The organism is Kitasatospora sp. NPDC057738, from assembly GCF_042798815.1.
Taxonomy (GTDB): Bacteria; Actinomycetota; Actinomycetes; order Streptomycetales; family Streptomycetaceae; genus Kitasatospora; species Kitasatospora lactacystinica.
On the sequence record NZ_JBHVJT010000088.1, the window covers coordinates 1 to 41,642 of the forward strand.

General features: G+C 74.6%; 38 protein-coding genes, 1 other RNA gene and 1 pseudogene. 21 read left to right on the forward strand and 19 right to left on the reverse strand.

What is annotated here, in order from left to right; translation table 11 throughout:
• Positions 1 to 500 (reverse strand): annotated as a pseudogene (locus tag ACFVGO_RS34110) (hypothetical protein); the annotation flags it as partial.
• 180 nt (positions 501 to 680) lie between these two features.
• Positions 681 to 2,042, reverse strand: a complete 1,362-nt coding sequence (gene glnA, locus ACFVGO_RS34115; RefSeq protein ID WP_359896944.1) for a type I glutamate--ammonia ligase — start codon at positions 2,040 to 2,042, stop codon at positions 681 to 683.
• A 174-nt stretch (positions 2,043 to 2,216) separates the two neighbouring features.
• Here glnA and ACFVGO_RS34120 point away from each other — a divergent pair, with 174 nt between their 5' ends.
• Positions 2,217 to 3,971, forward strand: a complete 1,755-nt coding sequence (locus tag ACFVGO_RS34120) for an NAD+ synthase (protein WP_359896942.1) — start codon at positions 2,217 to 2,219, stop codon at positions 3,969 to 3,971.
• 3 nt (positions 3,972 to 3,974) lie between these two features.
• On the opposite strand, the gene ACFVGO_RS34125 is transcribed toward ACFVGO_RS34120, so the two are convergent.
• From ACFVGO_RS34125 to ACFVGO_RS34135, 3 genes are all read right to left on the reverse strand, one after another.
• On the reverse strand, positions 3,975 to 5,030 hold the full coding sequence (locus ACFVGO_RS34125; RefSeq protein ID WP_380635998.1) for an endonuclease/exonuclease/phosphatase family protein: 1,056 nt from the start codon (positions 5,028 to 5,030) through the stop codon (positions 3,975 to 3,977).
• A 196-nt stretch (positions 5,031 to 5,226) separates the two neighbouring features.
• Complete coding sequence (locus ACFVGO_RS34130; protein ID WP_359896938.1) at positions 5,227 to 5,856, reverse strand: TetR/AcrR family transcriptional regulator; 630 nt, start codon at positions 5,854 to 5,856, stop codon at positions 5,227 to 5,229.
• Between the two features lie 161 nt (positions 5,857 to 6,017).
• Positions 6,018 to 7,616 (reverse strand): MFS transporter, encoded by a 1,599-nt coding sequence (locus ACFVGO_RS34135; RefSeq protein ID WP_359896936.1) that lies wholly within the window; start codon positions 7,614 to 7,616, stop codon positions 6,018 to 6,020.
• 303 nt (positions 7,617 to 7,919) lie between these two features.
• On the opposite strand from ACFVGO_RS34135, the gene panB reads away from it, so the two are divergent.
• From panB to ACFVGO_RS34150, 3 genes are all read left to right on the forward strand, one after another.
• The gene (gene panB / locus ACFVGO_RS34140) at positions 7,920 to 8,789 is read left to right on the forward strand and encodes a 3-methyl-2-oxobutanoate hydroxymethyltransferase (RefSeq protein ID WP_359896934.1); all 870 of its coding nucleotides are present in this window, start codon (positions 7,920 to 7,922) and stop codon (positions 8,787 to 8,789) included.
• A gap of 224 nt (positions 8,790 to 9,013) precedes the next feature.
• A complete protein-coding gene (locus tag ACFVGO_RS34145) occupies positions 9,014 to 10,036 on the forward strand; it encodes an ATP-binding cassette domain-containing protein (RefSeq protein WP_380636002.1) in 1,023 nt (340 codons plus the stop codon).
• Entirely contained in the window at positions 10,033 to 10,866 is an 834-nt protein-coding gene (locus ACFVGO_RS34150) for an ABC transporter permease (RefSeq protein ID WP_359896930.1), read from the forward strand. The genes ACFVGO_RS34145 and ACFVGO_RS34150 overlap by 4 nt, the downstream gene beginning before the upstream one ends.
• Before the next feature lie 271 nt (positions 10,867 to 11,137).
• On the opposite strand, the gene ACFVGO_RS34155 is transcribed toward ACFVGO_RS34150, so the two are convergent.
• A complete protein-coding gene (locus ACFVGO_RS34155; protein ID WP_380636004.1) occupies positions 11,138 to 14,566 on the reverse strand; it encodes a BTAD domain-containing putative transcriptional regulator in 3,429 nt (1,142 codons plus the stop codon).
• A 195-nt stretch (positions 14,567 to 14,761) separates the two neighbouring features.
• Between ACFVGO_RS34155 and ACFVGO_RS34160 the strand changes: the two genes are divergently transcribed.
• Positions 14,762 to 15,577, forward strand: coding sequence for a site-2 protease family protein (locus ACFVGO_RS34160; protein WP_359896926.1), 816 nt, complete (start codon positions 14,762 to 14,764; stop codon positions 15,575 to 15,577).
• A gap of 32 nt (positions 15,578 to 15,609) precedes the next feature.
• Here the strand turns inward: ACFVGO_RS34160 and ACFVGO_RS34165 are convergent, their stop codons facing one another.
• On the reverse strand, positions 15,610 to 15,795 hold the full coding sequence (locus ACFVGO_RS34165; RefSeq protein ID WP_359896925.1) for a hypothetical protein: 186 nt from the start codon (positions 15,793 to 15,795) through the stop codon (positions 15,610 to 15,612).
• A 112-nt stretch (positions 15,796 to 15,907) separates the two neighbouring features.
• Complete coding sequence (gene npdG / locus ACFVGO_RS34170; protein ID WP_359896923.1) at positions 15,908 to 16,600, reverse strand: NADPH-dependent F420 reductase; 693 nt, start codon at positions 16,598 to 16,600, stop codon at positions 15,908 to 15,910.
• Positions 16,601 to 16,647: 47 nt separating this feature from the next.
• On the opposite strand from npdG, the gene ACFVGO_RS34175 reads away from it, so the two are divergent.
• On the forward strand, positions 16,648 to 17,271 hold the full coding sequence (locus ACFVGO_RS34175) for a hypothetical protein (RefSeq protein ID WP_359896922.1): 624 nt from the start codon (positions 16,648 to 16,650) through the stop codon (positions 17,269 to 17,271).
• 95 nt (positions 17,272 to 17,366) lie between these two features.
• Complete coding sequence (locus ACFVGO_RS34180) at positions 17,367 to 18,704, forward strand: MFS transporter (protein WP_359896921.1); 1,338 nt, start codon at positions 17,367 to 17,369, stop codon at positions 18,702 to 18,704.
• Between the two features lie 16 nt (positions 18,705 to 18,720).
• On the opposite strand, the gene ACFVGO_RS34185 is transcribed toward ACFVGO_RS34180, so the two are convergent.
• Positions 18,721 to 18,948 (reverse strand): hypothetical protein, encoded by a 228-nt coding sequence (locus ACFVGO_RS34185; RefSeq protein ID WP_359896920.1) that lies wholly within the window; start codon positions 18,946 to 18,948, stop codon positions 18,721 to 18,723.
• Between the two features lie 112 nt (positions 18,949 to 19,060).
• Here ACFVGO_RS34185 and map point away from each other — a divergent pair, with 112 nt between their 5' ends.
• Positions 19,061 to 19,906 (forward strand): type I methionyl aminopeptidase, encoded by an 846-nt coding sequence (map, locus tag ACFVGO_RS34190; protein ID WP_359896918.1) that lies wholly within the window; start codon positions 19,061 to 19,063, stop codon positions 19,904 to 19,906.
• A gap of 40 nt (positions 19,907 to 19,946) precedes the next feature.
• Here map and ACFVGO_RS34195 read toward each other — a convergent pair whose 3' ends face one another.
• The gene (locus tag ACFVGO_RS34195; RefSeq protein WP_359896917.1) at positions 19,947 to 20,642 is read right to left on the reverse strand and encodes a bifunctional DNA primase/polymerase; all 696 of its coding nucleotides are present in this window, start codon (positions 20,640 to 20,642) and stop codon (positions 19,947 to 19,949) included.
• 534 nt (positions 20,643 to 21,176) lie between these two features.
• Between ACFVGO_RS34195 and ACFVGO_RS34200 the strand changes: the two genes are divergently transcribed.
• A complete protein-coding gene (locus ACFVGO_RS34200; RefSeq protein WP_359896915.1) occupies positions 21,177 to 21,407 on the forward strand; it encodes a hypothetical protein in 231 nt (76 codons plus the stop codon).
• 73 nt (positions 21,408 to 21,480) lie between these two features.
• Positions 21,481 to 21,678 (forward strand): hypothetical protein, encoded by a 198-nt coding sequence (locus tag ACFVGO_RS34205; protein WP_380636009.1) that lies wholly within the window; start codon positions 21,481 to 21,483, stop codon positions 21,676 to 21,678.
• A gap of 168 nt (positions 21,679 to 21,846) precedes the next feature.
• On the opposite strand, the gene ACFVGO_RS34210 is transcribed toward ACFVGO_RS34205, so the two are convergent.
• On the reverse strand, positions 21,847 to 22,524 hold the full coding sequence (locus tag ACFVGO_RS34210) for a PadR family transcriptional regulator (RefSeq protein ID WP_359896911.1): 678 nt from the start codon (positions 22,522 to 22,524) through the stop codon (positions 21,847 to 21,849).
• Positions 22,525 to 22,695: 171 nt separating this feature from the next.
• Here ACFVGO_RS34210 and ACFVGO_RS34215 point away from each other — a divergent pair, with 171 nt between their 5' ends.
• Positions 22,696 to 23,094, forward strand: a complete 399-nt coding sequence (locus tag ACFVGO_RS34215) for an ACT domain-containing protein (protein ID WP_359896909.1) — start codon at positions 22,696 to 22,698, stop codon at positions 23,092 to 23,094.
• Positions 23,095 to 23,195: 101 nt separating this feature from the next.
• The gene (locus ACFVGO_RS34220) at positions 23,196 to 23,453 is read left to right on the forward strand and encodes a Prokaryotic metallothionein (protein ID WP_359896907.1); all 258 of its coding nucleotides are present in this window, start codon (positions 23,196 to 23,198) and stop codon (positions 23,451 to 23,453) included.
• Positions 23,454 to 23,492: 39 nt separating this feature from the next.
• Here ACFVGO_RS34220 and rnpB read toward each other — a convergent pair.
• The 4 genes from rnpB to ACFVGO_RS34240 all read right to left on the reverse strand — a co-directional run bounded on the left by rnpB (position 23,493) and on the right by ACFVGO_RS34240 (position 26,289).
• Positions 23,493 to 23,890: RNase P RNA component class A (gene rnpB / locus ACFVGO_RS34225), an RNA gene on the reverse strand.
• A gap of 13 nt (positions 23,891 to 23,903) precedes the next feature.
• Complete coding sequence (locus ACFVGO_RS34230) at positions 23,904 to 25,385, reverse strand: DHA2 family efflux MFS transporter permease subunit (RefSeq protein ID WP_359897128.1); 1,482 nt, start codon at positions 25,383 to 25,385, stop codon at positions 23,904 to 23,906.
• Positions 25,386 to 25,555: 170 nt separating this feature from the next.
• On the reverse strand, positions 25,556 to 25,927 hold the full coding sequence (locus tag ACFVGO_RS34235) for a type II toxin-antitoxin system death-on-curing family toxin (protein ID WP_359896904.1): 372 nt from the start codon (positions 25,925 to 25,927) through the stop codon (positions 25,556 to 25,558).
• Positions 25,924 to 26,289 (reverse strand): hypothetical protein, encoded by a 366-nt coding sequence (locus ACFVGO_RS34240; RefSeq protein ID WP_359896902.1) that lies wholly within the window; start codon positions 26,287 to 26,289, stop codon positions 25,924 to 25,926. Before ACFVGO_RS34240 ends, ACFVGO_RS34235 begins: the two co-directional genes overlap by 4 nt.
• Before the next feature lie 183 nt (positions 26,290 to 26,472).
• Here ACFVGO_RS34240 and yaaA point away from each other — a divergent pair, with 183 nt between their 5' ends.
• The gene (gene yaaA, locus ACFVGO_RS34245) at positions 26,473 to 27,258 is read left to right on the forward strand and encodes a peroxide stress protein YaaA (RefSeq protein ID WP_380636026.1); all 786 of its coding nucleotides are present in this window, start codon (positions 26,473 to 26,475) and stop codon (positions 27,256 to 27,258) included.
• A gap of 20 nt (positions 27,259 to 27,278) precedes the next feature.
• On the opposite strand, the gene ACFVGO_RS34250 is transcribed toward yaaA, so the two are convergent.
• The 3 genes from ACFVGO_RS34250 to ACFVGO_RS34260 are packed head-to-tail and all read right to left on the reverse strand — an operon-like array spanning position 27,279 to position 30,020.
• The gene (locus ACFVGO_RS34250; RefSeq protein WP_359896901.1) at positions 27,279 to 28,412 is read right to left on the reverse strand and encodes a bifunctional RNase H/acid phosphatase; all 1,134 of its coding nucleotides are present in this window, start codon (positions 28,410 to 28,412) and stop codon (positions 27,279 to 27,281) included.
• Positions 28,413 to 28,416: 4 nt separating this feature from the next.
• A complete protein-coding gene (locus tag ACFVGO_RS34255; protein WP_359896899.1) occupies positions 28,417 to 29,160 on the reverse strand; it encodes a C4-type zinc ribbon domain-containing protein in 744 nt (247 codons plus the stop codon).
• 23 nt (positions 29,161 to 29,183) lie between these two features.
• Positions 29,184 to 30,020, reverse strand: a complete 837-nt coding sequence (locus ACFVGO_RS34260) for a Nif3-like dinuclear metal center hexameric protein (RefSeq protein ID WP_380352524.1) — start codon at positions 30,018 to 30,020, stop codon at positions 29,184 to 29,186.
• 834 nt (positions 30,021 to 30,854) lie between these two features.
• Between ACFVGO_RS34260 and ACFVGO_RS34265 the strand changes: the two genes are divergently transcribed.
• From ACFVGO_RS34265 to ACFVGO_RS34275, 3 genes are all read left to right on the forward strand, one after another.
• Entirely contained in the window at positions 30,855 to 31,871 is a 1,017-nt protein-coding gene (locus tag ACFVGO_RS34265; RefSeq protein WP_380636014.1) for a hypothetical protein, read from the forward strand.
• Positions 31,868 to 33,859: an alpha/beta hydrolase family protein gene (locus ACFVGO_RS34270; protein ID WP_380636016.1), complete on the forward strand. Its 1,992-nt coding sequence runs from the start codon at positions 31,868 to 31,870 to the stop codon at positions 33,857 to 33,859. The genes ACFVGO_RS34265 and ACFVGO_RS34270 overlap by 4 nt, the downstream gene beginning before the upstream one ends.
• Before the next feature lie 333 nt (positions 33,860 to 34,192).
• The gene (locus ACFVGO_RS34275; RefSeq protein WP_359896893.1) at positions 34,193 to 34,366 is read left to right on the forward strand and encodes a hypothetical protein; all 174 of its coding nucleotides are present in this window, start codon (positions 34,193 to 34,195) and stop codon (positions 34,364 to 34,366) included.
• A 169-nt stretch (positions 34,367 to 34,535) separates the two neighbouring features.
• Here the strand turns inward: ACFVGO_RS34275 and ACFVGO_RS34280 are convergent, their stop codons facing one another.
• Positions 34,536 to 35,618, reverse strand: coding sequence for an alcohol dehydrogenase catalytic domain-containing protein (locus ACFVGO_RS34280; RefSeq protein ID WP_380636019.1), 1,083 nt, complete (start codon positions 35,616 to 35,618; stop codon positions 34,536 to 34,538).
• A gap of 148 nt (positions 35,619 to 35,766) precedes the next feature.
• Here ACFVGO_RS34280 and ACFVGO_RS34285 point away from each other — a divergent pair, with 148 nt between their 5' ends.
• From ACFVGO_RS34285 to ACFVGO_RS34305, 5 genes are all read left to right on the forward strand, one after another.
• Positions 35,767 to 37,155: a M48 family metallopeptidase gene (locus tag ACFVGO_RS34285; protein WP_380636021.1), complete on the forward strand. Its 1,389-nt coding sequence runs from the start codon at positions 35,767 to 35,769 to the stop codon at positions 37,153 to 37,155.
• A 160-nt stretch (positions 37,156 to 37,315) separates the two neighbouring features.
• Positions 37,316 to 37,969, forward strand: coding sequence for a class I SAM-dependent methyltransferase (locus ACFVGO_RS34290; RefSeq protein ID WP_359896888.1), 654 nt, complete (start codon positions 37,316 to 37,318; stop codon positions 37,967 to 37,969).
• Between the two features lie 137 nt (positions 37,970 to 38,106).
• Positions 38,107 to 39,348 (forward strand): hypothetical protein, encoded by a 1,242-nt coding sequence (locus ACFVGO_RS34295; RefSeq protein WP_380636023.1) that lies wholly within the window; start codon positions 38,107 to 38,109, stop codon positions 39,346 to 39,348.
• A gap of 7 nt (positions 39,349 to 39,355) precedes the next feature.
• Positions 39,356 to 40,399 carry an N-acetylmuramoyl-L-alanine amidase gene (locus ACFVGO_RS34300; protein ID WP_359896884.1) on the forward strand — a complete coding sequence of 348 codons (1,044 nt, stop codon included), beginning with the start codon at positions 39,356 to 39,358 and terminating at the stop codon, positions 40,397 to 40,399.
• 187 nt (positions 40,400 to 40,586) lie between these two features.
• On the forward strand, positions 40,587 to 41,492 hold the full coding sequence (locus tag ACFVGO_RS34305; RefSeq protein WP_359896883.1) for a hypothetical protein: 906 nt from the start codon (positions 40,587 to 40,589) through the stop codon (positions 41,490 to 41,492).
• Positions 41,493 to 41,642 lie beyond the last annotated feature (150 nt).

Consider the following 41,642-nt stretch of genomic DNA (forward strand, 5'->3'; position numbering starts at 1 on the left):
ACCTGGGAGCCGTCGATCAGGCCGAGGTCGGCGGAGCTGGCGGAGTAGATCGCGTCACCGAGCGGGCCGACCGAGCCCGGGTCGATGTTGATGTAGTTCATCTCGTACTTGTTGTTGATCGGCCTGGGGCCGAGGCCCTTGCGGGCGTCCAGGCAGGGCGGCTGCTCCGGGTCGAGCGGCGCCTTGGTCTCGTCGCAGGTCATCAGCGAGTTGCTGATCCGGGTGATGGAGCCGCGGAAGTCGCCCGCGAAGCGGGTGGTGAACGGCAGTTGGTTCTCGGCGATCGTGGTGGCCCGCTGCTTCGCGCGTTGTGCGGGCTGGGCTTGCTGTGCGTGCTGGACTCCCGCCTCCGGCCCGGAGGGCGTGCCCGATCCACGGGCGTCGGCGATGGTCGGGGCGGCCAGCAGTTGGCCGGCGACGGCGGCGACGGCGGCGCCCGCGACGCAGGTCCGGCGGAGGAGCAGACGGGTGGCGGAGGCACGACTGACGGAGGAGATCATGTGATCCTCTTTCAGGATGGACGGACGAGCAGGCCGGTCGAACCACAACCCTCCGTCACATAAGCATCACATTCCGCCACCGGTGCGGCGATTCCGTCGCAGGTCCACTCCATAGGAGGGCCCGCTGCCGCCCTCCTGGGCGACAGCGGGCCGACGGGGGTTTGAGCGGCCGTCACCCGCTCACAGCACCTGGAGGTTCTTCCGCAGCTCGAACGGCGTGACCTCGGAGCGGTACTCCTCCCACTCCTGGCGCTTGTTGCGCAGGAAGAAGTCGAAGACATGCTCGCCGAGGGTCTCGGCGACGAGTTCGCTGCGCTGCATCAGGTCGATGGCCTCGCCGAGGTTCTGCGGCATCGGCTGGATGCCGAGGGCGCGGCGCTCGGAGTCGGACAGCGCCCACACGTCGTCGTCGGCGCCGGGCGGGAGCTCGTAGCCCTCCTCGATGCCCTTCAGGCCGGCCGCGAGGGTGACGGCGTAGGCGAGGTACGGGTTGCAGCCGGTGTCCAGGGAGCGGACCTCGATCCGGGTGGAGCCCTGCTTGCCCGGCTTGTACATCGGCACCCGGATCAGCGCCGAGCGGTTGTTGTGGCCCCAGCAGATGTAGGACGGCGCCTCGCCGCCGGCCCCGGCGGTGCGCTGGGAGCCGCCCCAGATCCGCTTGTAGGAGTTCACCCACTGGTTGGTGACGGCGGCGGTCTCCGCGGCGTGCTTCAGCAGGCCCGCGATGAAGGACCGGCCGACCTTGGACAGCTGGTACTCGGCGCCGGACTCGTGGAACGCGTTGCGGTCGCCCTCGAACAGCGAGACGTGGGTGTGCATGCCGCTGCCGGGGTGCTCGGAGAACGGCTTGGGCATGAAGCTCGCGTGCACGCCCTGCTCCAGCGCGACCTCCTTCATGACCAGCCGGAAGGTCATGATGTTGTCGGCGGTGGACAGCGCGTCGGCGTAGCGCAGGTCGATCTCCTGCTGGCCGGGGGCGCCCTCGTGGTGCGAGAACTCGACCGAGATGCCCATCGACTCCAGCATGGTGATCGCCTGTCGGCGGAAGTCGTGGCCCACCCCGCGCGGGGTGTGGTCGAAGTAGCCGGAGTGGTCGGCGGGGATCGGCGGGGTGCCGTCGCCGGGCAGGTTCTTCAGCAGGAAGAACTCGATCTCCGGGTGGGTGTAGAAGGTGAAGCCCTGCTCGGAGGCCTTCTCCAGGGTGCGCTTGAGCACGAACCGGGGGTCGGCGTAGGACGGCGATCCGTCCGGCATCAGGATGTCGCAGAACATCCGGGCGGTGCCCGGGGTCTCCGAGCGCCACGGCAGGATCTGGAAGGTGGTCGGGTCCGGCTTGGCGATCATGTCGGACTCGTACACCCGGGCGAAGCCCTCGATCGCCGAGCCGTCGAACCCGATGCCCTCCTCGAAGGCCTGCTCCAGCTCGGCCGGCGCCACCGCGACCGACTTCAGGAACCCGAGCACGTCGGTGAACCACAGCCGGACGAACCGGATGTCACGCTCTTCGAGCGTCCGAAGCACGAACTGCTGCTGCTTGCCCATGGGGACAGTCTCACCTCTGCTCTTTACGCTCGTGTTACGCCCCGGAGGCCGTGGAAAGACCTCGTAAAGCGGTTGCCCCCATCATGGCCGATCCCCGCCCGGCCCGGCAGCGCCGACCCCCGCCGCAGGCTCCCGCCCAGGACATCGCGTCAGTTGGACGATTACACTCGGGGCATGCCCAATCTCCGTCTCGCCCTGAGCCAGATCGACCCCTGGGTCGGTGACCTCGCCCGCAACGGCGACGAGGTGGTGCGCTGGACCAAGCGGGCCGCGGAGGCCGGCGCGCAGCTGGTCGCCTTCCCCGAGATGGCCCTCACCGGGTACCCGGTGGAGGACCTCGCCCTGCGCCACTCCTTCATCGAGGCCTCCCGCGCCGCGCTGGTCGAGCTGGCCGGCCGCCTGGCCGCGGAGGGGCTGGGCGAGGTCCCGGTGGTCGTCGGCTACCTCGGGCGCTCCGAGCACGCCTCGCCGCGCTTCAACCGTCCGGCCGGCTCCCCGCAGAACTGCGCCGCGGTGCTGCACCGGGGCGAGGTGGTGACCCGGTTCGCCAAGCACCACCTGCCCAACTACGGCGTGTTCGACGAGTTCCGCTGGTTCGTCCCCGGCGACCAGCTGCCGGTGCTGCGGCTGCACGGGGTGGACGTCGCGCTGGCCGTCTGCGAAGACATCTGGCAGGACGGCGGCCGGGTCACCGCGGCCCGCGAGGCCGGCGCCGGGCTGCTGCTGGTGATCAACGGCTCCCCGTACGAGCGGAACAAGGACGACCAGCGGCTGGAGCTGGTGCGCCGCCGGGCGGCCGAGGCGGGCTGCACCCTGGCGTACGTCAACATGGTCGGCGGCCAGGACGAGCTGGTCTTCGACGGCGACTCGATCGTGGTCGGCGCGGGCGGCGAAGTCCTGGCCCGCTCCCCGCAGTTCGAGGAGCACCTGCTGGTGCTGGACCTCGACCTGCCGCCCGCCGCGGGGGACGACACCGACGGACTGCTGCTGAGCGACGGGCTGCACCTGGTCCGCACCGAGCTGGGCGGCGAACCGCAGGACGCGCCCGCCGGGAGGCTCACCGCCGGGGTGGCGCCGCGGCGGTCCGACGAGGCCGAGATCTGGGCCGCGCTGGTCTCCGGCACCCGGGCGTACGTGACCAAGAACGGCTTCTCGTCGGTGCTGATCGGCCTCTCCGGCGGCATCGACTCGGCGCTGGTGGCCGCGATCGCGGTGGACGCGGTGGGCGCGCGGAACGTGCACGGCGTCTCGATGCCCAGCCGCTACTCCTCCCAGCACTCCCGGGACGACGCGGCCGAGCTGGCCCGCCGCACCGGACTGCCCCTGCGGACCGTCTCCATCGCCCCGATGTTCGACGCCTACCTGGCGGCGACCGAGCTGACCGGCCTCGCCGAGGAGAACCTCCAGTCCCGGCTGCGCGGCACCCTGCTGATGGCGATCTCCAACCAGGAGGGGCACATCGTGCTCGCGCCCGGCAACAAGAGCGAGCTGGCGGTCGGCTACTCGACGCTGTACGGCGACTCGGTGGGCGCCTACGGACCCATCAAGGACGTCTACAAGTCACTGGTGTTCCGGCTGGCCCGCTGGCGCAACGAGGAGGCCGTGCGGCGCGGCGAGGTGCCGCCGATCCCGGAGCACACCATCACCAAGCCGCCGTCCGCCGAGCTGCGGCCGGACCAGGTGGACACCGACTCGCTGCCCGACTACGACCTGCTGGACGGCGTGCTGGCCCGCTACATCGAGGGCGACGAGGGCCGGGACTCGATCGTGGCGGACGGCTTCGACCCGGCCGTGGTGGACCGGGTGGTCCGGCTGGTCGACAGCGCCGAGTACAAGCGGCGCCAGTACCCGCCGGGCCCGAAGGTCTCGGCCAAGAACTTCGGCCGGGACCGCCGCCTGCCGATCACCAACCGCTGGCGGCGCGGCTGACCGCTACGCCGAGTACCGGTAGGTGGCGGCCACCGCGAGGTGGTCGCTGCCGTCCCGGGACAGGGTGCGGGAGTCCACCGGCGTGAGCCCGCCCTTGCTCATGATCTGGTCGATCCGGGCCATCGGGAAGGCGGCCGGCCAGCTGAAGCCGAAGCCGTCGCCGGCGGCGCCCTGGGCCGAGCGCATCTGCGAGGTGACCGGCGCCAGGCTGCGGTCGTTCATGGTGCCGTTGAGGTCGCCGAGCAGCAGGACCTTCTTCAGCGGCTCGGACTGGATCGCGTTGCCGAGCGCCTGCGCGCTGAGGTCCCGCTGGTTGACGGTGAAGCCGCCCTCGGCCTTCAGCCGCACCGAGGGCAGGTGCGCCACGTACACGGCGACCGGGCCCTGCGGGGTGGTGACCTCGGCCCGGAAGGCCCTGGTCCAGCCCATCTTCAGGTCCACCGGGGAGATGTCCCCGATCGGGTACTTCGACCAGAGCCCGACCGTGCCCTCCACGGTGTGGTACGGGTAGGCGCCGGCGAGCCCGGTCTCGTACGAGCGCAGCTGCCGGCCGGCCAGCTCCTGCAGGGCGACGATCTGGGCGCCGGAGTCCACCAGGGTGCGGACGGTGCCCGGCACGTCGGTGTTGGCGGCGGCGACGTTGTGGCTGACCACCGTCCAGTCGCCCTTGCCGCCGCTCTTGTCGGACAGCAGCCCGCCGAACAGGTTGACCCAGAGCACGACGGGCAGCAGCAGGGCCAGCAGCGCGGTGGCGGAGCGGCGCAGCAGCGCGGGTACCAGCAGCACCGGGACGGCCAGGCCCAGCCAGGGCAGGAAGGTCTCCAGCAGGCTGCCGAGGTTGCCGACGCTGTTGGGCACCTCGGCGTGGAAGGCGAGCAGCGCGGCGGTGAGCACGGCCAGCGCGGCGACCACCAGGCCGCGCCGCCAGGTGCCGCTGCCGCGGGCGTCCCGGCCCCAGTGGCGCAGGCCGAGGAAGCCGCCGCGACGCACCGCGGGGGCCGGGCCGTCGGCGTCGCCCCCGGGGGTCGCGATCCGCTCGGTCCTGTCCGCCTGCGCCATGAAGTGGCTCCCGTCGCTCGTGCCGTCGCCGCTCCGGTGTCCGGCCCGTCGTCGGGCGGGCACTCACCGGACCGGTGCCGGTTTGATCGATTGTCCGGCTCAGCCTATGCCGGGACAGACGTCGGTCCCGCTGAGCGGGTTCCGGCGCGGCCCGGTTTGGTGAGCGAGGCCACGTTCGGGCGCGGGTCGGGCGGGGTCAGCGGGGTGCGAGGCCTTCGAGCACGGAGTCGACCAGCTTGCGGGCCAGGTCCGGGTCCTCCAGGTCGGAGTCGTCCCACAGGATGCTGCGGTAGAGGATCGGCCCCATCAGGAGGTCGTTGAGCAGTTCCAGGTCGAGGTCGTCGCGGATCACGCCCTCGTCGACGGCCTGGCGGATCAGGCGGAGCCCGACCTCCCGGCGCGGCTTGATCACCCGCTCCCGGTACGCGGAGTACAGCTCGGGCAGGGTCTGCATCTGGCCGAGGGCGGCCTTGAGCACCCAGCGGGTGCGCTTGGCCAGGCCGCGCCGGCGGACGTGGTCGACCATGGCGATCAGGTCGGCCCGGGCGCCGGCGCCGGTGGGCTCCGGCAGCGGCTCCTCCAGCCGGCTGACCACGTCGACCAGCAGGGCCTCCTTGTTGGACCAGCGCCGGTAGATGGTGGCCTTGCCGACGCCGCCGGCGGCGGCGATGCCCTCGATGGTGAGCTCGGACAGCGCGGTGCCGCCGGCCATCAGGTCCTCGACGGCCGTGAAGATGGCCTGCTCGGCGGCCTCGCTCCGGGGCCGGCCACGGCGCACCTCCGCGCAGTGCTGCCCGGTGTCGGCGGTCGGCGTGTCCGTCTTCATCCCCGCTGTCTCTCCCTCGCTCTCCCCGGCGGCGCTGGCGCCGTGGGGTGTCCCTCGGTGGGTCCGCGGCGGGGGCCCGCCCCGGACCGAGGCCCTGCCGCCCGGGGCGTACCCGGGCGACAGGGCCATTGTCGCTCAGTCACGGTGGGCCCGGCCGCTGGTCAGGCCTCCGCGGCCGCGGCCTCGCGTTCCTGGCCGCGCTGTTCGGGGGCCGGGCCGGCGGGGGCGGCCGAGCGGCGCGGCAGCAGGAACCAGGCGACGACGGCGCCGATCACCGAGACGCCCGCCGAGAGCGAGGCCACCACGTGCATGGCGTGGACGAAGGCGTCGTTCGCCGGGGCGATCAGCGCCTGGCCGCCGGGGATGCGGTCGGCGATGGCCAGGGTGGCCTCCAGCGACTCGCCGGCCTTGTCGCGCAGGCCCTCGGGCAGGTGGGTCAGGGTGTCGGCCATCCCGTCGCGGTAGACGGTGGAGAGCACCGCGCCGAGCACGGCGACCCCGAGCGAGCCGCCGACCTGGCGGAAGGTGTTGTTGACGGCCGAGCCGGCGCCGGCCTTCTCCCGGGGCAGCGAGGCCATGATCGCGACGGTGACCGGCGGCATGACGTGCGCCATGCCGGCGCCCATCACCAGGCCGAGCACGACCAGCACCCAGATCGGGGTGGTGGCGGTCAGCACGACGTAGCCGACGAAGCCGACCGCGACCAGCAGCATGCCGCAGGTCGCGGTGGCGGCGACGCCGAAGCGGTCGACCACCAGCCGGGCCCGCGGGGCGAACACCAGCTGGGCGGCGGCCAGCGGCAGCATCAGCACACCGGCCTGGAGGGCGCTGTAGCCGCGCACGCTCTGGATGTAGAAGACGCCGAAGAACGAGACGCCCATCAGCGCGAAGAAGATCACGCCGACGACCACCACGGACGCGCTGAACACCTTGTTGCGGAACCAGGTGACGTCCAGCGCGGGGAACGCGGTGCGGCGCTCGAACCAGACGAAGGCGACCAGCGCGACCACGCCGACCAGGGTCGGCGCCCAGGCCTCGACCGCGGTGAAGTCGGCCAGCTCGCCGCCCTTGATGATGCCGTAGATCAGCGCGACCAGGCCGACGATCGACAGCAGTACGCCGATCGGGTCCATCCGGCCCGGGCTGGGGTCCTTGGACTCGGGGACCAGGATCACCATCGCGATCACCGCGACGACCACGATCGGGACGTTGATCAGGAAGACCGAGCCCCACCAGAAGTGCTCGATCAGCAGGCCGCCGGTGATCGGGCCGATGGCGATGGCCAGGCCGACCGCGCCGGCCCAGATCCCGATCGCCTTGGGCTGCTCGGAGCGCTCGAAGACGTTCATGATGATCGCCAGCGTGGCGGGCATCGCGAGCGCGCCGCCGACGCCCATCAGGGCGCGGTAGCCGATGAGTTCACCGGGCGAGGCGGCCAGCGCGGACAGCAGCGAGGCGATGCCGAAGACCACCATGCCGGCCAGCAGCGCGCGCTTGCGGCCGAACCGGTCGCCGAGCAGGCCGGAGGTGAACAGCAGCCCGGCGAAGACCAGGGTGTAGGAGTTGATCGACCATTCCAGGTCGCTCTGGGTGGCCCCGAGTCCGACCGGCGCGGGCGTCGCGATGGTCTTCATCGCGACGTTGAGGATCGAGTTGTCGAGCACGACGACGAGCAGGGCGAGCAGCAGGGTGCCGAGGATCGCCCAGCGCCGACGGTGGATGGCTTCCGGCACGCGGGGTGGCGCGGCTGCGGTGGTCATGGGTGTTTCCCGTCCGTGGTGGTGTGGCACTGGCGGGCATTCCGAGCCGCATACGTCTCGTAACCCCCCCGCACCAGAGTAACGGGCGATACGATACGAGACGAATCCGTTTCGTAAAGAGCGGGCAAATTCGGCGGCCGACCGCGCACCCCGGCAGGGGACGACCCGCGCGCCCGGTGTGTCCTGGATCGCACCGGGACGCCCGCACCCCTCTTTGCGCGGGCGCCGGGGCGTGCAAGCATGGAGGTGATCCGGGGACGCCGTACGGCGCCACGAGACGACAACCCTTCAGGAGTCCGTTCGATGAACGCTTCTACGCCTTCGCCTGCCCAGAACCAGGCGTCGACCGCCACCCTCTACGGCGGGGTCACCAACCGCCGTGTCACCGTCCGCGACCTCGCCGCCGCCAAGCAGCGCGGCGAGAAGTGGTCGATGCTCACCGCCTACGACGCCCTCACCGCGGGCGTGTTCGACGAGGCCGGCATCCCGGTGCTGCTGGTCGGCGACTCGGCGGGCAACTGCCACCTCGGCTACGAGACCACCGTCCCGGTGACCATGGATCAGATGGTGATGCTCTCCGCCGCCGTCGTCCGCGGCACCGAACGGGCGATGATCGTCGCCGACCTGCCGTTCGGCTCGTACCAGGAGTCCCCCGCGCAGGCCATGCACAACGCGGCCCGGCTGATGAAGGAGGCCGGGGTCGGCGCGGTCAAGCTGGAGGGCGGGGAGCGCAGCGCCCGCTCGATCGAGCTGCTGGTCGAGGCCGGCGTCCCGGTGATGGCCCACATCGGCCTCACCCCGCAGTCCGTGCACGCCCTCGGCGGCTACCCCGTCCAGGGCCGCGGCGACGAGGCGGCGCACCAGCTGCTGCGCGACGCCAAGGCCGTCCAGCAGGCGGGCGCCTTCGCCGTGGTGCTGGAGGCCGTCCCGGCCGAGCTGGCCGCCCAGGCCACCGAGCAGCTGGCGATCCCGACCGTCGGCATCGGCGGCGGACCGGACACCGACGCCCAGGTGCTGGTCTGGACCGACATGGCCGGCATGACGGCCGGCCGGGTGCCCAAGTTCGTCAAGCAGTACGCCGACCTGCGGACCGTCCTCGGCGACGCCGCTCGCGCGTACGCCGAGGACGTGCGCTCCGGCGCCTTCCCGGCGGCGGAGCACAGCTTCCGCTGACGCCCGCTCCTCGCGGCCCCGTTCCGGTTCGGAGCGGGGCCGCTGCCGTACCCGGGGGCCGCCGCCGTACCCGGGCGGGGGCCGCTGTCGTACCCCCGGCCGCCGCCGTACCCGGGGCGGCGTCCGGCGCCCGGGGAGCGCCTGCGGCGGCCGGTGACAGCGGCCTGACAGCGCACGGCGCCGGCCGACAGGGAGCTGACAGCGCGGGCCGACACCCTGGGGGCATGACACGAATCGCGACAGCCCCGAACGACCGGGGAACCACCTCTCGGAACGCCGTGGAGGTGCACGGCATCGTCAAGCACTACGGCGAGACCAAGGCCCTCGACGGGGTCGACCTCACCGTCGAGGAAGGCACCGTCCTCGCCCTGCTCGGCCCCAACGGCGCGGGCAAGACCACCCTGGTGCGCGTCCTCTCCACCCTGATCAAGCCGGACGCCGGCACCGCGTTCGTCGGCGGCTACGACGTGCTGCGCCAGCCCAAGCAGCTGCGCCGCACGATCGGCCTCACCGGCCAGTACGCCTCCGTGGACGAGCTGCTCTCCGGGTACGAGAACCTCTACCTCATCGGCCGGCTGCTCGACCTCCCCCGCAAGGAGGCCAAGGCCCGGGCCACCGAGCTGCTGGAGCGCTTCTCGCTCACCGAGGCCGCCAAGCGGACCGCCAAGACCTACTCCGGCGGCATGCGCCGCCGCCTCGACCTGGCCGCCAGCATGATGGGCCGCCCCCGGGTGCTCTACCTGGACGAGCCCACCACCGGCCTGGACCCGCGCACCCGCAACGAGGTCTGGGACGAGGTGCAGCGCATGGTCGCCGAGGGCAGCACCGTGCTGCTGACCACCCAGTACATGGAGGAGGCGGAGCAGCTCGCGAACGAGCTGACCGTCATCGACCGCGGCCGGGTGATCGCCAACGGCGCCGTCTCCGAGCTCAAGGCCAAGGTCGGCGGCCAGACCCTCCAGGTCCGCCCGGCCGACCCGGCCGAGCTGCCGGAGATGGCCCGCTGCCTGCACGGGAGCGGCATCCTCAACGCCACCTTCTCCGCCGACACCGGCCTGCTCGCGGTCCCGATCACCGGCGAGGAGCAGCTGACCGCGGTGATCGGGGTGCTCGGCACCCGCGGCTTCGCCGTCGCCGGCATCGACACCAAGGTGCCCAGCCTGGACGAGGTCTTCCTCGCCATCACCGGCAAGCCCGCCTCCGCCGCGGTACCCGCCCCCAGCCTCGCCAAGGAGCCCGTCGCATGACCACCGCCACGCTCACCCCCTCCCGGGCCCGGGACACCCGGCCGCCGGCGGAGGACTCCCGGATCGGCCTGGCCGGCACCCTGCGCCACGTCGGCGCGCTGACCCGGCGCAACCTGATGCGGATCAAGGCCGACCCGGAGTCGATGTTCGACGCCGTGCTGATGCCGATCGTCTTCACCGTGCTGTTCGTCTACGTCTTCGGCGGCGCGATGGCCGGCAACCAGGACGACTACAAGCAGTACCTGATCCCCGGCCTGCTCGGACAGACCGGCCTCACCCTCGCGATGGCCGTCGGCACCGGCCTCAACAGCGACTTCCAGACCGGCGTGATGGACCGCTTCCGCACCCTGCCGATCGGCCGGGCCTCGGTCCTGCTGTCCAAGATCGTCGCCGAGACCCTGCGCGGACTGCTCTCCTTCGCGATCCTGATCGGCTTCGCGATGTGCATCGGCTTCGAGGTGCGGACCGGACCGCTGGAGGTGCTGGCCACCATCGGCCTGGCCCTGGTGTTCGGCATGTCGATCGTCTGGATCTCGATGCTGCTGGGCATGGCCCTGCGCAGCGCCCAGGCCGTCCAGGGCGTGGCCATGCTGGTCCTGATGCCGATGCAGTTCGGCAGCTCGATCTTCGCCAGGCCCGACACCATGCCCGGCTGGCTGAAGTCCTTCACCGAGGTCAACCCGCTGTCGGCACTGGCCGACGCCTCCCGCGCCCTGCTCAACGGCGAGGGCCCGGTGGCCCACCCGGTGACGATCGTGCTGGTCTGGTCGGCCGCCGTCACCGCGATCTTCGCCCCGCTGGCGGTCGCCCGGTTCCGCAAGCGGACCTGACCCCACGACCGCCGTCGGCTCCCCCTCGACTCCCGCCGGGGAGGGCCGGCGGACGAGAACGGCCGGCCACCCGGGACGGGCGCCGGCCGCGGAACGCTAGGGGGGGGGAGAAGGGCGATGGGTGTTCCCAGCTCCTGTGAGCCGCGGGTATTCGGGGGGAGTTTTTTGGTTGTGCTTTGTGTGTTGCCCCCCCCCCCCCCCCCCCCCGGGCCCGGGAACTGCGGGGCGTCCGCGGAGTCCGGGGAGCCCGGGGAGCCCGGGGAGTCCGGGGCTAGCCGATCAGCCCCTCCAGCAGCTCGAAGGCCTGTTCCTGGGACGTCCCGACCCCGCCGTCCCGGGCCTCCTCGTACTCGGCGTCGCCCATCAGCTCCCGCAGGACGGCCTCCGTGCGCGCCCGCTCGGACCGGTCCAGGTAGCCGCCCTTGGGGCCGTTCAGCCCGCCGTGCGCGCCGATCAGCACCGCCGCCGCCCGGGCCCGCTCCAGGTCCCCGTCGCGCCGGGCGAAGCTGCACAGCACCGCCGTCACCGCGGGCACCACCATGACCGTCATGTGCTCGGCGAAGCCGCTCGCCGCCGTCACCGCCCGCAGCTGCCGCCAGCCGTCGCGCAGCAGCTCGAACCCCGCCTCCGGATCGCCGGCCCGGGCCGTGATCCAGCCCCGGGCGCTCAGCAGCATCCCGGTCACCAGGCTCGGCGCGAAGCCGCCGACCCGGACCGTGTCCAGCTCGTCCAGCTCGGCCAGCGCCAGCTCGAACTCGCCGCGCTGGGCGTGCAGGCCGCAGAGCGTCAGGTGGCCGAACATCAGGGCCCCGGTGGTGGACTGGTTGAGGCCCGGGGTCTCGATCGAGGCCAGCGCCTCCCGGACGACCCGCTCGCCGCGGTCCATGTCGTGCTCCAGCAGGGCGGTGCCCAGGTTCACCCGCAGGATCGGCACCTCCAGCGGCGCCCCCAGCTCCTCGACCAGCCCGATCGCCCGCTCGTACGCCTCCGCGGCGGCCGCGGAATCGCCCCGGTTGGCCAGCGACTCGCCGTGCGCCGCCAGCGCCTGGGAGATCCCCCAGAGGTCGCCCGCCTGCTCGTACAGCTCCAGCGAGCGCTTGCCGTCCACGATGCTCTGCTCCGCGCCGCTCGGCCAGTCGTTCAGCATCCTGGCCCGCACCTGCAGGATGAACGCCAGGTCGCTCGGCCCGCCGTACCGCTCGCAGCCGAGCACGGCGTCGTCCAGCAGGTCCTTCATCACCTCCAGGCGGCCGGCCAGGAACGCGCCGAACACCCGCATCAGCGCCGGGAAACGGTAGGACTGCGGCAGGTCCGGGGTGTAGGCGTCCATCAGCCGCTGGGCGACCTCGACCGCCTCCGGGTCGCCGAGGACGTCCAGGTTGCCCTCGAACAGCCCGATCAGCCGGAACATCGCGAGCAGCCGGCGGGCCTCCTCGACCACCGGCGCGGACAGCGGCAGCTCGTACGCGAACACGCTGTGCTCCAGCGGCACCGCCCGCGGGGCGTCCGGGCCGAACGGGTCCGGGCCGAGCGCGCCGACCGCGGTGTACCAGGTGCGCGCCTCCATGCTGTAGCCGCGCAGCGACCAGTACCAGCTCATGCCGAGGGCGAGCAGCAGCGCCTGGTCCTCGTCCCGCAGGTCGATCGCCCGGCGCAGCGCCGCGCGGATGTTGTCCTGCTCGCGCTCCAGCACCGCCAGCCAGTGCAGCTGCCGGGGGCCGTGGATCTGCGCTTCCGCGACCGCGATCATGGTGCGGAAGTGCGCCAGGTGACGGGCCTCGGTGGCGGCGCGCTCGGCGGCGGACGCGGCCAGGCGCTCGGTCGCGTACTCGTGGATGGTCTCCAGCATCCGGTAGCGCGGCAGGCTGGCCCCGTCCAGGTCGGCCACCAGCAGGGACTTGTCGACCAGCGACAGCAGCAGGTCCGCGACGTCGCCGGTGGCCACCTCGACGCCGTCGGCGCAGACCGCCTCGGCGTCCTCCAGCTGCCAGCCGCCCGCGAACACCGCGAGCCGGCGCAGCACCGCCCGCTCCCGCTTGCCCAGCAGGTCCCAGCTCCAGTCCACCACCGCGCGCAGCGTCTGCTGGCGCGGCAGCAGGGTGCGGCTGCCCGCGGTGAGCAGCGCGAACCGGCCGTCCAGCCGGTCGGCTATCTGGCGCGCCGTCATCACCCGCAGCCGGGCGGCGGCCAGTTCGATGGCCAGCGGCAGTCCGTCCAGCCGGCGGCAGATCTCGGCGCAGGCCTCCGGGTCGCCCTGCGGGTCGAAGCCGGGACGGGCGGCGGCCGCGCGCTCGACGAACAGCCGCAGCGCGACCGGGTCGGGCAGCGGCTCCACCGGCAGCACCGTCTCCCCCGGCACTCCCAGCGGCTCGCGGCTGGTGGCGAGCACCGTCAGCCCGGGGCACTCGGCGAGCAGGACGTCGGCGAGGTCGGCGGCCGCCTGGATCAGGTGCTCGCAGTTGTCCAGGACGAGCAGCATCCGGCGGTGGCCGCAGTGCTCGACCAGCCGGCGCACCGGGTCCTCGGCCCGCTTCTCGATCACCTCGGCGACCATGCTGGTGCTGTGCAGCACGATCTCGCGCAGGCCGAGCGCCGAGACCACGGCGGCGGGCACCGCGTCCGGGCTCTCCAGCGGGGCGAGTTCGGCCACCCAGACGCCGTCCGGCCAGCCCCCGGCGGACTGCTCGGCGCGGCCGGCCTCGGTCGAGAGGCTGGTCTTGCCGGAGCCGCCGGGGCCGGTCAGGGTCACCAGCCGACGGTCCGTCAGCATCGCGCGCAGCGCGGCGAGATCGTCCTCGCGGCCGACGAAGCTGGTCAGCCGGCCGCGCAGGTTGCCGCCGGGGCGCGGGAGTTGGGGCGCCGCGGGGGCGGAGGCGGTGACGGGGGCGGGATCCGGGTTCCGCTCCCCCTGGGCCGCCGGGGCCTTCGGGGTCGTCGGGGCCGTCGGGGCCATCGGGGCCACCGGGCCCGTCAGCTCCGTCGGGTCCGTCGGAGCGAGCAACTCGGCGTACAGGGAACGGAGTCCGCGCCCCGGGTCGACGCCGAGCTCGTCGGCCAGGGCGCGCCTGGTCCGCTCGTAGTGGCGCAGCGCCTCGGCCGTCCGCCCGCTCTCGTGCAGCGCCCGGATCATCAGCAGCTGCAACGGCTCGTCCAGCGGCTGCCGTTCGCACAGCTCGGCCAGCTCGGCGATCAGCTCGGCGGCCCGGCCGAGGCCGAGGTCCGCGGTGATCCGGTGGCGCCGGGCCTCCTCGTGCTGGGCCTCCAGCCGGACGGCCGGGCCGGTGCGGTCCGGCAGGTCGGCGAGCGCGGGGCCGCGCCACAGGGCCAGGGCGGCGCACAGCCGCTCGGCCGCGAGCGCGTGGTCCCCGGCGTCCAGGGCGCGGCGGCCCTCACCGGTCAGCCGCTGGAAGTCGGCGAGGTCGGTGGCCGGGCCGGTCAGCCAGTACCCGGCCGGGCCGGAGCCGACCTCGTCCCGGCCGATGGTGCGGCGCAGCCGGCCAACCAGGGTCTGGAGCGCGGCGGAGGAGTCCTGCGGCGGCTCGGCCTCCCACACCTCGTCCACCAGCAGGTCGGCCGGCACCGGCCGGCCCTGCCGCAGGGCCAGGGCGGTGAGCAGGGCCCGCAGCCGGGCGCCGCCGATCGCTACCGGCGTGCCGTCGTCGTGGTGGGCCGTCGTCGTCCCGAGGATGCCGTAGTGCACCGCACCATTCTGGTCGATGCCCGGGGGAAGGGCCGCACAATTGTGCTGGGCCCCTCCCGGCCCCGGCACGTAGGGTGGAACGCCACCGCGCGCCCGGACGTTCACCCGGGACGGCTTGTCCGGTCACCGGCCCGCCCGGCATGATCGACCCGCCCGCGCCCGCCCGCCTTCCCCTCCCCACGGAGCACCCAGACCATGACCTTCGCCGCCACGCCGCGCTCCCGCAGCGAGGACCGCCGGATCAGCCCGGTGTTCTGGGCGCTCCTCGCCGTCCTCGGCACCTCCGGCTGGGCGGTGTACCAGGGTTACGGCAACGCCTCGTTCGGGGTGTTCCTGTTCGTGGTCGCGGGCTGGATGGTCTCCCTCTGCCTGCACGAGTACGCCCACGCGCGCACCGCGCTGCACGGCGGCGACATCACCGTCGGGGCCAAGGGCTACCTCACGCTCAACCCGCTGAAGTACGCCAATGTGCTGCTCAGCTTCGTGCTGCCGATCGTCTTCGTGATCCTCGGCGGCATCGGCCTGCCCGGCGGCTCGGTCTGGATCGAGCGGCACCGCGTCCAGGGCCGGCTCAAGCACAGCCTGATCTCGGCGGCCGGCCCCCTGGTCAACCTGCTCATCGCGGCGGCGCTGCTGATCCCGATCGGCGCGGGCTGGCTGGACGACCCGACCGTGCACGCGTTCTGGAACGGCTACGAGCTGACCATCTCGCCGTTCTCCGGCGCGCTGGGCTTCCTCGGCTTCCTCCAGCTGAGCGCCGCCGTGCTGAACCTGCTGCCGGTGCCCGGACTGGACGGCTACGGGATCGTCGAACCCTGGCTGTCCTACAAGACCCGGCGCGCGGTCGAGCCGTTCGCGCCGTACGGGATGCTCGCGGTGTTCGCGCTGCTGTGGCAGCCCCAGGTGAACCAGTTCTTCTTCGGGATCGTCCACGGCCTGATGAACCTGTTCGGCGTGGACCAGGACTACGCCACGCTCGGCCGGTACCTGTTCAGCTTCTGGAAGAACTAGCTCCTCCGGCGGACCGCGGGCGGGGCAGGGCCTCAGCCCTGCTCGGCGGCCGCCGCGGCGATCCGGGCCCGGCGGCGGTCCATCCACAGCACGTTGCTGGCCACGCCGGCCAGCGGCAGCCAGATCAGGCCCAGCCAGAAGCCCTGGACCAGCGAGACCACCAGGGCCACGAGCGCGAGGACGACGGCGGCCAGGGCGAAGAGGGACGTGCGAGGCATGGCGGGAGGCTCCTAGAACGGGTGCGGGCGGCCGGGTCACGGCCGCCACCCATTGTCGCCGACCTCACCTCCGGAGCCGGTCCAGGGGTGAGGTCGACACGGCCCGTGCCGGTCAGACGTCGGTGATCCGCAGGCCCGCGTGGGCCTTGTAGCGGCGGTTGACCGAGATCAGATTGGCGACCAGCGACTCCACCTGGTGGGCGTTGCGCAGCCGGCCCGCGTAGATGCCGCGCATCCCGGGGATGCGGCCGGCCAGGCCCCGCACGACGTCGGTGGCGTCCCGGTCGTCGCCGAGCACCATGACGTCGGTGTCGATGCTCTCCACCGACTCGTCCTGGAGCAGCACCGCCGAGAGGTGGTGGAACGCGGCGGTGACCCGGGAGTCCGGCAGCAGGGCGGCGGCCTGCTCGGCGGCGCTGCCCTCCTCCGGCTTCAGCGCGTACGCGCCCTGCTTGTCGAAGCCCAGCGGGTTGACGCAGTCGACGACGATCTTGCCCGTGAGCTCCTCGCGCAACGCGGTCAGGGTGGCGGCGTGGCCGTCCCACGGGACCGCGATGATCACCACGTCGCTCTCCCGGGCGACGGCGGCGTTGTCGGCGCCGCGCACGCCGAGGCCCAGCTCGGCCGCCGAGGCCTCCGCGCGGGCGGCGTCACGGGAGCCGATGAGCACCTGCTGGCCGGCCTTGGCCAGCCGCAGGGCCAGTCCCCGCCCCTGGTCGCCGGTGCCGCCGAGGACACCGACCACCAGCTGCGAGACGTCCGGCACCTCGTGGGCCGGGTTTGTCGCTGAATCGAGGGAAGTCATGGGCCGATCCTGCCAAATCCCCGGCCCGGCGGGACATCCTGGCCCGCATGGACGCGGTGAGAGTTTCGGCACTCCGGGAACGGCTGACGGGAACGGGCTGGCTGGAGGCGGTCGGCGGCTTCGCCGGGGCGCTGCGCCGCTCGGTGGAACGGCGCGGGGCGAGCGGGCTGCTGCTGGTCGGCACCGAGGCGTACGAGCCCTGGCACCTGGCCGCCCACCTGGACGACGAGGCCGCGTGGTCGGACGTCCCCCGGCTGGCGCCCACCCTGCTGCGGCACAGCCCGCCGGCCGGCGCCCCCGCCCACCTGCTGCACGACCTGCGACGGCTCACCGGGGCCGGGCGCGGCGACACCGTGCTGGTGGTGGTCCCGGAGGCGGCCGGCGCCCCGCTGCTGGAGCGGGTGCAGGACGCCCGGCGGCGCGGCGCGACCGTGCTCGCGCTGGACGGCGGCGCCCCGGCCGGGCCCGGGACGGCCGGCGGCCCCGGTGGCCTCGGCGAGCTCGCGCACGAGCGGCTGGCCGTCGGCACCGCCGCCGAGGGGCCCTTCGACCTCGCCCAGCACCTGGTCAGCGTCGCCGCCGGGCAGCGGACCCACCGCCGCTCCGTCCGGGACCGGCTCGCCCGACTCGCCGAACGGCTGACCTCGACGCCCGCGATCAGCCGCTGGTGAACCGGGCGCCCGAGCCGCCGGTGCGCGTGCTCCGACCGCCGACGGGCCGAAAACCCTTTGCGGAAGCGGTGACCGCCGTCCGAGGATGACGGTTCGTGAACGTCGACGAACCCCCGCATCCCGCCGTGCCCGGGCGCGCCCGGAGGCTGCTGCGATCGCTGGCACCCGACCTGGCACCCTGGCGTGCCTCCCGCGACTTCCGCTACCTGTGGACCTCCGGCTGCGTCACCAGCTTCGGCGGCTTCCTGACCCTCGTCGCCGTACCGATGCAGATCAAGGAGCTCACCGGCTCCTCCTTCGCGGTCGGCCTGATCGGCGCCGTCGAACTCGTCCCGCTGATCGTCTTCGGTCTCTGGGGCGGCGCCCTCGCCGACGCCCTGGACCGCCGGAAGCTGGTGCTGCGGGCGGAGGTCGCGCTCGGCCTGCTGGCCGGGCTGCTGCTGGTCAACGCCCTGCTGCCGCACCCGCTGCTCTGGCCGATCTACCTGGTCGCCGCACTGGTCGCGGCCGCCGACGGCATCCAGCGCCCGGCGCTGGACTCGCTCCTGCCCCGGCTCGTCCCGCACCAGCACCTGACCGCCGCGTTCGCCCTCAGGTCGCTGTACCACAACGCCGCTTCGGTGGCCGGTCCGGCGCTGGCCGGGGTCGTGGTGGCCTTCGCCGGGGTGCAGACCGCGTACGCGCTGGACGTCCTCACCTTCGCGGTCTCGCTGCTGCTGCTCGTCCGGATCAAGGCGGTGCCGCCGCCCACCGGCGCCGAACGGCCGTCCGTCCGGGCGGTGCTGACCGGCGTCCGCTACGCGTGGAGCCGCAAGGACCTGCTCGGCACCTACGCGATCGACCTCTGCGCCATGCTGTTCGCCTACCCGGTGGCCGTCTTCCCGTTCCTGGCCTCGGAGTTGGGGGCGGACTGGGCGCTCGGCCCGATGTACGCCGCCTCCGCCCTGGGCGCCCTGCTGGTCGGCGCCACCAGCGGCTGGACCTCCCGCGTCCACCGGCACGGGCGGCTGCTGGTGGCCGCCGCCGTCGGCTGGGGCGCGGCGATGGCGCTCGCCGGACTGACCGAGCACATCGGGCTGGTGCTGCTCGGCCTGGCGCTGGCCGGCGGCGCCGACGAGATCAGCGGGCTCGCCCGCTCGACCATGTGGAACCAGTCCATCCCCGACGAGTTGCGCGGGCGGATGGCCGGCGTCGAACTGCTCAGCTACTCCGTCGGCCCGCAGCTCGGCCAGGTCCGGGCCGGCACCATGGCCGGGCTGATCGGCGTGCGCGCCGCCGTCTGGGCCGGCGGTGTCGCCTGCGTGGTCGCCGTGCTCGCGGTCGCCGCCGCCCTCCCGAAGCTGCTCGGCTACGACGACCGCACCGACCCCCACGCCGCCGCCGTCCGCGCCGAGCACGAACGCACCGAACGGGAGGCCGCCCCGACGGCGTGACGAGCCACCGGGCGGGCTATTCGGCGTCGTCCTTCGGCTTGTCGCTCCAGCGCGGGTCGTTCTGCCACTCGCGGTTGCGCTCGTCGGCGATGCGCAGTGCCTGGGCGGCCTCCTCCGGGGTGGCGTACGGGCCCAGGCGGTCCTTCGCCGGGCACTCCGGGCCCTCTTCGACCTTGTTGTGCTTGATGCAGTAGAACCACTCGCCGGGTTTGCCGGTCGGCTTGCGGTTGAATCCGAGGGGCATGGCGCTCTCCCGTTCAGAAGGCCAGAAGGATGGGTCGGTACCGATCATTCCCCGCCCCGGCCCGGGCCGCACACCCCCCGGGGCCCCGGGGACCGGCGACTAGACTCGCGGCATGGCTCTCGTACCCGGCATCCAGTCCCCCACCCGCAAGGTCCCGGCGCACATCGCGCGCCCCGAGTACGTCGGCAAGTCCGCGCCGACGCCGTACACCGGGCCCGAGGTGCAGACCGCCGAGACGATCGAGAAGATGCGGATCGCGAGCGGGATCGCCGCCCGGGCGATGGAGGAGGCGGCCAAGCTGATCGCCCCCGGCGTCACCACCGACGCGCTGGACGCCGTCGCCCACGCCTACATGTGCGACCACGGCGCCTACCCGTCCGACCTCGGCTACCGGGGCTTCCCCAAGTCCGTCTGCACCTCGATCAACGAGGTGATCTGCCACGGCATCCCGGACTCGACGGTGCTCCAGGACGGCGACATCGTCAACATCGACGCCACCGCGTACATCCACGGGGTGCACGGCGACCTCAACGCCACCTACCTGGTCGGCGACGTGGACGAGGAGTCCCGGCTGCTGGTCGAGCGCACCCGGGAATCCCTCGCCCGGGCGATCAAGGCGGTCAAGCCGGGTCGTCAGATCAACGTCATCGGGCGGGTCATCGAGTCCTACGCCAAGCGCTTCGGGTACGGCGTGGTGCGGGACTTCACCGGACACGGCATCAACACGTCGTTCCACTCCGGCCTGATCATCCCGCACTACGACAGCGAGCGGGCCACCGAGGTGATCAAGCCGGGCATGACCTTCACCATCGAGCCGATGCTGACCCTGGGCACCTACGACTACGAGATCTGGGAGGACGGCTGGACGGTCGTCACCAAGGACCGCAAGCGCACCGCCCAGTTCGAGCACACCCTGGTGGTCACGGCGGACGGCGCGGAGATCCTCACCCTGCCGTGACCGGCGTCGCCGGCGTGACCCGCGCCGCCCGGTGGGCGCCCTAGCCGATCAGCCACTGCTCCTCGGCGACGGCGCCCACCTCGGTGCAGGCGTCGGTGAGCACGTCCAGCACCCGCAGCGGGTCCGGCAGCGGCTGCTCGGGCCCGCGCAGCCACCTCACGTGGGAGCCGTCCGGCAGCGCGGCCGGCGGCAGCAGGGTGTACGAGCCGCGGCAGTGCCAGCGCAGGCCGGGGTGCTCGGACATGGTGTCCGGGGTGGAGTCGAGCGCGCTCGGCCACCACTCGTCCTCGTCCTGGGGGGTGCCGCGGGTGGCGGTGAAGAACAGGTAGCGGTCCTCGCCGACGGCGGCGACCGGGCCCTCGACACCCAGAGCGGTCAGCCGCTCCAGCGCCAGCCGTCCGGCCTCCGCCGGGACGTCCAGCACGTCGTGCACCCGGCCGGTGGCGGTGATGAAGTTGGCCTGCGGGTCGCGGGCGAGCCAGCGGGAGAGCTGCTCGGGGTCGGTGGTGGCCTGGGTCTGCCAGGCGAAGGAGACCGGGTGCTGGGCGGGGGCCGGGCAGGCCACCCGGTCGCAGGAGCACCGGTAGCCGGCCGGGTGGGCGGCGGGCGCGAGCGGGAATCCGGCGCGCGCGGCGCCGAGCAGCTGATCGAGTCCGGCGGCCGGGTCGTCGGCGCCCCCCGCCCGCTGACGTTCACGCTTCTGCCACCAGGTCGTCCACCTGCTGCCGGCTTCCATCGGGCCCCTTCCGCGCAACTGCCGTGCCTGGTGCGACACAGCGTTCGACGTACCACTCGACGCAACGCACGGAGCCCCCGACTGCTTCCCGGGGTGCTCGGCCCTGACGTCCGCGCCCTGCCGGCCGTGGACCGGGGTCACCGGGCGGCCGACGCCCGGGTCACGGTACGCAGTCGCGGCAGCACGCTGTCCGCGCCAAATCGGCCGGATGGCGCGCGGATTCGCGCCTCGCCCGGCCCGTACGGGCCCGCTGACCCGGGTGGACCCCGAGGGCGTAACAGGAAGGATAAGGGTGCGGAGGGCCTCCGGATGACCGGGGGCGGTGCCTCTCCGGTCACACTCGCGGTGACGCCCACGGGCGCACCCCGGGCACACTCCCGGCACGCCGCCCGCACGCGACGTCCCGCCCGCCCTCCCGTCCGGGAGCCCCCGGTCGTCCCGGCGCTCCCCCGCCGGCACCCCGTCCGGCGCCCCGGGCGCGGCCCCGGCCCTGGTCCCGGTCCCGGTCCGGCGCGGAGGTGAGACCCTGGGGGGATGAAGAGCGCGGACACCGAATTCGTCGGCGGCCCCCTGGACGGGACGATCCTGCCCATCCCCCTGGGGCCGATGCTCGGCGTGCCCAAGAAGTACAAGGTTCCGGTCCCCGCGCACGGCGAGGCCGCCGCGCGCACACTGGTGTACGTCCGGAGCAAGCAGGTTCGGGGCCTGAGCTGGTTCTGGCGCTACGAGTACGACGAGGCGGCCACCGTCCGCGCCTCCGGCTGACGGGCCGCGCGCCTCGCCGTCGCCCTGCGTCGCCCTGCATTGCCCTTTTCGTTCGCCTCCCGGGGAGGTCGGCATGGCGAGGACGGTTCGGCACCCGAGGAGCCGCTCCCGGGCGGTGGAGCACCACAACCGGCAGGTCGCGGGCGTCACCGGGGTGCTGCTCCTGGTGGTGTGCCTCTACAGCGTGGTCATCGGGCCGAACGCCTGGCTCTGGTTCGGCTGGGCGGTGCTGCTGCTGGTGTCCGTGGCGCTGTTCACGGTCCGGCCGTGAGGCCCATGAGCGCCTGAGGCCCATGAACCCCGCGAGGCCCGCGAGGCCCGCGAGGCCCTTGCGGCCCTCCCCCGGACCGCCCGGGCAGCGGCACCGCCCGTCCCGTTCCCCGGCGGGCTGCCCGGCGGCGCCCCCCGCGGGTTCTTCCCCGGCTCCCCCCCGGGCCGGTCAGTCGTCCTCGGCGAGGATGAGGTACAGCTTCTTGCGGGCCTCGGTCAGTACGGTCAGGCCCTTGGCGCGCTGCGCCTCGGTGCCGGTGGCCATGACCTGCCGGATCGCCTGGTCGACGGCGGCTAGTGCCTGGCCGACCTCCTGGACGGCCTCCCAGTCGACCTCCCGGCCGGCCTCCGCCCACGGTTCGGCCGGCCCGGCGTCGGCCTCGGCCCGGCCCGCGTCGGTGAGCGAGACCAGCCGCTTGCCGCCGACCTCCTGCGCGGTGATCAGGCCCTCCTCCTCCAGCAGCTGGAGGTTGGGGTAGATCGACCCCGGGCTGGGCCGCCAGGCCCCTCCGGTCCGCTCGGTGATCTCGGCGATCATCTCGTAGCCGTGCATCGGCCGCTCCTTGAGCAGCGCCAGCAGCGAGGCCCGGACGTCACCGCGCCGGGCCCGGCCGCCGCGCCGGCCGTGCGGGCCTCCGCGCCGGCCGCCGTGGCCGCCGAAGCCGTGCCCGAACGGGCCGCCCATCGGCCGGCCGGGGCCGCCGCCGCCGAACGGCGGGCCGAACCCGCCGAACGCCTCCCGGCCCTCGACGCCCTCCCCGGGCATCCCCCGGAACTCGGGGCCCGGGCCGCGGCGCCGGCCGCCGCCCGGGCCGCCTCCGCGCGGGCCTTCCCAGCGGAATCGCATTCCTTGACCTTCCGAGCGCATCGCGCCCACCTCCGTCTCCACGGTTCGACGAGGCAGTCGAGTTACTGTCTCGATAGCTCGACGATATATCGGTGACTGTCGCTCGTCAACGGATTCCGACACGCCCACGGAGCACGACGCATCCCCCGTCCAGCCGCTACGGTGGCGGGCATGGCCGCAGAACGAGACCTCGCGACGCTGCTGCGCGCAATGAGCCCGCAGCTCAACCCGGGGCGGTACGTCTACTGCACGCTCCCCGCCCGGGTGCCCGCCGGCATGCGGCCGGTGGTGACCGTCGCCGAACCCGAGGGGGTGACGATGGTGGTCGCCCAGGAGGAGGCGGACGCGCTCGGGCTGCGCTACGAGTACGTGGCGGCCTGGATCACCCTGCGGATCCACTCGGCGCTGGAGGCCGTCGGGCTGACCGCCGCGGTGTCCGGCCGGCTCGCCGAGGAGGGCATCAGCTGCAACGTGGTGGCCGGTTTCCACCACGACCACCTGTTCGTCGCCGCCGACGACGCCGACCGCGCCGTCCGCGCCCTGGAGGACCTCTCCGCCCGCTCCGCCTGAGCCCCCGCCGCTCGCCCCGGGTGGCCGCCGCCGACCGGGCCTTCGACACTGGGAGTCGAGCCGCCCCGCCGGGACGGCCCCACCGGAAGGAGACGGCCGCCATGGCCATCTGCGTCACCTGCGGCAACGACTACTGGCTGGCCTTCGAGATCAAGACGGTCACCGGCGACACCTACACCTTCGACAGCTTCGAGTGCGCGATGGAGAAGCTCGCCCCGCGCTGCGAACAGTGCGACGTGCGCATCGTCGGCCACGGCGTCGAAGTCGCCGGCATGTTCTTCTGCTGCGCCAACTGCGCCCGCGTCAACGGCGGCCTCGGCGACCAGATCCGCGACGCCGTCGGCGCCCGCCCCGCCTGACCCGGCGGGGCCCCGCCGGACGGCGGGGAGGGAAAGGGGCGGAAGAGTCGGCCTGTACGCCGGGTTCTGTCGCCCGGGTTGCTTGCGCGGCCCGGGGAGGCGGCCATCCATCTAGGGCTGCCGTTGCCGACAGCCTCGTGCGGTCCACCCGCGGACTCGGGCGAGCAGCCTTCAAACGTCCGCGCACGGTGCCCGAGGGCACCGATCTTGACCTTGCTCCAGGTGGGGTTTACCTAGCCGGCCGGGTCACCCCGGTCGCTGGTGGTCTCTTACACCACCGTTTCACCCTTACCCACCACGAAAAGCGGTGGGCGGTCTGTTTTCTGTGGCACTGTCCCGCGGGTCACCCCGGGTGGGCGTTACCCACCACCCTGCTCTGTGGAGCCCGGACGTTCCTCGGCGGGTCTGGGACCCGTCGCGACCGCCCGGCCGGCTCTTCCGCCGTAGTGGTCATGGTAGCCGCTCGGGCGGCGCCTCCCGTACACCGGACCGGACGGCCGGCGGCTCGGCGCCGAGGCGGGCGGCCACCCGGGCGGCCGTCGCGCTCGCCCAGGCCGTGGTGGTGACCAGGCCCAGGACGAGGACGGCGCCGCCGAGGCCGACCAGGATCCACCAGCCGGCGTGGCTGGCCCGGGCGAAGCCGGTCGCGACCGGACCGACCACGGCCGAGGCGACGACCGTGCCGATCACCGCCACGCCCAGCGACTGGCCGATCTGACGGCTGGTCGAGGCGACCGCGGCCGCCACGCCCGCCTGGGCGCGCGGCATGCCGGACACCGCGGCGTTGGTGATCGGCGCGTTCACCATGCCGAAGCCGAAGCCGAACAGCCCGTACGCGGCCAGCAGCAGGGCGGGCGGGGAGTCGGCGGCGAGCCGGGTCAGCAGCAGCCCGCTCGCGGCGAGGCCGAGACCGGCCGCGACCAGCGGCAGGCGCGGGCCCCGGCTCGCGACGATCCGCCCGGACAGCGGCGCGCAGACCAGCATCATCCCGGCCATCGGCAGCGTCCACAGGCCGGCCTCGACCGGGCCGTAGTGGCGGACGTCCTGGAGGTAGAGGGTGTTGAGGAAGAGGAAGCCGCCGAGCGCGGCGAAGGCGCAGACCGCGGTGACGGTGGCGCCGGTGAACGGCGCGCTGGCGAAGAACCGGGGGTCCACCAGCGGCTCGGCCACCCGGCGCTCCCAGAGCGGGAAGGCGATCAGCGCGGCCCCGGCGGTGGAGGCCAGCGCGAGGATCAGCGGGGACGTCCAGCCGTTGGCCGGCCCCTCGATGATCGCGGCGGTGCCGCAGCCGAGCAGCACGATCATCAGCAGCTGCCCGACCGGGTCCAGCCGGCGCGGCCGGGGCGCCCGGGACTCGGGCACGAAGCGGGCGGTCAGCGCGATGGCGGCGAGCGCCACCGGGACGTTGATCAGGAAGATCGACGGCCAGCCCGCACCGTCCACCAGGAAGCCGCCGAGCAGCGGGCCGAGCGCCATCGAGATGCCGACCACGCCGCCCCAGACACCGATCGCCCGGGCCCGCTCCTTCGGGTCGGTGAAGGTGTTGGTGATGATCGACATCGCCACCGGGTTGAGCATCGAACCGCCCACCGCCTGGAGCGCCCGGAACGCCACCAGCCAGCCCAGGCTCGTCGCCTGGCTGCACAGCAGCGAGCCGAGCGCGAAGCAGACCAGCCCGGTCTGGAACACCCGGCGGCGACCGAAGCGGTCGGCCACCGAGCCGAACAGCATCAGCAGCGAGGCCAGCACCAGGGTGTAGGCGTCGATGATCCACTGCAGCCCGGACGCCGGGGCGCCCAGGTCCCGCTGGATCACCGGCAGGGCGATGTTCACCACGGTGTTGTCGAGGCCGACGATGAACAGGCTCAGGCAGCAGATCGCCAGGACGAGCAGACGGCGGCGGGGGCCGGGCGCGGGCCCGGGGGCAGGCACGGGCGCGGCGGCGGCGCGGGGCTGGGGGGCGGGCACGGACCGATCCTCCCACCGCGGGGCGGCCCGGGGCGGGTTGGCGGCGCGTCCGGGTGGCGCGTCCGGGTGGCGACGCCCGGGCCTCGCCGCCCCCGGCCGGAGGGGGTGGCACGGCCCGGCGGCCCCGGCGGGGCTCAGCGCCCCAGCAGGGACTTCAGGTCCTTGGCGGCGAGCGCGACCGCGTCGTCGTAGCCCCCGGTGGCGAGCCGGAGCATGAAGGCCACGGCGTCGTCCGGGTGCGGGTCGGTGTACGGCTCGCCGTTGTAGTCCAGGAACAGCAGCATCGCCTCGAAGGCGGTGCGCTTGTTGCGGTCGATCAGGGGGTGGTTGCGGGCCAGGCTCTGGCCGAGGGCCGCCGCCTTGGACCAGAGGTCCGGGTAGGCGTCCTCGCCGAACAGGCTCGCCTGCGGGCGGGCGATCGCCGAGAGCAGGCCGCCGAGGTCGCGGACGGTCTCCGGACCGCCGGCGAGGTAGGTGACGTCGTCGAGGTCCAGGTACTCGGTCACAGGTCCTTGAGCCTCTCCAGCGTCTCCGCGTTGGCGGTGCGGATCCGGGCCACCATGGCCGCCCGGCGCTCGGCCCTGCTCTCCCGACCGGCCTCCCGACCGGCCTCCGGAGCGGTCGGCCCGGTGAGCGCCCTGGGGACGTCGGACTGGCGGACCTCGAAGGCGAGTTCGGCGGTGTCCGCGCCGTCCGGCGCCCCGGTCACCCGTACTCGCCCGGCCATCACCGCCTGCGCGGCCGCCCGCAGCGCGAACTCCAGCGCGGTCCGGGTCTCGGCCGGCAGGCCGGCGGGCAGGCGCACGGACAGGGACTCCTCCACGGCGTCGTCGTCGCCGGGCACCAGGTCCAGGGGTCGCAGGGTCATCGCACTCACTCTCCTCGCCGCTCACCGTACTGGTGAACGCCCGGGTGCCCCACCGAATTGCCGGCCGCGCCCGCCCGCCCGCTGCGGGGCCGGGGCAAGGGGGCGGTCGCGAGGGCGGGGTCCGTACGGCGGGCGCAGTAGGGTTGCGGGGTTCGTGTGCCACAGATCGTCGAGGAGTCCGCTGTGCTGGTGCTGTTGCCGCCCTCGGAGGGCAAGGCCGGATCCGGGGACGGCGGGCCGGTGGCGCTGGAGCGGCTGTCGCTGCCCGGGCTGACGGCGGCGCGCGGCGCGGTACTGGACGCGCTGGTGCGCCTGTGCCGGGGCGACGAGGACACCGCCGCCGAGGTGCTCGGTCTCTCCCCCGGCCTGCGCGGCGAGATCGCCAAGAACGCCGGACTGCCGACGGCCGGGGCCCGCCCGGCGGGCGAGGTGTACACCGGGGTGCTGTTCGACAACCTCGGCCTGGCCACCCTGGGCGCCGCCGCGTACGACCGGGCCGAGCGCTCGCTGCTGGTCTTCTCCGGCCTCTGGGGCGCCGTGCGGATCTCCGACCGGATCCCGTCCTACCGCTGCTCGATGGGCGTGAAGCTCCCGGAGCTGGGGGCGCTCGGCACGTACTGGCGGAGCGTGACGGCCCCCGTGCTCCCGGAGGTCGCGGACGGGCTGGTGCTGGACCTGCGCAGCTCCGCGTACGCGGCGGCGTGGAAGCCGGCCGGCGAGGTGGCCTCCCGGACCGCGACCGTCCGGGTGCTCCAGGAGCGCGACGGCAAGCGCACCGTGGTCAGCCACTTCAACAAGGCGACCAAGGGCCGGATCGTCCGGGACCTGCTGCTCGCCGGGGCCGAGCCGAAGACCCCCGGCGAGCTGATGGACGCGCTGCTGGAGCTGGGCCACCAGGTCGAGCTCGCGGCGGAGGGCACGGCGCGCAAGCCGTGGCAGCTGGACGTGGTGGTCACGGACGTGCACTGAGCACGTCCGTGACCGGCCGGTCAGCGCAGGTGCGAGGTGTCGTTGAGCAGCCGCAGCGAGGCGTTGCCGTCCGCGTAGTACTGGACGGCGCAGATCGAGGCGGCGGACAGCTCCATCCGGTACATGGAGTCCGGCGGGGCGCCGAGCGCCAGCCGGACCAGGGTCTTGATCGGGCTGACGTGCGAGACCACCAGGACCGTCTTCCCCGCGTACCGGGCGAGGATCTTGTCCCGGGCGACGCCGGCCCGGTGGGTGAGCGTGGTGAAGCTCTCGCCGCTGCCGGTCGGCCTGGCCTTGGCGGAGCCGAGCCAGGCGGTCAGGTCGTCCGGGTACCGCTCCCGCACCTCGGCGAAGGTCAGGCCCTCCCAGTCGCCGAAGTCGACCTCGCGCAGCCCGTCCTCGTACCGGACCTCCAGGCCGAGCCGGGCGGCGACGGTCTCGGCGGTCTGCCGGGTGCGGCGCATCGGGGAGGCGACGACCGCCTGGACGCTGCCGCGCGCGGCCAGCGCCTCGGCGGCCCGCTCGGCCTGCCAGCGGCCCTTGTCGGAGAGCTCCGGGTCGCTGCCGCCGCTGCCGGAGAAGCGCTTCTCCGGGGTGAGCGGGGTCTCGCCGTGGCGCAGCAGGACGAAGGTGGTGGGGGTGCCGAGGTCGGCCGGGGCCGCCCAGCCGGCCTTGGGCGCGGCGGTCTCCAGCGGGGGTTCCTCGACGGCGGCCGCCGGCTTGCGGGGCTCCCACTGGCGCCCGGCCTTGCCCGCGTCCATCGCCTCGTTGGCCAGCCGGTCGGCGTCCTTGTTCCGCTCGCGCGGGATCCAGGTGTACGTGACCCGGGCGCGCGGGAAGACGGTGCGCGCCTCGGCGGCGAGCGGCTGCATGTCGGGGTGCTTGATCTTCCAGCGCCCGGACATCTGCTCGACGACCAGCTTGGAGTCCATCCGGACGTCCACCGAGGCGTCCGGGTCCAGCTCGCGGGCCGCCTTGAGCCCGGCGATCAGGCCCTTGTACTCGGCCACGTTGTTGGTGGCGTGGCCGATGAACTCGGCGGCCTCGGCGACGATCTGCCCGGTGTCCCCGTCACGGACCACCGCGCCGTAGCCGGCCGGCCCCGGGTTGCCCCGGGACCCGCCGTCAGCCTCGACGACGAAACGCGCCGCCACCGGCTCAGACGCCCGAGTCGGAGGTGCGGACCAGGATCCGCGAGCAGTTCTCGCAACGGACCACCTTGTCGGCCGGCTCGGCCTTGATGGCGTTCAGCTCGGTGATGGAGAACTCGGTGCGGCAGCCCTCGCAGCGGCGCTGGTAGAGGCGGGCCGCGCCGACGCCGCCCTGGGTCTCGCGCAGCTTGGCGTACACCTTCAGCAGGTCGGCGGGGATGACGGTGGCGACGGTCTCGCGGTCGCGCTTGACCTTGTCGGCCTCGCCGTCGATCTCGGCGAAGGAGGCGTCGCGGCGGCCCTCGGCCTCCTTGAGCACGATGGTGGAGTGCTCCAGGCGGGCGGACAGCTCCTCGACCCGGGTGTTGGCGCTCTCCTGGCGCTCCATGATCTCCAGCACGACCTCCTCCAGGTCGCCCTGGCGCTTGGCGAGCGAGCCGATCTCGTGCTGGAGGTTCTCCAGGTCCTTCGGCGAGGTGATCGCGCCGGAGTCCAGGCGCTGCTGGTTGCGGGCGGCACGGGAGCGGACCTGCTCGACGTCCTGCTCGGCCTTGGTCAGCTCGCGGGCGGTGTCGCCCCTCTGGGCCTCGGCGGCGACGACGAGGTCCTTGAGCGCGGTGTGGTCGGCGGTGGCCTTGTCGATCTCGGCGTGCTCGGGCAGGCTCCGGCGCCGGTGGGCCAGCTGGTCGAGCTTCGAGTCGATGGCCTGGAGGTCGAGCAGGCGGATCTGGTCGGCGGGCGCGGCGTTCAAGCGGAGAGCTCCTGTGAATCGGGTCAGGCGGTGAAGGACATGGGGGCGTGCGCGGTCCACGGGTCGGTGACCCGGTGGGAGACCTTGGTCTCCACGGCCCAGCCGCGCTTGTCGGCGACGGCCAGCAGGGCCCGCTCGGCCAGGGTGAGCCAGGGCCACTCGGTGGCCCAGTGGGCGGCGTCGAGCAGCGCGACGGGCGCCGCCTCGGCGGCCTCGGAGGCCGGGTGGTGACGCAGGTCGGCGGTCAGGTAGGCGTCCACGCCGGCCGCCCGGACGTCGGCGAAGAGGCTGTCGCCCGAGCCGCCGCACACCGCGACCCGGCTGACCAGCCGGTTCGGGTCGCCGGAGACGCGGACGCCGGCGGCGGTGGCGGGCAGGCCCTTCGCCACCTGCGCGGCGAAGGCGGAGAGGGGCAGCGGGGGCTCCAGCAGGCCGATCCGGCCGGTGCCGCGGCGGCCCAGCGGGTCGGTCGGGTCCGGTACCAGCGGGCCGGTGACCCGCAGGCCCACCGCCTCGGCGAGCGCGTCCGAGACGCCGGGGTCGGCGTGGTCGGCGTTGGTGTGGGCGACGTGCAGGGCGATGCCGTTGGTGATCAGCGTGTGCACCACCCGGCCCTTGAAGGTGGTGGCGGCGACGCTGGTGGTGCCGCGCAGGTAGAGGGGGTGGTGGGTGACCACGAGGTCGGCGCCCCACTCCACGGCCTCGTCGACGACCGCCTGGACGGGGTCGACGGCGAAGAGCACGCGGTTGACCTCGGCCTGAGGGTCCCCGCAGACCAGGCCGACGGCGTCCCAGGACTCCGCCCACTGCGGCGGGTAGACCTCTTCGAGCGCGGTGATGACGTCGGACAGTTTCGGCACCTGTCGAGACTACCGTGCGCGCGGGCGCGGTCGGGCCTCGGCCGTTCGGCGGGCTGCCGGGGGAGTCGCGGCGGCTGTTCGGACGCGGGAGCTGTGGGCGTACGGGTGCGCGTCAATCTGTGACGGGAGGCGCCCGGCGGGGCCCGCGCGCTCCGTACGCGGCCGCGCGCCGGGCGCCCGTTACTCACAGCAGGGTTCTCGTACGAATTCGAAACCACGCCTTGATCACCCTTACGAGTGAAGTGACCGGCTCTGCGTTGAGGCTTCGGCCGGCTCGAAAGTAACTTCACTCCTGCGAACGGGAGTTGCACCGGCGGCAGCCACGACCCGGAGTCGGGCGGATGCCGCGCGGGCCGGACGGGATCCGGGTGAGCACTCCCGTGCCGGGGCGGCACCGCCGCCCCCTCCGGGGAAACCGATCGGGCCGGGCCGCCGCCCCGGGTGCCGCGAGCAGTGGGCACCCGGCGCGGCGGCGGAGACGAAGGGATGTGGTGGCGAATGAGGGCGGGCACATCGCTGCGTGCGGCCGGGGACAGGGGATCGGTGGAGCGCGGACCGGATGCGGCGGGTTCGTGGCCGGAGACGACACGGGCGGCACTGACCGGTGCCGGAGGCCGGGGAGGCGGCGGTGACCGGGACGTCACCGCCGGCGGCTTCCGGCGCACGGCCAGGCCGCCCGTGTCCTCGCCGCGCGTTCCTTCCCCTTCTTTCGGCGCCGCCCCTTCTTCCGGCAAGGCGCTTCCCTCTTCTTCAGGCAAGGCGCTTCCCTCCGCACCTGCCCCTTCCTCCGCTTCCGCCGCGGCCCCTTCAGCCGGGGCGAAGCGCCGGGGCGGGGTGCTGCTGGCCGGGCGGTACGCGCTGACCGCCGCCGTCCGGCACGACGCGGAGGGCGGGGTGTTCCTCGGCCGGGAGGTGTCGAGCGGTGCCGAGGTCGTGGTCAAGCAGGCCCGGGCGCACACGGGGGTGGACCGGGCCGGCACCGACGCCCGCGACGCGCTGCGGCACGAGGCCGCGCTGCTCGCCCGACTGGCGGGGCAGGGCCTGGCGCCGCTCGCCGTCGAGCTGATCGAGCAGGAGGACTCCGTCTTCCTGGTGCAGGAACGAATCGCCGGGCAGCCCCTGGACGACTGGGTGGCCGCGCGGCTGCGGCGCGACGGCCGCCCCGACGTCGACTGGGCCGAGGCCGGGCCGGTGGCGCACGGACTGCTCGATCTGGTCGAACAGGTGCACGCCCAGGGGCTGGTGCTGCGCGACCTCTCCCCCGGCAACGTCATGGTCCGCCCGGACGGCACGCTGCGGCTGGCCCACCTCGAACTCGCCGCCGAAACCGGACGGCCCGCGGGCTCGGCCGGCGCCCCCGGCTACCGCGCCCCCGAGCACGGGCCCGGCCGGCTCGCCGCCGCCGACCGCGGCCGCGTCGCCCATCCGGCCGTCGACCTGTACGCCCTCGGCGGACTCCTCTTCCTACTGGCCACCGGCCACGACCCGCTGCTGTCCGAGGACCTCCCGCGGGCCCGCCCGGTCGCCGAACGCCTCGGCCGCTGGCTCGCCCTCGCGGCCAGGACCGGCGGGACGGCCCGTCGGCTGGCGCCGGCGATCCTCGGGCTGCGCGCCGAGCATCCGCGGCAGCGGTGGGGAGTGGCCCGGGTGCGGGCGGCGCTGCGCGACGACCTCCTGGTGCCCCCGGACGGGACCGGGGCCCGCCGCGCCCCCGGCTACGGCACCGGCGCGGCAGGCCCGCCGGCCTTCCGGCCGCGGCTGCGCCACGGCGGCCCCCGGCTCCGGCCGGACACGACAGGCCCGTCCGGCGCCGCGCGCCCGGCCGGCACCACCGGGGTGAGCGGAGCATGAACGTGGCCACCCGGACCGTGACCCAGGCCCTGCGCCGGCTGAACTTCGCCTTCGCCGCCGACGGCAGCCACGCCGCCTGCCTCGCCTCCTCCGCCGACAGCGGCTGGTACGTGGAGAGCTGGCGGCTTCCGCAGGACGGCGGGCCGGCCGCGCCGACCGCGCTGACACTGCCCGGCAACCGCTCGGAGAGCCTGCGCTCGCAGCTGGTCGCCCTGGCGGACGGCTCGGTGCTGATCTGTCGGCACGACGGCGACCGGCACGACCTGGCCCGCCTGACGCCGGGCGAAAGCTCCGCCGTGGAACAGCCGTCGGGTGCGCTCAGGATGGCCGGACTGCGGGTGCTGCCGCTCCCGGCGGCGGCCGGGGCCGGGCCGCGGACGCCGGTGGCGGTCGCCCTCGGCAGCGACACCCGCCCGGCGACCACCGCCTGGCTGGTGCGGACGGACGGCAGCGAGCCCGAACAGGTCGCCGAGATCCCCGGGTTGCACGGCGGCGGCACCTGGCTCGACCGTACGGGCACACTGCTCGCGCTGGACCGGGTGAACGACGGCCTGGTCCGCAGCGTGGTGCTCGACCTGCGCACCGGCCGCACCACCCCGCTGCTGGAGATCGGCCCGCACAGCAACGACCGCCTCGTCCTGTTCGACCCGGAAAGCCGGTTCGCGATGGTGCGCAGCGACGCGCCCGGCACCGACCGGCTCGGCTGGGGCCTCCTCGGCACCGGGGAGCCGCTGCGGTTCCCGGAGTGCCTGCACGTCGCGGGCATGCTCCTGCGGCCGGTGGCCCTGCGGGTGGCGGCGGACGGCCCCCGGGTCGCGGTGCAGATCGACCACGGCGCGGGCTCGACACTCGCGCTGTGGCGGCCCGCCACCGGACGGCTGGACCCGCTGCCGGCGCCGCCCGGGCGACTCGGCGCGGTCGGCCACTGGGGCGAGGCCGGGCTTCGGCTGCCGTACTCCTCGCCCGACCGTCCGACGGCGCTGGCCACCCTGGACGTCGACGCGCTGCTGGCGCACGGCCCGCTCCCGGCCGCCTCCGCCCCGGTACCGCTGCCGCTTCAACTCGCGCCGCTGGCCTCGGGGTTGCCCGGCCCGTGGCGGGACACCGTCCTGCCCTGGCAGCCCGGCGGGATGCGCCCGGTACGGACCACACCGCCCGGCTGGCGGCTGGACGGCAGCACCCCGCCCGGCGACGGCGGCCGCTGGCAGCCCGCGCAGAGCCTCGAACTGGCGGGCCCGGCAGGCCCGTTGGAGGCCGTGGTGTACGGCGGGGACAGCTGGCTGAGCAGCCCGCACCTGGTGCTGGCGCTGCACGGCGGCCCGGCGGACGCCTGGCGGCTGGAGTTCGACCCGGCGCTGCAGCGGATGGCCGCCGAGGGCCTGGCGGTGGTCGCGCCCAACCAGCGCGGCTCCACCGGCTACGGCGTGGCGCACGCGCTGGCCATCCGGGGCGCCTGGGGCGGCCCCGACCTGGACGACGTCCTGTACCTGCTGGACGGCATCGCCGGCCAGCGCGCCGCCCTGGGCCTGGAGCCGCCCGCCCTCTTCGGGGTCAGCTACGGCGCCTTCCTCGCGCTGCTGGCGGCCGCGCACGCGCCGGCCGGGCAGGTCGCCCGCTGCGCGGTGGTCGCACCGTTCCTGTCCGGCGCCCGGCTGCTGGCCGAAGCGGCGCCCCCCGTGGGGGCGTTGGCCACCCGCCTGGGCGGTGGCGAGCCGATCTCCGACGCCCGCGGACCGCGCGACGTCCTGCAACTCGCACACCGGCTGAGCGCGCCGCTGCTGATGGTGCACGGCAACCGGGACGAGGTCGTGCCGGTGAGCCAGTCCCGGTCGCTGCGGCACGAACTGCTGCGGATCGGCCGGGTCGAGGGCGAGGACTTCCGGTACGTCGAGGCGGCGGGCTCCGGGCACGAGGTGCTCGCCGACGAGGGCGCCGCCGTCCTGCACGAGCTGCTGGCCACGTTCCTGCGGACCGGCCGTCCGGGCTGATCCGCCCTCCGCCCGCCGAAGATCACGAACTCCCGGACCTTCCCGGACCTTCCCGCACGGCCGGGCGGCCCCGACGCCGCGCTGGGCGATCCGAGTGAACTGCGCAGGTGAGCGCGGGCCGTCGGCCCGGCCCCGGGCCCCGGACCAGCACGGGACTCGCGTCAGGATCTCGATAGGATCTCGCCCGTCCCGGCCGTTATGGTGGCCGGGGCACGGGCCGTGATCACCGGCTACGGGCGCGTACCGAGCACCCGATCGGGGACCCGACCGTGCGCCACCGGCGCCGGCCGGGCGCCGATGACCCGCACCCTCCGCACGGAAAAGACGAATCTCATGTCCGACACCCTCACCGACACCACCGGACCCGCGGTTACCGGGACCGACGCCGACGAGAAGACGGCCAAGGACGCCGGGTCGCACGGCCGCCACCGCGGTGGCTCCGCCGACGACGACAGCCCGGAGACCGACCCGCACGGCCGCCACCGCGCGGCCGGCGCGCGGGGCTGACCGCACCACCACCGGGGCGTCGGCACCAAGGGCACCGCGCGGCAGCACCGCACGGCGGTGCCGCGCCCGAGGGCCCGCCGGGAGAGCACGGACTCCCCCGGCGGGCCCTCGCTCTTCCCCGGGCCCCGCCCGGCCGTCCCCGCGTCCCGCCCCCGGCCCGGCCCGGCCCTCAGTCCATCGTGACGACCGTCCGCAGCGCCTCGCCGCTGCGCATCTGCGCGATCGCCTCGTTGACGTCCGCGAGCCCCACCCGGTGGGTGACCATCCCGTCGAGGTCGATCCGCCCGGCCCGCCAGAGGTCCACGACCAGCCCGATGGTGCGCGTCACCGTCGCCCCGCCGTACAGCGAGGGCAGCAGGCGCTTCTCGTTGAAGAACAGCTCGCCCATGGTGAACTGCGCGAGGTCGTCCTGCGCGCCCGCGCCGATGACCACCACCGCGCCGCCGCGCCGGGCGGCCTCGTAGCCGGCCCGGACGGTGGCCGCGCGGCCGACCGCCTCGAAGACGTAGTCGAAGCCGCCGCCGGGCAGCTTCTTGGCCGCCGCCTTCAGTTCCTCGGGCGCGATCGCCTCGGTGGCGCCGAAGGCCAGGGCGCGCTCGCGGCGCGAGGCCACCGGGTCGACGACGGTGATCCGGCCGGCGCCGCAGACCCGGGCGCCCTGCACGGTGGCCACGCCGACCCCGCCCGCCCCGATCACCGCGACGGAGGCGCCGGGCTCGACCCGGGCGGTGTTCACGGCGGCGCCGATGCCCGTGGTCACTCCGCAGCCGATCAGCGCGGCGGCCTCGTAGGGGAGGTCGGTGGGCACCTTGATGACGGCGTTCGCCGCGACCACGACCTCCTCGGCGAAGGCCCCGGTGCCGTAGAAGCCTGAGGCGTTCAGCTCGCCCTCGGCGATCCGGAAGCCCGGGGCGCCGAGGCCGCGCAGGCTGGCGATGCACAGGTGGCCGCGGTCCCGGCGGCAGTGGTCGCAGCGGCCGCACGGGGCCATCCAGCAGAGCACCACCCGGTCACCGGCGGCGAGGCCGGTGACGCCCTCGCCCACCTCCACCACGTCCCCGGCGCCCTCGTGCCCGGGGACGAACGGCGCGGGCTGCGGCAGCACGCCGCTCATCGCGGAGAGGTCCGAGTGGCAGAGGCTGGCGGCGCGCATCCGGACCCGTACGGTGCCCGGCCCGAAGCCCACGGCCGTCACGTCCTCGCGGACGTCGAGGGTCTCCTGGCCGGTCTTGTGCAGGACGGCTGCGCGCATGGTGCTGCTCCCGGGGTGCCTGGTGTTCCTCGGATCGGCGGTCGCGCCGATTCTGGCACGGGCGGCGCGGCGCGACGAGAACGCGTTCCACAACAAGCGGCCGGCGGAACTGTGCGGATCCACTGTCCTTCCACCACCGGAACACGCCATGATCACCACCGTGTCGATACCCCCGCAGACGTCCCCACCGACGTCCCCACCGACGTCGCCGCCGATCTCCGCCGAGCCGGCCGCCCACGGCGGGCCCTGCCCCCGCTGCGACGCCGCGCTGACCGCCGACCGGCGCTTCACCGCCTGGTGCCCGGCCTGCGACTGGAACCTGTCCCCCGGTCAGGACGGCACCGCCGCGCCCACCCGGCGCGAGCGGGCGGCGACCGACCGCACCGACCGGCTGTTCGAGGAGCAGGCCGCGGGCGGCGACTCCCCCACCGCCCGCCGCGACTGGCTGCTGGCCTCCGCCGCCGCCGTTCCGATCCACCTGGTCACCGTCGGCCTGTTCTTCCTGGCGCTCTGGCTGCTCGTCACCGGGAACACGGTGCAGCGCTGCGCGGGCGCGGTGGCGCTGGTGATCGCGGTCGCGCTGCGCCCCCGGCTCGGCCGGTTGCCGCGCGAGAACGTCCTCGACCGGGCCTCGGCTCCGGCGCTGTACGGGCTGGCGGACCGGGTTGCCGCCGAGCTCGGTGCCGCGCCGGTGGCCGCCATCCAGGTCACCGACGAGTTCAACGCCTCCTACGGGCTGGTGGGGCTGCGCCGCCGTCCCGTCCTCCGGCTGGGTCTGCCGCTCTGGGAGGTGCTGGACGACCGGCAGCGGATCGCCCTGCTCGGCCACGAGTTCGGCCATCACGTCAACGGCGACCACCGGCGCTCGTTCTGGCTGCACAGCGCGATCGTGGCGCTCGCGGCCTGGTACGACATGGTCCGGCCCGACCGTCCGGGCCGCCGGCCCGGCGACGAGGTCTCGCTGCTGATCCGGATCGGCGCGATGGTCGGCGCGGTCGCCCTGCGGGCCGTCGCCTGGCTGCTGCTCCAGGGCCTGTACCTGTTCGACCGGCTCACCTCCCGCGCCGGACAGCAGGCCGAGTACCGAGCGGACGCCCTCGCCGTCCGGGTCGGCGGCAGCGAGGCGGCCGGTGGCATGCTCTCGACCTTCCTGCTGTTCGGCCCGGTGTGCACGGCCGTGGACCGGATCCGCGCCGAGGAGCGCCGGCGTCCCCGGACGGTCCGCCGCGGCCGGGGCCGGACGGCCGAGCAGCCGGAGCCGCCGAAGCCGCCCGCCCCGGACCTGCTCTGGGAGCGCCTGCGCGAGCACCTCGGCTCCGTCCCCGCCACCGAGCGCGAGCGCCTGCTGCGGCTCAGCGCCCGTGACCGCGTCGCCGTGGACTCCACCCACCCGCCGACCCATCTGCGGATCGCGCTGGTCGAGCGCGCGGAGGCCCGGCCGGCCGCCGTCACCGCCGCCCCCGCCGAGGCCGGGGCGATCGCCGCCGAGCTGGCCCCGCACCGCGCCCGGATCGCCGCCGAGCTGCTCGCCGGTTGAGCACCGGACGGGCACTGGGCGGGCACCGACTGCTCGCGGGCCGGGCACCGTGAGCCCGCGCGGCCCCGGCCGCCCCGGCCGCCCCGGCGCCGTCGCCGCCGCTACCGTCGAGTAGGGTCCGTGCACGTCCGCCCGCGTCCCGACCCCCGAGGAGCACCGCATGTCCGACCTGCTGCTGAGCGCCGAGCCGGCGCCCGAGGTGCTGGCGGCGTTCGAGGAGGCCACCGGGTTCATGCCGGTGGACGAGGGGCTCGCACTGTACGCGGCGGCGGTGGCGGTGGCACGCGGCACCGGGCTGCCGGTGCTGGAGATCGGCACCTACTGCGGCCGCTCGGCGATCCTGCTCGCGGCGGCGGCGCGGGAGGCCGGGACCGTCGCGCTGACCGTCGACCACCACCGCGGTTCGGAGGAGCAGCAGCCCGGCTGGGAGTACCACGACTCGACGCTGGTCGACCCCGAGGTCGGGCTGATGGACACCCTGCCGAGGTTCCGCCGCACCCTGCACGCCGCCGGGCTGGAGGAGCACGTGGTGGCGCTGGTCGGCCGTTCGCCGCGGATCGCCGCGCTGTGGGGGCGCCCGCTGGGCCTGGTGTTCATCGACGGCGGGCACACCGACGAGCACGCGACCGGCGACTACGAGGGCTGGGTGCCGCACCTGGCGCCGGAGGGCCTGCTGGTGGTGCACGACGTCTTCCCGGATCCGGCGGACGGCGGCCAGGCCCCGTACCGGGTGTACCTGCGGGCGCTGGCCGAGGGCTTCGAGGAGGTCTCGGTGACGGGCTCCCTGCGGGTCCTGCGCCGAGCCGCCCGGTAGCGCGTTCCTTCCCGCGTCCCCGCACCGATGCTCTAACGTCGTGCCGGGGCTGTCGGGCGGGGGTTCGAACGGTACGGTGGCCGCGCAGCACCAGGCAGAGCGCAGATCATCGGCGGACGGTGGGGGCCAGCAGCGACATGACGGACCAGCAGAACAGCGCTCCGGCGGTCTGGGACCCCACCGCGCGCGGCGGTGCCGGCGGCTGGGTGCGCGGCCCGCAGCGCCCGGCCGAAGCCCAGTCCGCCCCCGGGGCTCCCGCCGCCCCCCAGCCTCCCGCGGCCCCGCAGTCCGCGGCTCCGCAGGCCGCCGCCCACCCCGGCCCGACGGCCCCGCCGTCCGTGCCCGGCGCCGTCGGCGACCAGGGCCCGCCGCTGGGCGCCCGCCCGTACCTGGCCGCCTCGCCCGGCTACGATCCGCCGACCGCCCGGCTGTTCCCCGCCGCTCCGCCGCCCCCGGCCGCCCCGCCCCCGGCCTCGCCGTTCCCCTCCCATGCGGGTCCGCAGTCCCACGCCCCGCAGCAGGCACCGCAGCAGGCCGCCGGCTACGACTACCTCCTGCAGCCGCCCGCCGCCCCGCCGCAGTCCCCGTACGGCGCCCAGCCTCCTTACGGCACCCAGCCCGACTATCCGACCGGCCACGGGGACGACGAGGACCGGCCCACCAACCGCAGGACCCCGCTGCTGATCGGCTCGGCGCTGCTGCTGGTGCTGGCGATCGGCGGCGGCCTGCTGTTCGCCCTCCAGGGCGGCGACAAGGACGACCGGGCCGTGCCCGCCCCGGCCTCCGCCCCGGCGACCGGCCCGGACAACCTGCCGCCCGCCCCCGCGCCCACGGGCACGGACGGCGCGCCGAGCGCCGCAGCGAGCGCCTCCGGCTCGCCCGCCGGCACGCCGTCCCCGACCGCGACCGGCCCCGGTCCGGCCGCCGGCACACAGGCCCAGGCGCTGGACAGTCTGCTCAGCGAGGGCGAGAACGCCAAGGCCCCGATCGGCAGCGCCGTCGCCAAGGTGACCAGCTGCCCGCCGAAGGCCGACATCGAGAGCGCCGCGCAGGACTTCGACAACGGCGCGAGCCAGCGGGCCGCCCTGCTGGCCAAGCTCTCCCAACTGACCGTCACGGACCTGCCGGGCGGCGCGGACGCGGTGAACTCGCTGAAGTCCGCCTGGCAGCTGTCGGCCGACATCGACAAGGCGTACGCGAGCTGGGCGCGCGCCGTCGCCGCCCAGGGCTGCACCGGCAGGGCCCCGGCCACCCCTGACAAGAAGCGCGCGGACGAGCTCAACCCGAAGGCCACCCAGGCGAAGACGGACTTCATGACCAAGTGGAACGTGATCGCGAAGAACTACGGTCTGACTCCGCGCACCCAGGACAGGATCTGACCGACCAGTGACCGGTTCCGCCGCCCGACCACCCCGCCGCTCCGCCCTGCTGCGCGCCACCACGGCCGCGGCCGTGGCCGTTCCGCTCTGCACGGCGGGCTGGTTCGGCTGGCGGGCCCTCGACCACTCCGGCCCGGCGGGCGCCGCGGCGGCCCCGGCCACGTCGTCCCCGGGCTCGGCCCCGGCCGCCGAGCCCCCGGCTCCGACAGCCACGGACCAGCCGGCCACGGACCAGCCGGCCGCCACCGGCACACCCCTCACCCCTCCGGTCGCACCGGCGCCCACCGACAGCGGCCCCACCGGCGGCGCCCCCTCGGCCGGGACCCCGGCCCCGCCCGCCGACACCGCCACCGACCTGGCCGGCCGCACCGTCCTGCTCGACCCCGGCCACAACCCCGGCAACTCCGCCCACACCGCCGAGATCAACCGCCAGGTGGACATCGGCAACACCCGCAAGGAGTGCGACACCACCGGCACCGAGACCAACGCGGGCTACTCCGAGGCCGAGTACACCCTGGACGTCTCCCGCCGGGCCCGCGCCATCCTGACCGCCCGGGGCGCCAAGGTGGTGCTGGCGCAGGACGGCGACCGCCCCTGGGGCCCGTGCATCGACGAACGCGCCCGCGCGGGCGCCGACGCGCACGCCGACGTCGCGCTCTCGGTGCACGGGGACGGCGGCCCGGCGAGCGGCAGCGGATTCCACGTGATCATGCCCGCCAGGGTGGTGGCCGGAAAGGCGGACAACGCGGCCATCGTCGATCCCTCGCACCGGCTCGGCCTCCTGCTGCGCGAGCGGTTCCACGCCGCGACCGGCGAACCGTACGCGGACTACACCGCCAAGGACGGCCTGGACACCCGCTCCGACCTGGGCGGCCTCAACCTCTCCACCGTCCCCAAGGTGTTCATCGAGTGCGGTAACATGCGCAACTCGACGGACGCGAAGCGGATGACGGACCCTCAGTGGCGCCAACAGGCGGCCCAGGGGATCGCCGACGCACTGACCGCGTTCCTGACGACCCAAGAGAAGACCGAAGAGCGACACGGGAGTTGAACCGCACACCCCCGGAGGACGACGCTCCGCCCGGACCGCACGGTTTGCAACGACTTCGCCCCATTCCCGGTCCCGCCGTGCACCGGCAGGACGGATGGGCCTAGGCTTCTGGTCCGTTCGGGAGTTTCGGCCGGTCGGCCCGACCGCACGAACCACCGTCCACGACACGTCAACGAGGGGAACGTTAGTGAATCTGCGCGCTCTCACCAGGGGAGACGCCGCCGTCGCAGGCGCGGCCGTCCTGCTCTTCATCGCCTCCTTCCTGCCCTATCTGGCCGCGGACTGCAGCGGTCGGCTCTGTGCGGACGCCTCAAAGAACGCGTGGAGCACCGATCTGTTCCCCGTCCTGCCCTCGATCTACCTGCTCGGCATCGTCGCCGCCGCGCTGATCCTGGTGCAGCGCTTCCAGGGCCAGGCCGCGGCCAACCGACAGGTCCTCGGCCTGCGACTGGACCAGTGGGGCATCGCCTTCGCGGTCGCCGCGCTGTGGACCTCGGTCTGGTCCCTGGGCGCCAGCCCGTACGGCCCGAACGTCAGCCACGGCTTCGGCGCCTGGCTCGGCTTCATCGCGCTGATCGTGCTCGCCGGCGCGGCCGCCGCGAGCCCCCTGGTGCCCGCGCTGAAGGCCCCGCTGGTCTCCGACCGCCCGGCGGCCGTCCCCGGCCAGTACGGCTACCCGGGCCAGCCCGGTCACCCGGGTGCGCCCGGCCAGCCCGGTCAGTACGGCTACCCGGCCCAGGGCCACGACCCGGCGTTCGGCGGCCAGGGCGGCTACGGCTACCCGGGCGCCGGCCAGCCGCAGCCCGGCCAGCCGGTCCAGCCGCACGACGCCGGCACCCCGGTGCCGCAGCCGGCCCCGGCCGCGCAGCAGCAGGCGGCCGCCCCGGCGGCGGACTTCCAGCCGTTCTGGTTCGCCGTCCCGGCCCCGCGCCAGCTGGCCCCGAAGGACAACCCGGCCGGCGCCCCGGTCGGCGAGGTCGTGCCGGGCACCTGGTACCTGGCCGTCGAGCAGCGCGGCGCCGCGCTGGTCGCGCAGCTGCCGGACGGCAGCCAGGGCGTGCTGGCCGACACCACGGGCATCCAGCGCGGCTGACCGCCCGCGGGCACGTACCGCGAAGGGGGGGGACCAGCTCTCCAGTCCCGCCCCCTCCCCCCGAACGCCCCCCCTCCCCCCCTACGCCCCATCACCGTCCGCGTCCGACCTCCCACTCACAGGCCCGGCCGCCCGTACACGCGTCCGGCT

Coding starts and splice junctions, on each gene's coding strand:
- ACFVGO_RS34280 (WP_380636019.1), bottom strand. CDS start 35,618: ATGCGCGCAGCCGTCCTGCACAAGACCGGCCAGGAGACCCTCGACGTC.
- ACFVGO_RS34205 (WP_380636009.1), top strand. CDS start 21,481: ATGGCGAGGACGGTTCGGCACCCGAGGAGCCGCTCCCGGGCGGTGGAG.
- ACFVGO_RS34145 (WP_380636002.1), top strand. CDS start 9,014: ATGACACGAATCGCGACAGCCCCGAACGACCGGGGAACCACCTCTCGG.
- ACFVGO_RS34210 (WP_359896911.1), bottom strand. CDS start 22,524: ATGCGATTCCGCTGGGAAGGCCCGCGCGGAGGCGGCCCGGGCGGCGGC.
- ACFVGO_RS34275 (WP_359896893.1), top strand. CDS start 34,193: ATGTCCGACACCCTCACCGACACCACCGGACCCGCGGTTACCGGGACC.
- ACFVGO_RS34290 (WP_359896888.1), top strand. CDS start 37,316: ATGTCCGACCTGCTGCTGAGCGCCGAGCCGGCGCCCGAGGTGCTGGCG.
- ACFVGO_RS34175 (WP_359896922.1), top strand. CDS start 16,648: ATGGACGCGGTGAGAGTTTCGGCACTCCGGGAACGGCTGACGGGAACG.
- ACFVGO_RS34270 (WP_380636016.1), top strand. CDS start 31,868: ATGAACGTGGCCACCCGGACCGTGACCCAGGCCCTGCGCCGGCTGAAC.
- ACFVGO_RS34295 (WP_380636023.1), top strand. CDS start 38,107: ATGACGGACCAGCAGAACAGCGCTCCGGCGGTCTGGGACCCCACCGCG.
- ACFVGO_RS34130 (WP_359896938.1), bottom strand. CDS start 5,856: ATGAAGACGGACACGCCGACCGCCGACACCGGGCAGCACTGCGCGGAG.
- ACFVGO_RS34125 (WP_380635998.1), bottom strand. CDS start 5,030: ATGGCGCAGGCGGACAGGACCGAGCGGATCGCGACCCCCGGGGGCGAC.
- ACFVGO_RS34165 (WP_359896925.1), bottom strand. CDS start 15,795: ATGCCTCGCACGTCCCTCTTCGCCCTGGCCGCCGTCGTCCTCGCGCTC.
- ACFVGO_RS34120 (WP_359896942.1), top strand. CDS start 2,217: ATGCCCAATCTCCGTCTCGCCCTGAGCCAGATCGACCCCTGGGTCGGT.
- ACFVGO_RS34220 (WP_359896907.1), top strand. CDS start 23,196: ATGGCCATCTGCGTCACCTGCGGCAACGACTACTGGCTGGCCTTCGAG.
- npdG (WP_359896923.1), bottom strand. CDS start 16,600: ATGACTTCCCTCGATTCAGCGACAAACCCGGCCCACGAGGTGCCGGAC.
- panB (WP_359896934.1), top strand. CDS start 7,920: ATGAACGCTTCTACGCCTTCGCCTGCCCAGAACCAGGCGTCGACCGCC.
- glnA (WP_359896944.1), bottom strand. CDS start 2,042: ATGGGCAAGCAGCAGCAGTTCGTGCTTCGGACGCTCGAAGAGCGTGAC.
- ACFVGO_RS34185 (WP_359896920.1), bottom strand. CDS start 18,948: ATGCCCCTCGGATTCAACCGCAAGCCGACCGGCAAACCCGGCGAGTGG.
- ACFVGO_RS34240 (WP_359896902.1), bottom strand. CDS start 26,289: ATGACCCTGCGACCCCTGGACCTGGTGCCCGGCGACGACGACGCCGTG.
- ACFVGO_RS34135 (WP_359896936.1), bottom strand. CDS start 7,616: ATGACCACCGCAGCCGCGCCACCCCGCGTGCCGGAAGCCATCCACCGT.
- ACFVGO_RS34195 (WP_359896917.1), bottom strand. CDS start 20,642: ATGGAAGCCGGCAGCAGGTGGACGACCTGGTGGCAGAAGCGTGAACGT.
- map (WP_359896918.1), top strand. CDS start 19,061: ATGGCTCTCGTACCCGGCATCCAGTCCCCCACCCGCAAGGTCCCGGCG.
- ACFVGO_RS34215 (WP_359896909.1), top strand. CDS start 22,696: ATGGCCGCAGAACGAGACCTCGCGACGCTGCTGCGCGCAATGAGCCCG.
- ACFVGO_RS34160 (WP_359896926.1), top strand. CDS start 14,762: ATGACCTTCGCCGCCACGCCGCGCTCCCGCAGCGAGGACCGCCGGATC.
- ACFVGO_RS34150 (WP_359896930.1), top strand. CDS start 10,033: ATGACCACCGCCACGCTCACCCCCTCCCGGGCCCGGGACACCCGGCCG.
- ACFVGO_RS34285 (WP_380636021.1), top strand. CDS start 35,767: ATGATCACCACCGTGTCGATACCCCCGCAGACGTCCCCACCGACGTCC.
- ACFVGO_RS34200 (WP_359896915.1), top strand. CDS start 21,177: ATGAAGAGCGCGGACACCGAATTCGTCGGCGGCCCCCTGGACGGGACG.